Here is a 55,548-nt window from a genome sequence, read left to right on the forward strand (position 1 = left end):
GCAGCATGCGGGTCAGGATGCCCTCGGTGACCACCTCGATACGGGTACGCGCGGACACCTTGTTCTCGAAGCGGATGCGGTAGCCCACGGTCTCGCCCGGCGCTTCGCCGCGCTGCCGGGCCATGAAGGTAGCGGCGCTGCGCGCGGCGACGCGACGCGGTTCCAGCATCACGATGCGCCGGCCTTGCAGCCAGGGCGCGCCGAGCAGCGCCGGCGGCACCTGGGTGGTCTTGCCGGCGCCGGGCGGGGCTTCCAGCACCAGGCGCGGATGGGCGGCGAGGCTGTCGCGGATCTGCGGCAGCAGCGGGTCGATCGGAAACACGGCGGACGTCATCGGCCAAGGATACGGGGCCGCTGCGCCGCTGTAGAGCGGTGGCAGGCCCACGGCCCGTACAATCAGCCGCTTTCCCGGCTGATTCCCGCGCAACCGCATGACCCTGATCGACATCGGCGCCAACCTCACCCACGAGTCCTTCGATCGCGACCGCGACGCGGTGCTGGAGCGCGCCCGCGCCGCCGGCGTCGCGCAACTGGTGGTCACCGGCGCCAGCCGCGAGCACTCGCCGCTGGCGCTGCAGTTGGCGCGGCAGCATCCGGGCCTGCTGTACGCCACCGCCGGCGTGCATCCGCACCACGCGGTGGAATACACCGCCGAATGCGATGCCGAACTGCGCGCGCTGCATGCGCATGCCGAGGTGGTGGCGGTGGGCGAGTGCGGCCTGGACTACTTCCGCGACTTCTCGCCGCGGCCGGCGCAGCACCGCGCTTTCGAGCGGCAACTGCAGCTGGCGGTGGACACCGGCAAGCCGCTGTTCCTGCACCAGCGCGACGCCCATGCCGACTTCATGGCACTGATGCGCCAGTTCGACGGCAAGCTCGGCCCGGCGGTGGTGCATTGCTTTACCGGCAGCCGCGAGGAACTGTTCGACTACCTGGACCGCGACTGGTACATCGGCATCACCGGTTGGCTGTGCGACGAACGCCGCGGCGCGCACCTGCGCGAGCTGGTGAAGCACATTCCCGCCGAGCGGCTGATGATCGAGACCGACGCGCCGTACCTGCTGCCGCGCACGCTCAAGCCGACGCCGAAGGACCGCCGCAACGAGCCGGCGTTCCTCGCGCACATCATCGAGGAACTGGCGCGCGACCGCGGCGAGGACGTAGCCACTGTCGCTGCTTCCAGCACTGCCGCCGCGCGGACCTTCTTCCGTTTGCCGATGCCGGCCTGAGTACGTCGCCGCAGCGGGTTTCGTGATTGGAGATTCGTGATTGGGGATTGGGGATTCGTAAGAGCGTGCTTGGCTGTACGCGTTTTTTGTAGGAGCGGCTTCAGACGCGACCGGTCACCGGTCGCGGCTGATGGCCCGGCGACCATACCGATACTTTGCGCGGCCCTGCTGGCCGATGCGCCGCTGGGAGAGCCTGGACGGAGGGGCGTGGGATTTTCTTGTGGGAGGGACTTCAGTCCCGACGCCTGACGGTGTCAGTCGGCGTTGGGCTTCATCCGTCGCGGCTGAAGCCGCTCCTACGTGGGTAACGTGAGTCGGCCTGCCCGGGCGACGCCCTCCTCAATCGACCTGCGCGTCCTCGCGCTTCGCTTCGGCCATCGCTTCCGGCTCCAGCTCCTCGGCGCTGCGGTTGAGCTTGACGAACACGCCCCAGGCGACCAGCAGCAGTGCTGCGCACAGGCCGACCGCGGCGGCGTAGGGCAGCTTGGCCGGGTCGTCGTGCATCAGTTCGAAGATCGACACCAGGGTCTCGATCGCCAGGGCGATGACGATGACCACGAAGAACCGCGACAGATAGCGGCGCACCCGGGTCGGCCCACTGACCTTGACGTCGCGCTGCACCTCTTCCTCGTAGATGGTCTGGCCCAGTTCCAGGGTCACCAGCGCCACGGTGAGCAGCCCGATCGCTTCCAGCACCACGTTGAAGCGGTCGCGCACCACCAGTTCGCCGCCCGGCGTCAGGCCGTGCCACAGCTCCAGCACGGCCATGCAGATCAGCCCGGCCGCGCACAGCAGGAACAGCACGATGATGAGGAAATGCCCGCCGCGGAACAGTTTTTCCATGCGCGTGCCCGTTGCCGCCCCTGAGTGGTGGGCGAGCATAGGCGCCAGGCGCGTCTGCGGCGCGCGAAGATGCATGTCCTATGGGGGGTAGGGGAGGCCCATGACCTGCGGCGCGCAGCGCATCGTGGCAGGCGCGAAGGACGGGGCGGCGTACCGCGCCGCTTCCTCGCGGCGCCCGTCAGCGTGCGGGGAGGCCGGCCTGGTATGCCTGCAGGTGGCAGTACGCGGCCATCAACAGCGGCGCGGCGTGCCCGGCGCTGCGGGCGCGGGCGAGCATGTCGCCGACGATCTGCTGTGCTTCCACCTGCTGCCCGGCTTCCAGGTCGCGCAGCATCGATGCCTTCATCGGCGAGCCGGGCTGGGTCAGCAATTGCAGCGCGCTGGCTTGCGCCGCCTCGGGCACCGGTTCGCCGGCGGCCGCCGCCACCGCCGTGCATTCGGCATACAGGCCACGCACCAGCGTCACGCCATCGTCGCTGGCGACGATGCGCCCGATCGGCGCACGCATCAGGCAGGTGGCGGAGGCCAGTGCGGTGAGGAAGGTGTACTTGATCCATTGTTCCTGCGCGATCCGCGGCGCAGCCAGATGATCCACTTCGGCCTGCGTGCAGGCCTCGGCCAGGGCACGCACGCGTGCGCTGTCGGCACCGCGCCCGTCGCGCTCGCCGAAGGTCAGCGAGGCCGGCTTGGCCAGGTGCTGGATCGCGCCATCGGCGTCGAGCACGGCGCTGATGAAGCACAGCCCACCGATCACCCGTTCCGCACCGAAGCGCGCATCCAGTGCCCGGTAGTGGCGCAGGCCATTGAGGATCGGCAATACGCTGGTGCCGTCCAGTACCGCCGGCGCCACCGCGTCCAGCGCACTATCCAGGTCATAGGCCTTGCAGCTGAGCAATACCAGATCGAACGGCCGTGCCTGTGCCGCGCCGGGCAATGCTTCTACCGTGAGTGTCTTGACCGCGATCGCCGCATCGCCGCGCGGACTACGGATGCGCAGACCATCGCGTTGCAGGCGCGCGGCCCGCGCTGGTCGCACCAGGAAGCTGACATCGACGCCGGCCTGGGCCAGGCGTCCGCCAAAGTAACCGCCGGTCGCACCGGCACCGAGAATGAGGATACGCATGGGACGAGGGTCGCAAGAGAGTGGGGATGCGACCCGCTGTCGGGACGCGTACCGGCAAACGCGTGGCTGCGCGTTTGCCGGCGGTGCGACGCGAGCGGCAGTGCCGCTGTGCCACACCGCAACAGTGCAGGCAACAAGGGCGCGACCGCACGCGGCAGCGCCCCTGCGCGGCTCAGTTCTTCTTTACCAGCTCGACGCGGCGGTTCTGCGACTTGCCTTGTTCGGTCGCATTGTCCGCCACCGGATCGGCGTCGCCGAAGCCGGCCGCACTCAGCCGCGACGCCTCGATGCCCTGCGCGACCAGCGCGGCAACCACCGCCTTGGCGCGCCCTTCCGACAGCGTCTTGTTGTGCGCGGCATCGCCGGTGCCGTCGGTGTAGCCATTGACGGCCAGCTTCAACGCCGCGTCCTGCTTGAGCAATTGCACGACCTGCGCGATCTGCGGTTGCGAATCGGGCAGGATATCGGTCTTGTCGGTGGCGAAGTTGACGTGCAGCGCCACCTTGCCGGTCTTGTCGATCTGCGTCTTCAGTTCGCTGGCCGGCAGCAGGCTGGCGGTGACCTGCAGCGGCTTGGTCTCGGCGATCATTAGGCCGCCGCCGAACTGGTAGCTGCACAGGTGGATCCAGATGTCGCGGTCGGCGCGATGCACCACGAACACCTGCACCGGGTTGTTCCAGACATCGCCCAGGCCGCTGTTGTACTTGGTGGCGAAATCCCGCGGCCATTCCTTGATCTTCTGCGTGGCCGCTTCGGGAATCCGGCCGTCGAAAATCTTTTTGCCACCGAGCGCAGTGACCATGGCCTCGATGTTACGTTCCAGTTCGATGTCCGAGAACGTTTTACCGTCCGCCGCATTGATCTGCGCCGACCAGACCTTGCCCTCGACCGGTTGCAGGCGATCACCGGTCCAGAACGGAACTTGATCGAAGTCGGTGCCATCCGGTTTGTTACCGGTGACATATCCGCTGGGCAGGGCGATGTAGGGGAAGTCTCCCAACGGGACGCCGGACACCGGCAAGCTGGCCGGGTCGAATGTGGCACTGGTGGCAGGTTGCTGTGCGGAAGCTTCCTGCGTGCTGCCGGCGGTCGCCGCGGGGGGCGTTGCCTGATCGTCGGAATGCGCGGGCTGCTCATGCTTCTTGCAGGCACTCAGACTTGCGATGACGGCCAGGACCAACGTCGCCGCTACTGCTCTTTTCACAGAGGTACTCCTTGTCGGGGGACGAACAAAACTAGTGTAACGGGAGGTCGGCCGATCTTGCCGCAGAACCATGAATCCGCGTCGACCAGCGATGGGCGGCGAGCGCTCGGGTCGCAGCGAAAGCGGGATCAGTGCGCAAGATCGGGCGGTTGGAACAATGCGTCGGGTTGCGCGCCGTAATCGACGCGCTGGATATCCCATTGCTGTTGCTGCTCCAGTCCGGTCTTGCCGCGATAGGCGAGCACCAGGCCGGTCTCACGGTCCAGCCACATCGTGCCTTGCCGGGTTCTGCCTGGTCCGTCCGGATTGGCCAGGCGGTACCGCCATTGCACCGCGTCGCGGCCCGCACGCAGGCCGCTGTCGCTGCGCTGGCAGTCGGCGAACATGCCCAGCCCTGCGCAGGGTTGCTCCGGATCGAAGCGTAGTCGCCAGCGCATGCCGGGAACGGGCATCGCACCACCGTGCTGGTCGACGATCCAACCAGTGGGCGCATCTTTTGCCAGGATCAGCGCATACGACCGACCGCTGGCATCCTGGAACTGGATGCGCAACGCGTCGTCGCGAAAGAACACCGTCGCCGGCTGCGCCGCGCCGCGCGGCTGGATCCGGCTCAGGCCGCCAAGTTCGTTGGTGCTGACCTGCGCCACGCCGGAGAACGCGGCGTCCTCGGCGCACGCCGAGCCGGCAATGATCTGGAACAGCAGTGCAACGCACGCCAGCAGCGCGAGACGGGACATCACTTGTCCAGGTTGCCTTGCGTGTAGATCGGCGACTGCATGCGCACGATGGCGTAGCTTTCGATCGGCAGGCGCCGGGTGAACGTTTGAAGGGGGGAGGACTCGAATGTGCCCGGCTTCAGATACTGGGAATTCCCCCCCAACACCCAGTCGACGAACGGCACGTCAAGCTTTGCGTTGTAGACCACCTTGATCTTGAGGATATTGGCGTCCTGGACATTGACGCCGCTGCTGCCGATCGCCGTGCTGCGGTAAGCGAGCGTGTCGTTGGGCAGCGCATAGCTGCCGTTGTACTGGCGCTCCTTGAAATTGTTCCATGCGGCGCGGGTGGGACTGATGACGGTGATCTGGCTGTTTACCCTGATATCGAAGTACGCAGCCCCGAACGCTTGTTCGACCGCCGCCTGGCCAGTTTCGTGGACATGTAGCGGCATCATGCCCTTGGCCAAACCTTTGCGCATTTCCTCCCGGTCCACCCCGCTGACCGCGCCCGCCCTAGCGGCCATCAGCGTGGCGTAATCGAGCGTGGACTTCATGCGGTACAGCAGCACCGCCTGGATGACGGCGAGCAGCAGGAACAGCAGCACCGGCGTGATGATCACCAGTTCCACCATGGACTGACCGCGCATGGATGAGCGGCTGCGCAGGGTGCGTACGCGTGCTTTCATGATCGGGCTCCCGGAGAGGAAGGCGCCGGCGCGGTGGCGCGCCATTGCCAGTGTTCGCCGCGTCGCGGCTGCAGGCGGTCCAGCGCACCGCCATGGAACTCGATGGTGGCCGCGGCGCGCCGGCACATCGCGGTGCGATACGGCCTGACGTTCTCGCGCCACTCGAGCACGGCATCGTCGTGGCCCAGGAACACCAGATCCAGCGGATAGGCCATGCCGATGGTATGCACGCTGGCGCAGGGGCGGATCAGCAAGGCCTCCGATCCATCGGCGGCCAGTGCCGGGCGTGCCAGCAGCCCGCGCGCGCGCGACCACCAGGTATCCGCCGCCCACACCTGCGGGATCGGGGCGCCGGCGCTGCGCTCGATGCACCCGCGTTTCACAGGATCCCCTCCTGCAGCATCTTCAAGTAGATGAAATAGCCCAGGAACAGGAAGATCAGCGGGAAGAAGAACATCACCAGCGGCAGCATCATCTTCACCGGCGCTTCCAGCGCCAGCTTCTCGGCGCGCAGGAAGCGTTCCTCGCGGCGCTGGTTGGCCTGCGCGCGCAACGTGTCGCTGAGGTTTGCGCCGACCTTGTCGGCCTGGATCAGTGCGCTGGTGAAGCTGGTGATCTGCGCGATGTCCATGCGCTCGGCCATGCGCCGCAGCGCTTCGGCGCGCGGCAGGCCCGCGCGCAGATCGCGCAGCATGCGCGAGAACTCCTGCGACAGCGCGCCTGAGGGGCCCTTCGCGACGGCCTGTTCGATGCCGCCGGTGACGTTCAGGCCGGCCTCGACCGCCATGGTGATGAAGTCCAGGTAGATCGGCAGATCGCGCACCACGGTCTTCTGCCGCGCCTTGCGGCGTTCGCCCAGCCACAGGGCGGGATACAGCCAGCCGAGCACGCCGCCGAACAGCAGGCACATCAGGCCCGAGCCGATGCCGAGGTGACCAAGCATGCCGGTGCACAGCAGGAAGAAGGCAACCACCACCAGCGCGCTGGCCATGCGCAGGCCATAGAACTCTTCCGGCGTCAGCGTGTAGTCCTGGCCGGCCGCCTGCAACTGCCGATGGGTCTGCTCCAACTGCGCGACGCTCAGGCGCGGCGCAATGCGCCGGGTAAGGACGGTCACCAGCGGCCACATCAACTGCATCAGCCGCGGCAGGGGATCGTAATAGGTACGGTCTTCCAGCTCGACTTCGCGGATCACCCCGCGCGTGCCGATCACCACCAGCGCGACGGCGCCGGCGGCAAGAAGAGCGACGAGGGCGAGCATCCAGGTCATACGTCGATCGTCATGATCTTCTTGCAGAGGCGGTAGCCCAGGTATTCCATGACCAGGCAGATGGTGATCACCACCCAGCCGTGCCAGCTGTGGAACATCGGCTGCATGGTTTCGCTGTACATCAGGCTGAGATAGCCGATCAGGAAGACCGGCAGCATCGCCATGACGATGCCCTGCAGGCGGCCCTGGGCGGTCAGTGCCTTCACCTTCTTCTCCATGGTCAGGCGCCGGCGCAGCGTCTCGGCCAGGGTCGCCAGGGTCTCCGCCAGATTGCCGCCCACCTCGCGCGAGATATTGACCGCCGAGACGAACAGCTCGGCGTCGGTGATGGGCACGCGCTTGCTGAAGTTCTCCATCGCCTCTTCGGCGCGAAGCCCCATGTGTTGTTCGCGCAGCACCAGCGCCAATTCCTGCGCCAGCGGCGGTTGCCCGTCGTGGACCAAGACCTCCATCGCCGGCGCAAACCCGACGCCGGCACGCAGGCTGCTGGACAGCATCTGCAATGCGTCGGGGAGCTGCTCCTGGATCTGCTCGAGCCGGCGCTTGCGCAGGAACGCGTAGATCTTGCGTGGCGCAAAGAGCAGGAAGATGCCGATCAGTACCGCGATGATCAGGCTGCCGGTCAGCATCCACACCAGCAGCGGGACGATCACCATCACCACGGCGCTGATCAGGTAGACCTGGGCGGGATCCAGGAACAGGAACATGTCCGCCAGGTTCATGCGCGCCTGGTCCATGAAGCTTTCGCGGTAGCGCTTCAGAAACTGCTCGCTGGAGCGCGCGATCAGCAGGAATGCCGTCACGGTCCCGGCGAACACCAGCAGGGCGATCAGCCACAGGGCCATCAGCGCGCGCTTCCCTGGTTGCGGAAGATGCCCAGGTCCACCGACACGCCGCGCTCGGCGAGTTCCTCGTAGAACTCGGGCACTGCACCGGTCGCCACGAAGTTGCCGGCGACCTTGCCGTCGGGGCCATGGTAGGTGGTGGGCTTGAACAGGAACAGATCCTGCATCTGGATGGTGCCGCTTTCGATGCCGGTGATCTCGGTGATGTGACTGACCTTGCGCGAGCCACAGGGATAGCGGCGCTGGTGCACGATCAGGTTGACCGCCGAGGCGATCTGTTCGCGCACCACTACCATCGGCAGCTCCATGCCGGCCATCATCACCATCACCTCCAGGCGCGACAGCGTCTCGCGCGGGTTGTTGGCGTGCGCGGTGGTCAGCGAGCCTTCGTGGCCGGTATTCATCGCCTGCAGCATGTCCAGACACTCGCCGCCACGGCACTCACCGACCACGATGCGATCCGGGCGCATACGCAGCGCGTTCTTGACCAGATCGCGGATGGTGATCTGGCCTTTGCCCTCCATGTTGGGCGGGCGTGCCTCCAGTGCCACCAGGTTCGGCTGCACCAGCTTGAGTTCGGCCGCGTCCTCGATGGTGACCACGCGGTCGCCATCGGGGATGAAGTTCGACAGGATGTTCAGCAGCGTGGTCTTGCCCGAGCCGGTACCGCCGGACACGACGATGTTGCGGCGCTCGCGCACCGCCATGATCAGGAACTCCAGCATCGCCTCGTTCAGCGATCCGAACTTCAGCAAGTCCTCGCCCAACAGCCGGCGAGTGGCGAACTTACGGATGCTGATACTGGGGCCGCGTAGGGCGACCGGCGGAATCACCGCGTTGACGCGCGAGCCGTCCTTCAGGCGCGCGTCGACCAGCGGAGAGCTTTCGTCGATGCGCCGTCCCAGTGGAGTGACGATGCGCTCGATCGCGGCCAGGCAGGCGCGTTCGTTGGAGAACACCACTTCGGATTTCTGGATGCGCCCGGCACGCTCGATGAAGATGTCGTCATGGGAGTTGACCATGATTTCGGTGACGGTCGGATCGTCGATCAGGTCTTCCAGCGGCCCCAGCCCGATCGCCTCGTCCAGGACCTGCTTGGCCAGCCGGCGCGGGCTGATGTCCGCTGGCAGGTCGCTGAACTCGCGTTTGATGATGTCGTCGATCAGGTTGATGGTGCTGTCGCGCAGCGCGCTGTCGTCCATGCTGCGCACATCCATGCGGCGCAGATCCATCTGCCGCACCAGCGCCATGTGCAACTTGGTGCGCCAGGTGGCGATATCCGATGGTGGCGGCCCGGCCACCACCATCTCCGTCGCGACGGGCGCAGACGGCTGGCGATCAGGTGCCGCGTCGGTTGCGGGTGCTGCCGACGCCGGCTCGGTCTTGACGGCCGCGCTGTCGTTGGCGGCCGGCGTCTGCCTGACGATGCGTGCGTCGTCGCCGCTGACCTTCAGCATGTACTGGCCGATGCGGATCTCGTCCTTGCCGTCGATCGGCCCCTGCTTTGCCAGCACCACCTTGCCGTTGAGCGTGATCGGCTCGCGCCCGCCCAGCGGCAGGATGAACACGCCGTCGTCCTCGCGCAGCAGGGTGGCGTGCTTGCCGGCGATGTTCCAGCCCTGCAGCATCACCAGGTTGGCGTCGGCGCGGCCGATGCCGCACTCGCGGTGCATGCATTTGACCTGGCGCGTGTCGCCTCCCGGCGTATTGATCAGCACTGTGAACATGGCGGTGAACCTTGCGCTCCGTGGGGTGGGTTACTTGATCAACTTGTCTTGCCGCGGGCTGATCTCGTCCTGCAATTCCTTCTCGATCCCCTGGGCACGCTGCAGATCCTGCAGGTTCTCCGGGGAAGTCGGGCTGACGATGCGCGGGGTCACGAAAATGACCAGTTCGGTCTTGTTGCCGCGGAAGCCATCGGAGCGGAACAGCTTGCCCAGGATCGGGATGTCGCCCAGCAGCGGCAGTTTGTCCACGGCCTTGGAGGCCTCCCGATCGAGCAGGCCGGAAATGACGATGGTCTGGCCGGCATTGACGTTCAGCTCGGTCTCCACGCGCCGGGTCAGGAAGCCGGGAACGCCCTGCACCGACACCGATGGATCGATCCGGCTGACTTCGGCCATGATCGAGGTATTCACCTGATTGGACGAGTTGACCGTCGGGTTGATGTTCAGGCGGATGCCGTATTCCTTGTACTCGATCTGGGTCTGGCCGAGGATCGACGGCACCACGATCGGCACTTCGCCGCCGACCAGGAAGGTGGCGTTGCTGCCGCTCTTGGCGCTCAGCTTGGGCTGCGCGAGCACCCAGGCCTTGCCGCGGCTCATCAGCAGGTTGATCTTCGAGGCGATGGTGGTGGCGATGCCGAAGTAGCCCTGCGGTCCGGACAGCCTGGTCGGCAACCGATCCTTGATGTCCTGGAAGGTCTGGTTCTCCTGCGGCAGCACGCGGAAGTAATCGTTTTTGGTGACGTCGCGGATCAGACCGCCGATCGGGCCGTCGATGGTGCTGTCCCAGCGGATGCCCAGATCCTCCACGGCGTTCTTGTTGAACTCCATGATCGACACGTCCATCTGCACCATCGGCCGCATGCCCACCGGGTCGGCGCCGGCGAAGTTCAGCACCTGCGGATAGATCTTCTGCAGCGCCTGGATCTTTGCCGTGGTGGCGGCGTCGATGTCGTTGCCCGAGATCACCACGTTGGAGCCGATGGCCCGCACGGTGATGCCCGGCGTATTGCCCAGCAGTTCGCGCACGGTCTCGGCCGCGCCTTCGGACTTGCTTCCCCCCACCGTCACGCTGACGTCGCGCTGGCTGCCATCGGCCATCCACAGGTGCACGTTGGTCTCGCCGGGCTTGGTACCGATCATGACCACTTCGGACTTGCCGACCGAGAAGACACTCAGGACCTCGCCGTCGCCGACCGCGATGCGCCGCAGTGCCCCGGGGACTCGCCGAACCACGGCCTCGCCGGCATAGATGCTTTGCGACGACTGGATCAACGGGGCGACCGACGGCTTCTTGTCACCGGCCAGGGCGACGCCGCCGCCACCGCCCGACGAGGCGCCGCTGCTGCCCAGTTCCTGGATCTGCGATTCCACCGATTGCTTGAACTGGTCGACCTGGCGCCCTTGCGCCATCAGGCGCGCCTGCTCGGCCGAGGGTGTATCCGCTGCCTGACCAGCCGCCGGTGCGGCCTGCGTTGCAGGCCGTGCCACCGCTGCAGCCTGCGCGGAAGGCCGTGCCGCCGGTGCAGCGCTCGCGGCCTGTTGTGCCGATGCATTCCATCCCCCGATGCCCGCCAGCAACACGCCGGCCAACCATGGCGCCGATGCTCCGGCCTTGCTCCTGCGACGTGTTGCCTGCGTCATGCTTAACCCTTTCCGCCAATGATGAACTCAACGCGGCTGCTTCCGCTGCCTATGTCTGCCGAATCGCCGGAACCCAGCGACCGCAACAACTGACTCTCGCTCATGCCCGTTGCTGCGCCTGGCGAGGTGTCTTTGATCTCGCGCAGCAGCACGCGCACCGCCCCTACCTTCGAGGCGACGGCCAACTGCTTGGCCTGGTACTGGTCCAGCTCCAGGGTCACGCTGGAAAAGCCGGTGGACGTATTGGCTTCCTCGCCGTCCTTCGGCGTCGGCGCCTCGCCGATGCGGCTGCCGGCGGCCAGCACCTTGACCTTCTGCAGCAGTGGGAACACCTGCGCGCCCGCGCCCTGGCCACCATTGCCGCCGGTGGTGGCGTCCTTGACGAAGAAGATGTCGATCAGGTCGCCTGGCGCGATCATGCCCGAGATCGAATTGTTCTCGTCGACACTCATCGTGTAGGCGACCTTGCCCTTGGGAATCAGCCGCGAGAACTGGTCGTACAGCGGAACCAGGGCGCTGGCGCTCAAGGGCGCACCACCGCGTGCTGGTGCACGCAGCATCCTGCCTTCGAACTGGGTGTGATTGTCGGGCGTGACCGCATCGGCGGGCGCGAACTCGGCCGGGATCGTGCGCAGGGCCAGATCGCCACCTTGCAGGATGGCGCCCTGCGGCAAATCGTTCACTGGCACCGCGACGTCGACCATCGGTCGGTTGTCCTGGGTCCGTTCCGCGACCGTGGTGCGGATGTAGCTGACCGCGATGAAGGCCGCAAGGCCGGCCATGACCACGGCGATCAGGATGAAAAGAACGTTCTTGCTGAGTTTGGGTTTCTGCATTGAAGAAGTGCCGTCGGCGGGTTTGTCTCGAAAAGGATTCAGCCCGTCAGCACGTCGGAGACCGAAATGGCATAGACGAACGCGGCATAGAGTTCTTTCAGGGTGGTCACCACTTCAGTGATCACGTCGGGCTTGGCGATCAGCACGATCACCAGCGCCATGACCACCACGGTGTATTCGATCGTGGACTGGCCGCGCTGCAGGCGCCGGCCGGGCAGGGCAAGCGCGTTCATTCGACCACCGCCACGATCACGGTGCCGGTCTGTCCCCGGCTCGAGGTCACGGTGACGCGATCGTCCTGCCGGGTGAAACGGGAGACGCAGTGCGGGCTGCTCGCAGTGCAGGTCGACGAGGAGCCGTCGCGGGAATAGCCCTGACCGGCGAAGTACCGCGCGTAGTACTGCTGGTTCTGCAGCGGCGTGTAGCGGTTGAGCATGCTCAGTGTCCTGACATGACGCGGGGTGTCCATGTAGACGATGTCCTCGGCGACCTGTGTGTCGGGCAGCCGGCCGAAGCCTTTGCCGACGCCGTCGGCGGGGAGGTTTCTCTTCGGAATTTCCATCACGCCGATCTGGCCCTGCGTACGGTTGGCATCGCCACTCAGTTCCACCGTGATGTAGTAGCCGCTCTTGGTCATGTGGCCGAGTACGGTCTTGCTGCCGGCCGGCGTCGCCACGACCAGATCGCCCCATGCCTTGCGATAGAACTGCTCGACCTGCTGCGGCGACTGGGCGACGCGGAATCGGCTGGCGCGCATCGCGATGCCGTTGTAGAGCATGTGGTCGGACACGACCTCGCCGGAGGCTTCGTCCGGGACCGGGACGTCCGGCCAGTCCACCGCACGCGCCGGCTGCGCCGCCACCGCAGATAGCAGCGCGCCCAGCCCGCTGGCGAGCATGCGATGGGAGCGGCGCGCGTTCATGGCTTGCCCGGCTTGACCGGATAGTTGGCCAGCTTGTCCGAGGGCACGACATCCGGCTCGATGGTGCCCAGCTCCAGGTCGCCGAGGGAGCCGACCATCGGCAGGATCGGCTTCAACGGCTTGACCATGTCGAAGATGCGATCGAGGCCGCTGAAGTAGGACACTGGCGCCAGCGGACGCACCGCGCTGACCACGCTCCGCGGTCCACTGCGTGGCCCGGACGCGTTCCAGGCATCGGTCAGCAGGGTCTGGTGGCGCTTGTCGACCAGATTGAGATTGTCCAGCGGTTCCAGAAAGCGCGCAGGTCGTCCGTCCGTCGTCTTCAGATCGCGATAGTTCAGTGTCACCTCAGCGGTGACATAGCCGTTGCGATTGGGCGGGAACGCGCCGTCGGCGAAATTCCGCGGCACGAGCCCGGCCGCGTTGTCGACATAGCCGGGCGAACTGCTGTTGGCGGTTCGCGTGATCGACAGGTCGCTCTTCTCCAGCAACTTCCGGTTGGAGAAGGTGTTGAGCATCTGGTCGGCGAACGCACCGCTGCCGTTGCCGGACGCACGGCTGGTGATCGGCGTATCGGCGTCGGCAAAGTTGCGGTCCAGCGCGCGTTGCTGCAACTGGGCGCGACTGGGCGGTTGATAGTTGTTGGCCACGCTGGCTTCCCAGGCAGCATTGCGCGCGGCTTGCATCGCCATTTGCTTGCTGTGTCCCAGTTTGGCGACGACGGGAATCAGCAGGAACAGCGGAACCAGCACGGCGGCACACACCGCCAGCTCCACCATCCCCTGTCCGTGCATCCTGCGCGGTGAAAAGAACGTCGTCTTCATCCTGCGTCCTCCTAGTTCTCTTCCTTCCCGCCCGCCACGTTGGAAGGAATCAGGCCGCTGCCGAGGCTGAACGACTTGACCTGCAGCAAGCAGCCGTTGCCGCCCTGCAGCGGTTTTGCATCCAGTGGAATGGACTGCAGATAGTTGCCTGCGCCGTCAACCGTACAGCCGGCAACGTCCGCGGGAGAGTCGGAAAAGCCCCATTTGGTGCCGCCAGACCACATGCAAACTTCCTGCTTGCCGTTTTGCCAGCGCGTGCACGGCTGGCCCTTGATCTGGCTCTCGCCCGCCAACTTCCAGCCGATTGACTGAACGTTCTGACGCTCCTGGGTTCGGGCGTCGCTATCCAGCGCGGTGTACATGCCGCTCGTGTCTTCGACAGCGCTCTTGTCCGTGTGTTGCTCGAGCTTGATCATGCAGGTGGCTTGCGCGCTGTCGCCATCGACGCCAAGCGTCCAACTGACCTGATGTGCGAACTGGCGATGGGCGTCGATCATGATCTCGACCTCGCCGGTTCCCAGCTTCGCCTCTTCTTCTGCGGAGAGCGCACGCATCGGCATGCCGGAACCGCGGCAGGCATCCAGCTTTGCCTGGTAGTTCTTGCGCTCCCAGTTTTCGCCTCCCATACGCGATTCCCATGTCAGGACCACGTGGAGTGCAGGGAGTGACTTGACGCCACTTTCGGAGGACGAAGATTCTTCGCCGCTATTGCCTTCTGTCGCGTCGTGCGATTGGCACCCGGCGGTGAACGCCAGAGATGCCATGCACACAAGTGCCAAGGGGCGAAGTCGATTGGTTGATACCATCATGGAGCAAGCACCAGGAATCTGCGGTCAGAATCGGGAGTCTTCACCAGGCGCGCCTGCCAGTACGGGCTGAACAGGCTGCCTTTTTCGAACTTTCCGTCGCCTCTGCCCCACACCGAGCGCCGGAAGGCGCTGAGTTCATAGGGCCGGTTGAAGTAGACCTGGGCGCTCGCCATCGCACGCAGTTGCTCGCCGTGCGCCTCGTCCTTGAGTTGCATGCGCCCGCTTCCGATCTTCAACGCGGAACTGGTACGCGCCTTTGCGATCTGAGTGCCCACTTCGACGGTATAGATTGGCCCTGCGTTGGCGCCCTCAGGACTTTGCGAATAGGTGTCCTTGACGTCGTGATACCGGGGGCTGACGCCATAGCGATAGCCACTAAGGAATGCCTTGTCGCGCTTGAATTCTGGCGTGACAGCAGGGTCGCCCTCGATGAATCTGCCAGCGATATCGCTACTTCGGGTGCCGTTGTAGGCCTGGTAGCGGCGGCCGTCATAGGGCGATTTCCAACCCCGCCCATTGTTCATGCCGGCGAAGAAACTCGGTTTGCGCCCGTTCACCGCCTGAGTTCCACCCCAGCCGATCGGAAACTTGAAGGTCTTCAAGAACAGGGGCAGACGGAACTGAAAGGCGTCCACACCCGACCAGCGGTCGTACTCGACCATGTCGGTGCCGCCGTTGTTGTTGAATACGCCGAATGCGGTGCCGTCGCGTGCGCGCGTGAACGTGTCGCGAGACGCCATCACGACATTGCGATAACGCTCGCCGCCCTGATTGACGCTTCTCAGGCCCGCGCCACGACCAGGATCATAGGATTGAAGTTGGTTGCCGGCCAAGCGAACGTTGTTTGCAAGTACGAACTTGCCGCCTGTCGTCAGATCGGCATCTGGCACGTTGTCCTTGACCACTTTGCTTGCCATGGTGAAGACGTTGGCTTCTGACGCAAACGTGCTTACAGCTGCCTCGGCGGCCAGCGAGTAGGGATGGTCGAGTGCCTGGTCCAGCCAGGTGGTGGTGCCATTCGCGGCTTGCAGAAAGAAGATTCGGAACGCCTTGATGGCTCTATTGAGCACGGTCATCGCGCGATCGATGGCGATCAGCGCTTCGCCCAGGCCAGGCACCCAGAACAGCAGCACTTCTGCGAACTTGTTGAATTTTTCGAAGTGGACCGTGGTGGAGTGGACCATGGTCAGCCAGGAGTTGAGGCTGACGATCTGCGCGATCGCCACTTCGTTGGCGACGCGTCCGCGATTCAGATAGGCAGCGAAATTGCGCGCGCGTGCCTGTTCGACGGCGATGCTGTACGCAGCGGCATCGGCGGCATTGGTGAGTTCGACCTTCTTACCGACCACCTGGCCGGTGTTGAATGTCACCAACAGCCCCACGCACAGCACCATCAGGAATACCAGCACCATGGGCATGGCCTGCCCTCGCATCCTGGAGCGGACGCGGAGCGGCCCCGGCGCGACCATCGTGGTCGAGTGATTGGCGGCGGCGATGGTCACCATACGGCTTCCTTCGGGCAATACCACGCCGAGGGCACGACGCACGCGTCGGACCCGGCTGGTTCCATTGGATTTGGGGTGTGCTAGCTGAGCGCAGAAGCCCGCGTAGGGCTGCTGCCGACAAGATCAACGGCAGGCCACCATCTGCCCGCGCCGGGCAGATGGTGGCAAGGGCCTTACTTGTTGCCGTTGTACTTGTCCATGCCCTTGTCGTTCTGGGCCTGCTGCTGCGCCTTGCCTGCATTGGTGCCAGCGCGGCCGATCATGCCGCTGGCATCCTTGCCCGACAGTTCCTGCGCCATACCGGCGACCTGGCTGCGGACGGTGCCGCCGAAGAACGTGAACACGCCGATCGCCGCGATCGCGATCAGGGCCACGATGATGATGTACTCGGTCATGCCCTGGCCCTGCTGCTTGCGGCCGAAGCGGATGGGCTTGCGTTGGATCTTCATCTGATTCCTCTCCTTGGCTCGATCGCCCAATTACCGGCAACACACAAACGTGCCAGCGGCAACGTGTGGCGACATGGGTTCATTAAGTGAAGTCGTTCACGGAGACGAAGCTGGTCTCCGGCCCGCGCTTTACGTCCAGTAAAGAGATGGTGTGTAGCGGACGTGTGCACTGTAGCGTCGGCTTATTGCCGTTACAAGAAAAGTTGCGTTAATAAATTGGCGATAAATTTGATGTGCATCACACTATAGAGTCAAACTTTGGACGCGTGCGATCCCGTATGGAATATACAATTGTGAATTCGGTGCAGTCGCGCCGTGCGCACCGTCAGATTTGGCTGTGATGCGTGGCGGATATGTCGGCATGTTGCACGGGATGCCGTCCGCGAATGGCGCACCGTCCGCGATCCCGCGCGCGGGGCGGGGTGACCGCGGGCGGCCGGCGACGCGGGACGAGACAGTTGGCAATGTGTATCGATGCGGAGCAAGGCAGATGCGCTTGCTCCGGTCGGGCCGGTGAGGCCGCGGCATCGAATGGCGGGTGACCTGCCGCCGCGCTGCTTGCAGTCAGAGATTCAGAACCGGGCGGACACGGGACGCATCCAGCGGCCCCCGCGCCTGGATGCGTCGGGCATGAGAAGGCGTGGAACCCCTGGACGCCGCGGTAGTGCGGAGGGGGCGCGAGGCGTCAGCTTCGCAACCCCACCCCGCGCCGCAGCAGCCACAGCGCCAGCGCCGACAGCACCGCGACGAAGCCCAGCATCAGGCTGTAAGCCACCCACACCGGCACGTCGCTGCTGCCAAGCAGGCCGTAGCGGAAGGCGTTGACCATGTAGAAGATGGGGTTGGCGTGGGTCGCGGCCTCGGCCCAGCCGGGCAGCAGCTTGACCGAATAGAACACGCCGCCCAGGTAGGTCAGCGGGGTCAGGATGAAGGTCGGCACGATCGCCACGTCGTCGAACTTCTTGGCGTAGACCGCGTTGATGAAGCCGGCCAGGGAGAAGATGGTCGCGCCCAGCAGCACCGTGGTCAGGGTCACCAGCGGGTGCGGGATGCGCACCGGGGTGAAGAACATGGCGATGATCAGCACGATCACGCCGACCATCAGCCCGCGCAGCACGGCGCCGGCGACGTAGCCCCACAGGATCACCCAGTTGGGCATGGGGCTGACCAGCAGTTCCTCGACGTGGCGGCCGAACTTGGCGCCGAAGAAGCTGGAGCTGATGTTGCCGTAGCTGTTCTGGATCACGCTCATCATCACCAGGCCGGGGACGATGAATTGCATGTAGCTGTAGCCGCCCATGTCGCCCACGCGCGAGCCGATCAGGCCGCCGAAGATCAGGAAGTACAGGGTCATGGTGATCGCCGGCGGCACCAGGGTCTGGCCCCAGATGCGCAGGATGCGCTTGACCTCGCGGCGCACGATGGTGCCCAGCGCGACCCAGTTGCGCTGGGCCGGGGTGGCGTCGGAAACGGGGAGGGTGGAATCGGTCTGGGTGGTCATGGTCGTCGCCGTGGGGGCATCAGGGAGTGGCGGGCGGCGGCGTGGCGCCGGCGCTGGCCGTGGCGGCGTCGCGGTGCTCGCCGGTGAGGCGCACGAACAGTTCTTCCAGGCGATTGCTCTTGGTGCGCATGGAGCGCACGCGGATGCCGGCGTCGCCCAGTGCGGCGAACACGCGGTTGAGGTCCATCGCCCGCGGCATGTCCAGGTCCAGGGTGTGCGCGTCCTGGGCGAGCAGGGTGGTGCCTTCGATCGCCGGCAACTGCGCCGGCAGCTCGCCGTCGATGTCCAGCAGGAAGCCTTCCACGTCCAGCTTGGCCAGCAGTTCGCGCATCGGTCCCTGTTCGACGATGCGGCCGCGGTCGATGATCGCCAGGTTGCGGCACAGGCTCTCCGCTTCCTCCAGGTAGTGCGTGGTGAGGATGATAGTGGTGCCGGCGGCGTTGATCTCGCGCAGCACGCGCCACATGTCGCGGCGGATCTCGATGTCCACGCCGGCGGTGGGTTCGTCCAGGATCAGCAGGCGCGGCCGGGTCATCATCGCGCGGGCGATCATCAGCCGCCGTTTCATGCCGCCGGACAGGGTGCGGCTCATCACCTGGGCCTTCTCCCACAGGTGCGCGCGCTTGAGTTCCACTTCGGCCAGACGCTCGGCCTCGGCGCGCGGCATGCCGTAGAAGCCGGCGTAGTTGACCAGGATGTCGAAGGGCTTCTCGAACAGGTTGAAGTTGATTTCCTGCGGCACCAGGCCGATCAGGCGCATCGCCGCGCTGCGCTGGCTGCTCAGGTCGGTGCCGAACACCTCGACCTGGCCGGCGCTGAGGTTGACCAGCGAGCTGATGATGCCGATCAGGGTGGACTTGCCGGCGCCGTTGGGGCCGAGCAGGGCGAAGAAGTCGCCGGGCAGCACGTCCAGCGACACGCCATGCAGGGCCTGCACGCCGTTGTCGTAGGTCTTGCGCAGGTCGCGCACACGCAGGGCGGGCGCCGGCGTCTGGGAAGAAAGAGCAGGTGCGGGAGTCAAGGCGGGCCTTCGCGCCGCATCGACGGCGCAGGAGAAGTGCAGCCGCTATTATAGAAGACCTCGTGGGGTCGCCCCCGGCCACAGACTGTTGCATCTCCGTGCCTGCCCAATTCCCGCTGAAACTGGTCGATCGCCACATGCTGGCCCCGGCCGTCGGCCACTACCGCTTCGTCCGCGACGACGGCCAACCCCTGCCGTTCGCGCCTGGCCAGTTCGTGCAGGTGCACTTCCACTATGCCGACGGCACGGCGACCAAGCGCAGCTACTCGCTGGCCACCCGCCACGATCCGGCGCAGCCGGCCGACGCCACGGTGGAGATCGCGGTCAGCTTCGTCGCCGGCGGCGCGGCCACCGCGCTGTTCGAGGCGCTGGAGATCGGCGGCCAGGTCTGCGCCAGCGGTCCATACGGGCGCTTCTGCCTGCAGCCGGGCGACAGCAACCGTCGCTATCTGCTGATCGCCACCGGCACCGGCGTCACCCCGTACCGCTCGATGCTGCCGCTGCTGGAAGCGGCGATGGCCGAGCGCGGCGTGGAGGTGGTGCTGTTGCTGGGCGCGCGGACGCCGGCCGAGCTGCTGTACGGTGACGAGTTCCGCGCCTTCGCCGAGACGCATCCCGGTTTCCGCTTCGTGCCGTGTTTCTCGCGTGAGCTGCCGGAAGCGCCGCATGCCGATGTGCGGCATGGCTACGTGCAGCAGTTCCTCGGTGAATTCGCGCCCCAGGCCGAAGGCGACATCGCCTACCTGTGCGGCAATCCGAACATGGTCGATGCCTGCTTCGACGCGCTGAAGGAGGCCGGCCTGCCGGTGCAGCACATCCGTCGCGAGAAGTACGTCAGCAGCAAGTAACGGTCGGCGCGTGCGTCCCTCGTAGGAGCGGCTTCAGCCGCGACCGCCTCGCTGGGAAGGTCTGTTGGGGGTGAAGCCGCTTGCTCCATAAATGCCGAGCGCGCTTCGCGCCCGCACCCTCACCCCAACCCCTCTCCCGAGGGGAGAGGGGCTTTGGCTTCTCCCATCGCCCCTCGGGACCATTGCCCCCTTTTGGGGGGAGGTGCTCACCGCAGGGGCGGATGAGGGACGGCGAAGCCCCGCAATGACCGATCGGCGCGAGCGCTGCGCGCGCCGGACCCGCCGTACCCTCACCCCAACCCCTCTCCCGGAGGGAGAGGGGCTTTGGCTTCTTCCATCGCCCCTCGGGACCATGGTCCCCTTTGGGGGGAAAGTGCTCTCCGCAGGCCGGATGAGGGGCGTCCGCATCCGGGCGTCGGCGGGTCCATTGATGCTTTCATCCCGTCTGTAAAGGACGCTTGACAGGCGTTCGCGCGGCGCGCATTCTCCTGTCAAGCGTGCTTGACAGGGGAAAGGTCAGCACGACAAGGGGCGCAGCCGGAACGGGCGCCGGACCGGGTGGACTGAGATTGGGGACAGGGCATGGGCAACTGCAGGCGCAACGCGATCGTGGTGCTGTGCGCGAGTCTGGCGCTGTTGGCGGCGGGGGCCTGGTTGCCGTTCGGCGGCAGCGCCTATCTGCGTGGGGTGTGCATGGGCGTCGGCATCGGCGGCCTGTTCATGGCGGTGTTGCTGTGGTGGTCGCGGGGCAGCCTGTACGACAGCGCGCCGCGGGCGCTGGCGCGGCGCTACTACCGCGAGTTCTTTCCGCCGATGGGGGCCTATGTGGTGGTGATGCTGTTCTGGAAGCGTCTGCTCGACAGCGTCGACGTGCTCTGGCTGCGCGTGGTGGTCGCGCTGCTGCCGGCATTGATGCTGGCGCTGGTGATCCGCGCGGTGGCGCGCTTCGTGCGCGATTCCGACGAACTGCAGCGGCGCATCGAGCTGGAGTCCATCGCCATCGCCGCCGGACTGACCTGTGGCGTCTACATGGCGGCCGGGTTCCTGCAGGCGGCGCAGGTCATCGCACTGTCGGCCTCGTCGGCAATGTTGTGGGTGTTCCCCGCACTGTGCATGACCTATGGGGTGGTCAAGGTCGCGAACGCGCGCCGCTACCAATGAACAGCCGCATCCGCGAACTGCGCGAGGCGCAAGGCTGGTCGCAGGGCGAACTGGGCGAGCGGCTGGGCGTGTCGCGACAGACCATCAATGCGCTGGAGACCGGCAAGTACGATCCGAGCCTGCCGCTGGCGTTCCGTATCGCGCGGTTGTTCGCGCACAGCATCGAGCAGGTGTTCCTGTTCGATGAGGCCGAGTAACCGCGTACTCCGTTCCATGCCCCACCGGGCACCGACGACGCCATGTTCCGGCATGGCATTCTGCAAGCCATGACCTCAAGGATGCGAACCATGCGACACCCTTCCCGGCCGTTCGCCATTGCGGCGGCCACCCTGTTGCTCGCCGCCTGCCAGGCGGCCCAGGCGCCGGCGCCGCAGACGTCCGAACGCAGCTACGGCGCGCTGCGCTTCCACCCGTGCACGCTGACCAATCCGGTGGCTTCCAACAACGTGCCGGCGCAGTGCACGCGCATGGCGGTGGCCGAGAATCCGGCGGCGCCGAACGGCCGCAAGATCGAGCTCAACATCGCCTGGCTGCCGATCACCGGGGAAGGCGGCAGCGACCCGGACCCGGTGTTCTTCCTGGCCGGCGGTCCCGGCCAGGCCGCCACCCAGGTCGCCAGCATCGTCGACATGGCGCTGCGCGAGACACGCAAGCGCCGCGACGTGTTCCTGATCGACCAGCGCGGCACCGGCCAGTCCAACCCGCTGAGCTGCCTGGGCCCGGACGGGAAGGAACTACCGCTGGCCGATCCGGTGCGCGCGCCCACCGCCGCCGAACTGGTCGACTACGCGCGGCGCTGCGCGCAGTCGCTGCAGGGCCGCGCCGACCCGCGCTACTACACCACCACCCAGGCGATCGGCGATCTGGACGCGGTGCGTGCCGCGCTGGGCGTGGACAAGATCAACCTGATCGGCGGCTCCTACGGCACCCGCGTCGCCCAGCAGTACGCGCGTCGCTATGCACCGCACGTGCGCAGCGTGGTCATCGATGGCGTGGCGCCGAACGACCTGGTGGTCGGCGGCGAGTTCGCCAACACCTTCGAGGATGCGATCGCCCTGCAGGCCGAGCAATGCAAGGCCGACGTGGCCTGCGCCAAGCGCTTCCCCACCGATACCCGCGCGCAGCTGCGGGCCGTGGTGGAGCGCCTGCGGCAGGCGCCGGTGGAGGTGGACTACCGCGATCCGGCCAGCGGCCAGAGCCGCCACGATCGCGTCACCGCCGACACCGTCACCAGCCTGGCGTTCTCGTTCTCCTACGCGCCGCAGACCGCGTCGCTGTTGCCGCTGGTGCTGGACGAGGCCGCCAACGGGCGTTACGGGCCGTTGATGTCGCTGGCAAAGATGATGGGCGGGCAGCTGGACGGGCAGATGAACCGCGGCATGCAATGGTCGGTGATCTGCGCCGAGGACGCCGACCGCTATCGCGCGCCGCAGACGCACGACACGCTGCTCGGCCCGGAGGTGGCGCAGATGTTCTTCGCCGCCTGCCCGGCCTGGCCGACCGGCACCCGCCCGGCCGACTTCACCGCGCCGTTCACCTCCAATCTGCCGGTGCTGCTGACCTCCGGCCAGCTGGATCCGGTGACGCCGCCGCGCTACGCCGAGCGCGTGCTGAAGGGCCTGCCCAACGGCCGCCACCTGGTGGTGCGCGGTCAGGGCCACGGCACCATGACCCTGGGCTGCATGCCCAAGCTGCTCGGCCAGTTCTTCGAGACCGCCGACGCCAAGCGCCTCGATGCCACCTGCCTGGACGCGATGAGCGGCGTGCCGGCCTTCACTTCATTCAACGGATGGGAACCATGAGCTGCGCATCGTTCGACAGGGAGGGGCGCGCATGATCGTCGCCGACAATCTGCACAAGGCATTCAAGACCCGCGCCGGTACCGTGCAGGCGGTGCAGGGGGTCAGCTTCCAGGCCGCCGACGGCCAGATCACCGGCCTGCTCGGTCCCAACGGCGCCGGCAAGACCACCACCTTGCGCATGCTGTACACGTTGATGGCGCCGGACCAGGGCCAGGTGCGCGTGGACGGCGTCGACGTGGGCCAGGATCCGATGGCGGTGCGGCGCGCGCTGGGCGTGCTGCCGGATGCGCGCGGCGTGTACAAACGACTGACCGCGCGCGAGAACATCGCCTACTTCGGCGAGCTGCACGGGCTGTCGTCGGCACGCATCGCCGAGCGCACCCGGCTGCTGTCCAAGGCGCTGGACATGGACGACATCCTCGACCGCCAGACCGAAGGCTTCAGCCAGGGCCAGCGCACCAAGACCGCGATCGCCCGCGCGCTGGTCCACGACCCGCGCAACGTGATCCTGGACGAGCCCACCAACGGCCTGGACGTGATGACCACGCGCGCGCTGCGCGGCTTCCTGCGCGAGCTGCGCGAGGAAGGACGCTGCGTGATCTTCTCCAGCCACATCATGCAGGAGGTGGCGGCGTTGTGCGATCGCATCGTCATCATCGCCAAGGGCACGGTGGTGGCCGCCGGCACCGCCGACGAACTGCGCGCCCTTACCGGCGAACCCAATCTGGAAGACGCCTTCGTCAAGGCGATCGGCAGCGACGAGGGACTGCACGCATGAGCCTGCTCCGTACTGTATTCACCGTGATGCGCAAGGAATTGCGCGACCTCTCGCGCGATCGCCGCACCCTGGCGCTGGCCTTGCTGCTGGGCCCGCTGCTGTACCCGGCATTGATCCTGGGCATGGGCGCGCTGGCCGAGAGCCGCGTGCGCACCCAGATCGACAAGCCGCTGGACATTCCGGTGATCGGCCGCGAACGCGCGCCGAACCTGGTCGCCTTCCTCGCCGCGCAGGGCCTGAACGCGGTCGCGCCGCCGAAGGACCTGACCGGGGCGATCCGCAGCCAGGACGTGGATCTTGCGCTGAAGATCGACGAGGACTACGCCAGCGCCTGGCACGAAGGGCGCCCGGCGCTGGTGGAGATCATCAAGGACAGCACCCGCCGTGACGCCGACATCCCGACCCAGCGGGTGCAGGCCGCGTTGAGCATGTACGGCCAGCAGGTCGGTGCCTTGCGCCTGCTGGCGCGCGGCATCGATTCGCAGGTGTCGCGACCGCTCGACGTGGCGTTGCAGGACCTGGCCACGCCCGAGGCCAAGCGCGGCGCATTGCTGGCGATGCTGCTGCCGGTGTTGCTGACCATCACCTCGTTCATCGGCGGTGCCTACCTGATCCTCGACGCCACCGCCGGCGAACGCGAGCGGCAATCGCTGGAGCCGCTGTTGGCCACGCCGGCCTCGCGCAGCGCCATCGTCAGCGGCAAGATCGCCGCGGCGTGCGTGGTCGGCCTGGTGTCGCTGCTGCTGACCCTGCTCGCGTTCAAGCTCAGCGCGCAGGTGGCCAGCGGCATCGGCCGCCAGCTCAACGTCAGTTTCGTGGCGATGCTGCAGATGCTGTTCGTGCTGCTGCCGATGCTGTTCATCGGCACCTCGCTGCTGACCTATCTGGCAGCCTCGGCCAAGAGCATGAAGGAGGCGCAGAGCCACATGACCTGGCTGATGCTGCTGCCGATGCTGCCCGGCTATGCGTTGATGGTGTATCCGCTGAAGACCACGCTGTGGCAGTTCGCGGTGCCGTTCCTGGCGCAGAACCAGATGCTGATGAAGATCATCCGCCGCGAAACGATCGATCCGCAGATCTGGGCGGTGTACCTGCTCACCGGCTTCGGCCTGGCCGCGGTGCTGTGGCTGGCGGCGGTGCGCCGCTACCGGCAGGAGCAGTTGGCGATCTCCAGCTGAGCAGGAGGCGGCGCGCGGGCTGGTCCGCGCGCTGCATGCCCGTCGTCGCGACGCCGCGCCGGGAATGCGATCGTGATGCACACTGCCTGCACGCGCGGCGGATGCGTCCGCCTTTTCGACGTCCCTCCGCAGCGAGTCTTGCATGTCTCCCGATCCACGCGTTGACACCGGAGTGACCGCGACCGCGGGCACGCGCCTGCTGGTACTGGGCCAGGCGCGCATCCTGCAGCCGGGGAGGGTGCGCTGGTTGCGGGCGGTGGCCTGGGCAATCGCGTTGCTCGCGCTGATGGTGGTCGTGGCAACGGCGGTGCCGCTGCTGTGCGCCAGGCTGCTTCCGCCGGGTGCAGAGCGCATCGCGCCATATGCCACGGCATTGACGGCGGCCATCCTCTACGCAGTGGCGGTCCGCCTGGGCGAGCGCCGCTGGCCGGCAGAACTCGCCTGGCGCGCGGCGCCGTCGCAGTTGGCCCTTGGCCTGTTGCTGGGCGCGGCGATGTTCGCGGCGGTGATGGCGCTCATGGCGGCCTTCGGCGTGTACGCGATCCGCTGGAGCGGGCCGGCGCCGGCGTGGGGCGCGCTCGGCAAGGCGCTGCAGGCCGGCGTGGTGGAGGAGCTGATGCTGCGCGCGATCCTGCTGCGGCTGCTGTGGCGCGCGTTCGGGCCATGGCTGGCGTTCGCACTGTCGGCGGCGCTGTTCGGCCTGGCCCATCTCGGCAATCCGAACGCGAGCGTGTTCGCCGCGCTCTGCATCGCGGCGGAGGCGGGCATCATGCTGGGCGCCTTCTACGTGCTCACCGGCCGGCTCTGGGTCTCCATCGGCGTGCATGCGGCCTGGAACTTCACCCAGGGCTATCTGTTCGGCGCGGCGGTGTCGGGGACCGACATGGGGCCGGCGATCGCGCGCAGCACGGCGCAGGCCGGGGTGCCGGACTGGCTGAGTGGGGGCGCGTTCGGACCGGAGGCCTCGCTGCCGGGCCTGCTGGTATGCACGGTGGTGGGCGCGATCGCGACCTGGGTGGCCTGGCGCAAGGGGCGCTTCGGCACGTCGGCTCGCAATGCGGGCATGACACCGACGTCCTGATCGTTCCGATCGACGTGTTGCGGTCGGCGCCAGGTTGCGCCGAGGCGTTCGCTGCGCGCCCGGCCACTGCCGGGCACGCGTGGTGTTGCGAGGCTCAGCCGCCGGGATTGAACGCCAGCGTGCGGCGGGTGGTCACCGGCGCGCCGACCGGTTCGAAGCGCCAGCGCTTGGTGGCGTTCAGCGCCTCGCGGTCGAACACCCGCGGCGGCGTGGAGCGCAGCACGCGGGCATTGGTGACCGCGCCGTCGGTACCCACGGTGATCTCCACCAGCACTTCGCCGGCCGTGCCCGAGCGCAGCGCTTCGGGCGGGTAGCGCGGGGCCGGGGTGCTGATCGGACGCAGGGTCTGTGCCGTGGCCGCCGGTGCGGCCGCGGGCGCGGCAGCCGGTGCCGGCGTCGGTTGCGCGGTGGCGGCGGGCGTGGCGGGACGCGCAGCGGCCTGGCGTTCGGCTTCCTGGCGTGCGCTCTCGCGGCGCGCGGCTTCCTGCTGTGCGGCGATCTGCTGCGCCGCCTGCGCCTCGCTGGCCTGCTGCTGCGCCTGCTTCTGTTGCTCGGCCGCCAGCTTGGCCTTCTGCTCGGCGTCTTTCTTGGCCTTGTCGGTCTCGTCCTGGCCGCGCTGGGCCACGGCCTCCATGCCCTTGCTCACGCCCTGCTTGAGCCGCGGCAGGGCCGGCGCCTGCGGGTCCATCTTCTCGATCAGGCCGATCAGGCGCTGCGCTTCCGGGAAATCCTCGCGGTTGATGCTCTGCTCGGCGGCGATCAGCGTGTACGGCATCAGGTCGGTCAGCGCGCTCTTGACCCCGGCGTCGTCCGGCTGCTTGTCGCGCAGCGCCAGGTAGTACTCGACCGCGTTGTTGCCGGCCGGCGCGTACATGCGGTTCTCGCGCAGCGCCTGGCTGGCCGAGTCGTGCAACTGTTCGGTGCCCATCGACTGCACCTTGGCCGAGACCGCTGGCGTTGCCGGTGCATTGGCCGCGGTAGTGGCCGGTGCGGCGCTGGGTGGCGCGGCCTCCTCCTGCTTGGAGCAGGCCGCCAGCGCGGCCAGCAACAGGACGGGCGCGACACGGCGCGCCTTGGCGAGTGTGGTGAGTTGCGACATGCGTCCCCCTGAATCCCCGGTGTTGGCAATCAACGATGCGACGGCGGTGCGTTCGCGGTGCTGCGGCCCCCATGCCGCCAGCGCACCCCATCGGTCAATCTAGCATCCGCGGCCGCCGTGTGCGTGGCAGCCGCTGCCATGCGGCAAAAAGCGTGACGCTGCGCGCGTCGGTCAGTGTGCCGGCCGCGCCGGCGCGGACGCGGACATGATCCGGTCGGTCCAGGCGATGCCGATCGCCGACAGGATGAAGATGCCATGGATGATGGTCTGCCACAGCACGCCGGTGGCGGTCAGCGTCGCGCAGCTCTTCAGGTCCACCGTGCCCACGGCGCTGGCCAGTTGCTCCGGCGAGCACATCGGCATGCCGCCGAGCGCGCCGACCGCGATGAAGGTCTTGAGCAGGTGGATCGAGGAGATGCCGATGATCGACAGCGCCAGCTTGACCTTGAGCACGCTGGCGTTGACGTGGCTCAGCCACTCCGGCTGGTCCGGATGGCCTTCCAGGCCCAGCCGCGACACGAAGGTCTCGTAGCCGCCGACGATCACCATCACCAGCAGGTTGGAGATCATCACCACGTCGATCAGGCCGAGCACGATCAGCATGATCTGCTGTTCGCCCAGGCTCGGCGCCTCGTGGATCAGGTGCCACAACTCCTTGCCGAACAGGAACACGTAGACGCCCTGGGCCACGATCAGTCCCAGGTACAGCGGCAACTGCAGCCAGCGCGAGGCGAAGATCAGGTTGGACAGGGGATGCAGGCGGGGCCGCTCGGGAGTCATGGCGTGGTCTGGAATGCTGCGTTGCGGGAGCGGCCAGGGTACCCGGCGGGCGGTGACACTGCCAAGCCGGGGGGCGCCGCTACACTCGAAGGTCCCTGTCCCGGAGCGCCGCCATGATCGATTTCTACTACTGGCCCACCCCCAATGGCCACAAGGTCACCCTGTTTCTCGAGGAGGCCGGGCTGGACTACACGCTCAAGCCGGTCAACATCGGCGCAGGCGAGCAGTTCGCGCCCGCATTCCTGGCGATCTCGCCGAACAACAAGATGCCGGCCATCGTCGACCATGCCCCGGCCGACGGTGGCGCGCCGCAGAGCGTGTTCGAGTCCGGCGCCATCCTGCTGTACCTGGCCGAGAAGACCGGCCGCTTCCTGCCGGCCGATCCGCGCGGGCGCGTGGTCGCGCTGGAGTGGCTGTTCTGGCAGATGGCCGGCCTCGGCCCGATGACCGGGCAGATGGGCCACTTCAACGTCTATGCGCCGGAGAAGATCGGCTATGCGATCGAGCGCTACGGCAACGAGGTGCGGCGCCTGCACGGCGTGCTGGACAAGCGTTTGGCGCACAGCGCCTACCTGGCCGGCGACGACTACGGCATTGCCGACATGGCCAGCTACCCGTGGATCGAGGTGTACCCCGGCCTGACCCCCGACTACGCCGCCTTCCCGCACCTCAAGCGCTGGCACGACGCCATCGCCGCACGCCCGGCTACCCAGCGCGCCTACGCATTGAAGGAGCAGGTGAACCCGAACGCCGGCAAGCCGCTCAGCGACGCCGAGCGCAAGCACCTGTTCGGGCAGCGCTGAGCCGGCGCGCTTCTCAAATCCCGGGCGCACGCGCATCATCCGTGCGCTCGGTGCTCCATCAGGAACCTTCATGCGCTCTCTGTTCGCCGCTCTCGCCCTCATGCTCGCCACGCCCATCGTTCCCGCCCACGCCGAGAAACTGACCCTGGAGGCCATCACCGGCAGCAAGCCGCTGTCCGGGCCGACCCTGATGAAGCCCAAGGTGGCGCCGGACGGCTCGCGGGTGACCTTCCTGCGCGGCAAGGACAGCGACCGCAACCAATTGGATCTGTGGGAATACGACATCGCCAGCGGGCAGACCCGCATGCTGGTGGATTCCAAGCTGGTGCTGCCCGGTACCGAGACCCTGAGCGACGAGGAGAAGGCGCGCCGCGAGCGCCAGCGCATCGCCGCCTACACCGGCATCGTCGAATACCAGTGGGCGCCGGACGCGCAGGCGTTGCTGTTCCCGCTCGGCGGCGAGTTGTACCTGTACGACCTGCGCAAGACCGGCAGCGCCGCGGTGCGCAAGCTGACCCACGGCGAAGGCTTCGTCACCGATCCGAAGATCTCGCCCAAGGGCGGCTACGTCAGCTTCGTGCGCGGGCGCAACCTGTGGGTGATCGACCTGGCCAGCGGCCAGCAGCACCAGCTCACCCGCGACGGCAGCGAGACCATCGGCAACGGTGTGGCCGAGTTCGTCGCCGACGAGGAAATGGACCGCCACACCGGCTACTGGTGGGCACCGGACGATTCGGCGATCGCCTTCGCGCGCATCGACGAAACCGAGGTGCCGGTGCAGAAGCGCCCGGAGGTCTATGCCGACCATACCGAGGTGGTGGAGCAGCGCTATCCGCAGGCCGGCCAGCCCAACGTGAAGGTCCAGCTCGGCACGATCGCACCGCGCGCCGGCGCGCAGCCGCAGTGGATCGACCTGGGCAAGAACCCGGACATCTACCTGGCGCGGGTGGACTGGCGCGATCCGCAGCGGCTGACCTTCCAGCGCCAGTCGCGCGATCAGAAGCGCCTGGAGCTGATCGAGGCGACCCTGGCCAACGGCAAGCAGCGCGTGCTGATCACCGAGACCAGCCCGACCTGGGTGCCGCTCACCTACGACCTGCACTTCCTCAAGGACGGGCGTTTCGTCTGGGGCTCGGAGCGCAGCGGCTACGAACATCTGTACCTGGCCTCGGAAGACGGCCGCACGCTGCACCCGCTGACCCAGGGCGAGTGGGTGGTGGACGAGTTGCTGGCGGTGGACGAGGCCGCCGGCAAGGTCTATTTCTCCGCGACCAAGGAGTCGCCGACCCAGACCCAGCTCTACGCGGTGCCGCTGGCCGGCGGCGCCATCGAAAAGCTGTCCAAGCCCAATGGCACGCATGCCGCCAGCTTCGCCAAGAACGCCAGCGTCTATGTCGACAGCTGGTCCAACACCACCACGCCGCCGCAGATCGAGCTGTTCCGCTCCAATGGCGAAAAGATCGCCACCCTGCTGGTCAACGACCTGGCCGATCCGCAGCATCCCTATGCGGCCTACCGTGAGGCGCAGCGTCCGGTCGAGTTCGGCACCATGACCGCCGCCGACGGCAAGACCCAGCTGCACTATCGGCTGATGAAGCCGGACGGGTTCGATTCGGGCAAGCGCTATCCGGTGGTGGTCTACGTGTACGGCGGCCCGGCCGCGCAGACCGTGGTCGACGGCTGGCCCGGTCGCGGCGATGCGCTGTTCGACCAGTACCTGGCCCAGCACGGCTATGTGGTGTTCTCGCTGGACAACCGCGGTACGCCGCGCCGCGGCCGCGATTTCGGCGGCGCGCTGTACCAGCACCAGGGCACCGTGGAAGTGGACGACCAGTTGCGCGGCGTGGCCTGGTTGAAGGCGCAGCCGTGGGTGGATGCGGCGCGCATCGGCGTGTACGGCTGGTCCAACGGCGGCTACATGACCCTGATGCTGCTGGCCAAGCACAGCGAGGCCTATGCCTGCGGCGCCGCCGGCGCGCCGGTCACCGACTGGGGCCTGTACGACAGCCACTACACCGAGCGCTACATGAACCTGCCCAAGGCCAATCCCGACGGCTACCGCGACAGCCGCGTGGCCGCGCACCTGGACGGGCTGACCTCGCAACTGCTGTTGCTGCACGGCATGGCCGACGACAACGTGCTGTTCACCAATTCCACCTCGCTGATGAGCGAATTGCAGAAGCGCGGCAAGCTGTTCGAGCTGATGACCTATCCGGGCGCCAAGCACGGCCTGTCCGGCAGCAACGCACTGCATCGCTATCGCACCACCGAAGCCTTCCTGGCGCGCTGCCTCAAGCCCTGAGCGCGCCGTTTCGTATCTTCGATTTCGCACGACAAGGAATGACGTCATGTCGAGTCCGCCGCCGCTGCCCGGCACGCCCGGTCCCACCTCCACCACGGCGCTGCCACCGGTCAAGCGCGGCTGGTGGGCGCGCCACTGGAAGTGGGCGGTGCCGCTGATCGTGCTGGTGCTCGGCGCCCTGCTGCTCGCGTCGATCGCGGTGTTCGTGCTCGGCATCGCGCGCGTCACCAAGTCGTCCGAGCCGTACCGGGTCGGCGTGATGGCCGCACAACACGATCCGCGCGTGGCGGCCGCGCTGGGCGCGCCGATCAAGGACGGCATCATGCCCAGCGGCAGCTTCAACAGCAGCGGCGGTGGAAGTGGCAATGCCGAGCTGAGCGTGTCGCTGCACGGCAGCCGCGCCAACGGCACCCTCTACATCGAAGCCGAGCGTCATGCGGGCGAGTGGCACTACACCACCTTGCAGGTACTGCCGGATGCGGGCGAGGCGATCCCGCTGCTCGATGCGCTCGGGCAGGGCGACGAGGCCGACGACGAGGAGGCGGATGGCATGACGGTCGAGGCGCCGCCGGTGCCCGCAACGAACGCAGACCACGCCACGTCGGCCGAGGACGCCGCAACCAAGTAAGCGGCGGCGAACGTTCTCTGCCGTCTTTGTCGTTGCGAGGTGCATGGCGCCATGGGCGTGGGACCGTTGTATCGCCCGTGTCCGCAGTGATGCACTCCGAATTGCCATCACTGCACGCGCGCTGCGCCGGCTGCAATGCAGGACCGCCCATATGCTGCACCGCCGCGTGGTGGCGGCCATGACCTCCGGCAGATGGCCGATCGGCCTGCGCCGCGTACCGTCCTGACATCATCTGTCGGAGCTGCGCCATGAAGCCACGTGTCCTTGCCATCGCCCTGACCCTGGCGCTGGCGGCGCCTTTGCCGTTCCAGGCGCTGGCGGCTCCGGCCGCACTGCCCGTTGCAGCGGCGAAGCGTGCGCCGGCCTGGGTGGAGCGCAGCAATGCGTTTGCGCAGATCCTGCTGCAGGCGCAGGCGCCGTTTCAGGCCGAGGAAGTGAGCTTCTTCGGCGTGCCCGGATTCGACGACCAGGTCTCCGATTTCGGTCCCGACAACGCGCGGCGTTTCCGCGAGGCCACCGCTGCCGCGCGCCGCACGCTGCAGGAAAAGCTGCAGGTGGAGCGCGATCCGAATGTGCGCCAGGATCTGACAATCCTGATCCACGCCGCCGATCAGTCCATCGAGGGCAGCACGCTCAACGAGCGCTTGCTGCTGCCCTGGGCGGATGCGCCGCAGCACGTGTTCGGCGGCATCAACAATCTTTTGTCCGAGCAGGTGCCGGCGGCGCGGCGCGCCAAGGCACTAGTGCGGCTGCAGCGCTACGTCGGCCTGGCGCCGGGCAGCACCTCCAGCCTGCTGCTGGCGCGGCAACGCTACGAAGAAAAGCGCGCTGACGGCAGCCTGCTGCAGCCGACCAAGCGCGAGGTCGAACAGGCCTTGAGCAACGTCGAGACCTACGCCAAGGGCATCCGCACGCTGTTTGCCGAGTACAAGATCGCCGGCGCAGACGCGGCGCTGGCGGCGATGGACCAGCAGTTCCAGGACTACGCCACCTGGACGCGCACGGTGGTGCTGCCGCAGGCGCGCGAGGATGCGCGCCTGCCGCCTGAGCTGTATGCGTTCCAGCTCAAGCAGGTGGGCATCGACATCGCACCGCAGGTGCTGATGCAGCGCGCGCAGCTGGAGTTCATGGAAACCCGCGCGACGATGCAGCAGCTGGCGCCGCTGGTGGCCGCCGCCAAAGGCCTGCGCGGCGACGATGCCCGCGACTACCGCACAGTGCTGCGCGCGCTCAAGCGCGACACCATCCCCGACGACAAGCTCGAGGCGCACTACCGCAGCGTCATCGACCGCATCGATCCGATCATCCGCCAGCAGCGCATCGTCGACGTGCCGCAGCGGCCGATGCAGATGCGCCTGGGTTCGCCGGCCGAGAGCGCCGCGCAACCGGCGCCGCATTTCCGCCCGGCACCGCTGGTCGGCAACACCGGCGAGCAGGGCACCTTCGTGCTGCCGCTGGGCAATCCGGACAGCGCCGGCAAGGGCGAGCACTACGACGACTTCAACTTCGGTGCGGCGGCGTGGACGCTGAGCGCGCACGAGGGCCGGCCCGGCCACGAACTGCAGTTCACCGCCATGGTCGAGCGCGGCGTGTCGCTGGCGCGCAGCCTGTTCGCGTTCAACTCGGTCAACGTGGAAGGCTGGGCGCTGTACGCCGAGGCCGAGATGGTGCCGTACGAACCGCTGGACGGGCAGTTGGTCGCCCTGCAGTTCCGCCTGCTGCGCGCGGCGCGGGCCATGCTCGACCCGATGCTCAACCTCGGCCTGATCGACCGCGAGCGTGCGCGCCTGGTGCTGGAGAACGAGGTCGGCCTGTCGCCGGCGATGGCGCGGCAGGAACTGGACCGCTACATGGTGCGCGCGCCTGGCCAGGCCGGCAGCTACTTCTACGGCTACAGCCGCATCCTGGAACTGCGCATGCGCACCGAACTGGCGCTGGGCGCCAAGTTCGACCGGCTGAAGTTCAACAACTTCCTGCTGGACCAGGGGCTGCTGCCGCCGGACCAGCTGGCCGCGGCGGTGGACGAGGAGTTCGTGCCGTCACAGCGCAAGTGAGGGCCATCGTGCCGCTGCGGGGACGCGCAGCGGCACCGAAAGGAGTCAGTGCGAGTAAGGAACGCGCTCGGGCCGTTGCCGCCCCGTCCAGTCGCTGGCCTTGCCGCCGCCGACCGGGCAAATACGCACGTACTGGTAGACCGCATCTACCGCTTTCTGCGTCCACGGTTTGAAGCATACGTTTCCGACGCAGCAAGGGCCGGTCGACGTCGGCCAAGGACAGTAGCCAGGTACCGCGACCCATACGCCGGCTTGAGGAGTCACCGGCATCCAGTTCTTGTCTTTGCCCTTGCAGCCTTGCGTGCACAAGACGAAGGGGTCGTTGTCGCGACAGGCAAGGTCCTCATAGACCTGCTGCGCCCCAGCGACGCCCTGAAATCCCAGGAACGCAACCAGAATCCATATCCATTGCTTCATCGCACTTCCCTCTGTCGAAAGCGGTCCATCCCAGACGTTCGGACCAAACGTGTCATTGCGGGGCGGGCGATAACCCGAACCCGGCCCCGCGAACGGGTCGTGCCGATTCTGCCCGCAAATAGCTTAGCAAGGGTTTCATCGCGCGAGGGGATGCCGGGCGCCATGGCCCCCAACCCGGTCCATCGGGGCTGGATGCGGAAGATGTGTTCTTGGAAGCCGGGGGTGCGCCAGCGGCGGGCGCCGGCCGGACAGGGCAGCAGGCCGCTGCCCGACCTGACCGGATTCAGTGAACGGGCGGCGGTACAGGCTGCGGGGCAGCCGGCGCCGGCGCCGGTGTTCCCGGCGGCACCCAGATCGCCATGCCGGCGGCGCGCTTCTGCGTGGTGGGGATGCCGATGCCCAGGCCGCCGCCGACGTGGCCGCCGTAGCTGCCCGCGCCGACCGACAGGCCGCCGCCGGAGCGTTGCGAACCCACGCCCATCAGTACCACGCCATTGGCGCCGAGCTTGGCCGCGTCGCGCTTGAGCCGGGTCACCGCCGCGTCGGTCTGGCCCTGGGTGCCGAAGCCGGCCGCGCTGGAGGATTCGAGCTGGGCGATATCCACCGCGCCCGGCGGCGGCGCGGAGTAGATCTGCACCAGTGCCGGGTCGATCGGCGGGCGCGCCGCACCGACCATCACCTTGGAGGAACTGGCGCAGCCGGCCACGGCCAGCAGCAGCGCCAGCGGCAACAACGGTCGGATGTTCATGGCCTTACCCCCGTGTTCGGATCTCACGCGATCATAGGCGGGCCGGGTGAATCGCGCCGAACCCGGCGCCGCCACCCTGGCAGGGCCGCCGTGATCCCCGTGCCAAGAGTCGGGGAGGCCGGGAGGGCAGCACGCCGCCGCGTTGTGCAGCGGCAGGCTCGTCAGTGCTCGTAGGGCACGCTTTCCGGACGCCGGCTCGGGTCTGTCCACTCGCCTTGCTTGACGGCGGCAGGGCAGATGTCTTCGTACTGCTTCACGGCCACGATCGCGGTGGGCGTCCACGCGCCGCAGTGCGAGCCGTGCTTGCAGCAGCGGACCGGGCTGGGCCGCAAGCAGTATCCGGGGTCTGCCTGCCAGGAGCCGCTGATCGGGTCGACCGGGCTCCAGTTCTTGTCCACGCCCTTGCAGCCTTGGGTGCAGAACACGAAGGGGTCGTTATCGCGGCACACGAGCTTCTTGTAGACGGGTGCGGCGATGGCGGGGAACGACAGTAGGCAGATCGCGAAAATCCATATCCAGCGCTTCATGGGCTGCTCCGAGATGAAGACGGTCCAGGGTTTCCGTCCCGCATTAAGACGATCCAGTGCGCGCCTCCCCTACCGGGTTGCCTAGGTGCTCGGTGTTCGCCATGACCGTGGGTCGGCCGCCATCCGTTGGTCGGATGACAGCGCAGTCCTGTTGCAGCACCTGATACAGGTACGCCGGTCGCCGTAGTTGGTCCTGTCGATGCGCGGCGCGTCTTGGCGTGTCTTCAACACTTCTGGGGCCGCTGTCGCCCCCCGGCTCCCGGCGACGTCCAGATCGCCACGCCCGCTGCGCATCCGCGTGATGGGGCACCAGTGCTCAGGCCGGCGCCGACGTGGCCGCCAGCGCTGCCCGCGCCGACCGACAGGCTGCTGCCGCAGCGCTCCGCGTCTACACCCTTCAGGTCCACGCCATTGGTGCCGAGCTTGGCCGCTTCGCGCTTGCGCCGCGCAACCGGGCTTCGGTTCGGTACCGCGTGTGCCGAAATCGGCCGCGTTGGCGTCATCCAGTTGGGCCATCGACCGCCTCCGGCGCCGGCCCCGAATAGACCTGCGCCAGCGCCGCACCGGCCGGCGGTCGCGCCGCGCCAGGCTGCGCAGTGCGCTATGGTGCGGGCTGACATTCGCATGGAGGCCGGCATGGGCCTGATCAGTCTGCTGTGGGGCATCGTGGCGTTGCTGTGGATGATCCTCGCCTTCATCCCGCTGCTCGGCTGGGGCAACTGGTTCCTGATCCCGTTCGCCGCGGTCGGCGCGCTGATCGCCGCGATCGGGTTGCTGTTCACCGCGGCACCCAACCGTGGCCGCGCCAAGACCGGCCTGATGCTCAATGCGCTGGTGATCGTGGTCGGGGTGATCCGGCTGAGCCTGGGAGGCGGGGTGATCTGACGCGCGTGCCGGGCGACCGGCATGCTGTGTTGCAACATCCCGCGCGGCGTGCCGCGCCGGCGGGAGTAACATGCCCAGCCGACGGCGCCCGTGCGCGGGCCGCCTTGCGTTCACGCCGGTGCCGGCGGCGCGGCCCGGGTGCCTGGTGGCCTCGGACCGTGCGACTGGCGCGGCCTCCCAGAATCCGCCCACCCAGGAGCCTGCACGTGGCCCATCCCCACTATCGTCCCCGGCGCATGCGCCGCGATGCCTTTTCGCGCCGCCTGATGCGCGAGCACACCCTCACCGTCGACGACCTGATCTGGCCGGTGTTCGTGCACGACGTGCCCGGCCGCACGCCGATCGCTTCCATGCCCGGCGTGGAGCGGCTGTCGATCGAGGAACTGCTGAAGGAGGCCGAGGCGGCGCTGGAGCTGGGCATCCCGGTCATCGACCTGTTCCCGGTGATCGACCCGACCGGCAAGTCGCTGGACGCGGCCGAGGCCTGGAACCCGGACGGCCTGGCGCAACGCGCGGTGCGCGCGCTGAAGACGCGCTTCCCGGAACTGGGAGTGATGACCGACGTGGCGCTGGATCCGTACACCAGCCATGGCCAGGACGGCATCATCGACGACCGTGGCTACGTGCTCAACGACATCACCGTCGAGGCGCTGGTGCAGCAGTCGCTGTCGCATGCGCAGGCCGGCGTGGACATCGTCTCGCCGTCGGACATGATGGACGGGCGCATCGGCGCCATCCGCCGCGCGCTGGATGCCGACGAGCACCTGCACGTGCGCATCATGGCCTACTCGGCCAAGTACGCCTCGGCGTTCTACGGCCCCTTCCGCGAGGCGGTGGGTAGCGCCGGCAACCTCGGCAAGGCCGACAAGACCACCTACCAGATGGATCCGGCCAACGGCGACGAGGCCTTGCGCGAGATCGCCCTGGACCTGGAAGAGGGCGCGGACATGGTGATGGTCAAGCCCGGCATGCCCTACCTGGACGTGGTGCGGCGGGTGAAGGACGAATTCCGCGTGCCCACCTTCGCCTACCAGGTCAGCGGCGAGTACGCGATGCTCAAGGCGGCGATCGGCAACGGCTGGCTGGACGAACGCGCCTGCGTGCTGGAGTCGCTGATGGCGTTCAAGCGCGCCGGCGCCGACGGCGTGCTGACCTATTTCGCGCCGCAGGTGGCGCGCTGGCTGCGCGAGGCGCGCTGAGCCAGCGTCTCTCTCTGTCTGTTAGAGCCACCTCAGTCGCGACGTAGCCTTCGAAAAGCGTCGCGACTGAAGTCGCTCCTACACAGCCGCGATCTTGCGATCCATCTGCGTGGATCTCGTAGGAGCGGCTTCAGCCGCGACCGGGCTTTCCCGTTGCAGCCGGGTCGTGGTTGAAGCCGCACCCGCGCACGCGTCCGCACTACGCCGATGGCGTCGCCGCCGGCAAACAACCCAGCCCACGCAGCGTTGCCTCCACCGCCACGTCCAGCGGCGTGTGCGGTTCTTCGCCAAGCAACTCCAGCAGCCGCGCATTGCGCATGCGTAGCGGGTGCCGCCACAGCGGGCGCATCTCGTGCAGTTCGCGCGCCAGCGGCCAGAACGGCTGGGCCAGGGTCAGCAGCGGCCACGGGAAGCGGCGCGTGCGCGGCGACGCCAGGCCATGGCGTTGCGCGACCCGCGCGATCGCCGCCGCCATCTGCGTGCCGTCGGCGTCCCAATGCCCGTCCATGTGCAGGCGGGCGAAGGCCGGCAGACGCGTGCGCTGTTGCAGCAGCGCCAGCATGGTCCGCGCCACATCGGGCACGTAGGCCCATTGGTGGCCCACGCCCGGATCGCCCGGCAGGGTCACCGTCGCGACCGGCCGTCCCGGCCGCACCAGCCCCTGCGCGAACCAGCTGTTGCCCACGCGCGGGCCGAAGAAGTCGCCGGCACGTACCACGATCGCCCGCGCGCCCTGCGTGGTCGCGGCCTGCAGGCGCCGCTCCAGTTCCACCCGGATCGCACCCTTGCGGGTGAGCGGATGCTGCGGCGCGTCTTCGTCCGGCGCCGGATAGGCATCCGGGCCGTAGTTGTAGACCGTGCCCGGCAGGACCACGGTGGCGCGCTCGGCGATGGCCGCGGCGAGGGTGTTGTCGATCATCGGCAGCACCAGCTCCGACCAGCGCCGGTAGCCGGGCGGATTGACCGCATGCACGATCACCGCGCAGCCCTGCGCCGCCTGCAGCACGTCGGCCCGTTGCAGCGCATCGCCGCGGCGCCAGTGGATGCCGTCGCGCTCCTCGCTGGAGTGGGCGAGGCCGCGCTGCAGGGCGCGCACCTGCCAGCCGGCGTCGCGCAACTGCCGCGCCAGTTCGCCGCCGATACCGCCGCTGGCGCCCAGCACCAGGGCCGTGGAAGAAGATGGGGACATGACAGCGCTCCGTTGAGGTCGGCGGTCAGTGTCGGTGCCGGTGCGGCTAAAGAAAATTGGCGAAGATCGCCAGTCGGCTATACATTTCTGTATGGACAACACGATCGGCTGGGAACTCTACCGGTCCTTCCTGGCAGTGCTGGAGGAGGGCTCGCTGTCGGCGGCGGCACGCGCGCTGGGGCTGACCCAGCCTACCGTCGGCCGCCACGTGGCGGCGCTGGAACAGGCGCTGGCGGTGCCGCTGTTCGTGCGCTCGCAGACCGGCCTGCTGCCCACCGATGCGGCCCTGGCCTTACGTGGCCATGCGCAGGCGATGGCCAGCCTGGCCGCGTCGCTGCAGCGCGCGGCGGGCCGCCATGGCGATGCGGTGCGCGGGACGGTACGCATCGCCGCCAGCGAGGTGATCGGTGCGGAAGTGTTGCCGCCGGTGCTGGCGGCCCTGCGCCGCGCACATCCGCAGCTGCGGCTGGAACTTGTGCTGAGCAACCGGATGCAGGACCTGCTGCACCGCGAGGCCGACGTGGCGGTGCGCATGAGCCGGCCGACCCAGGACGTACTGGTCGCGCGTCACGTCGGTGCGGTGGCGGTGGCGCTGTTCGCGCACCAGGACTACGTGGACCGGCACGGCCTGCCGCAGGCCATGGAGGAACTGCCGCAGCACGCGCTGATCGGCTTCGATGCGGAGACGCCTTTCCTGCGCGCGGCGCGCAGCGGCCTGCCGCTGTGGCGGCGCGAGGCGTTCGCGTTGCGCGCCGACAGCGACTTGGCGCAACTGGCATTGCTGCGTGCCGGCTGTGGCATCGGCTTCTGCCAGGTCGCGCTGGCGCGGCGCACGCCGGCACTGGTGCCGGTGCTGCCAAAGCAGGTGAATGTCGGCCTGGATAGCTGGATCGTGATGCACCAGGACGTGCGCGGCAGCGCGGCCTGCAGCGCGGTGTTCGCGGCGCTGGTCGAGGCGATGACGGCGCACACCGCCTGAGGTGCGCGCGCTTGCAGTGGCGGCCGGTTTGCGCATTCGCGCATCCGGCCGCCCCGACCCGGGCAGGGTGTCAGGACGCTGTTACGAATCCCGAATCCCCACTCCCGAATCCCCGCCTTACGGCAGCGTCAGCGCGATCGGATTCGCCTTCATGCTGGCGCTGATCGCCGGGAACGGATCCACGCCGGCCATGGTGATGACGTCGTTGATCGACACCACGTCGCAGTTGATGGTGCTGTCGTTGACGCACATGTAGGCGGCCGCGCCATTGCCCGGCTCGTACACCGCCTTCCACACGTAGTTCGGCACCTGCACGTTGTCGGCGCCGATGCTGCTGCGGGTGCCGCTGTCGAAGGCCGGGCCGGTGACCACGTAGACCTCGCCGCGCTGCTTGGCCAACTGCCGCACCTGCTCCTCGATCCGCGCCCACTCGCCGGTGTTGAGCTTGTGGTCCTGCGGGACCACGTTGGCCATCGAGAAGGTTTCCTTCTCCGAGTTGGTGGTCGAGGCGTCGCCGGCCGGGGTCATGTGGCCGCGGTCGAAGCCGGAGTTGGTGTAGTCCGAGGTATGCGAGCGGTCGGCGGCCGGGATGCCGGTCTCGTCATGGAAGGAGCCGACGCGGCCGATCGATTCGGCGCCGGCGACCTGCTGATCGGTGATGTGTTCGGCCGAGTACAGCGGACCCTTGGTCACGCCCGAGGCCATCAGCACGTATTCGGTATGGCAGACCTCGGTGGTACGGCTGGTGATCGACGCGTCGAGCGTCGGTGCCTTGCCGCCGGCGTAGAGCGTGGGGCAGCTGGTGGCGGCGCTTGCCGCCTGGGCGGCGAACAGGGCAAGCAGGGCAAGACAACCGCGCAGGGAGACGGACATTGCAGGAACCTCGGCTGGTCAGGGGAGTGAAGAAACTGGCGAGGTTCGGTGTCCGTCAGATGACCATTGGATGTGTCGCAAATGGCAACTGCGTCGCTGGTCACGCTTGACGGTAGACGCCGCGCCACGGCGGTCAATCGCATGCGATAAGCGTTCTCATTTACAATGCGCGACCGCCCCGTCCTGCGCCTCCGCCGTGATCAAGTCGTTGTTGTTCCAGTTGCACTGGCTCCTTGGCATCAGCGCCGGGCTGGTGCTGTCGGTGATGGGGCTGAGCGGGGCCACGCTGGCCTTCGAGGACGAGATCGTGCGCCTGGCCAATCCGCCGCTGGCGGCCATCGCCGCGCGCCATGCCGCCGGCGAGCAGCCCCTGCCGCTGGCCGAGCTGGCGCGGCGCCTGGACCTGGACGGGGCGCACCGCAGCAACCGGCTGCTGATCGACCCGACCGGCACGCGGCCGTCCGCGGTGCGCCTGCCCGGTCGCGACGGCGGCCGCCTGTATTTCGATCCCTACACCGGCGCGGTGCTGCCGGCGCCGCGCCTGGATGGCTTCTTCTCCTTCGTCGAAGACCTGCACCGGCGCCTGGCCGCGGGCGAGCGCGGCAAGGCGGTCACCGGCGCCTGCGCGTTCGTGCTGATCTTCTTCTGCCTGTCCGGGCTGTACCTGCGCTGGCCGCGGCGCTGGTGGAGCTGGCGCGCCTGGTGGGCGGTGGAGTGGAACCGGCAGGGACGCAGCTTCCTGTGGAGCCTGCACTCGGTGATCGGCACCTGGTGCCTGCTGGTGTACCTGCTGATCGCCGCGACCGGGCTGTACTGGTCCTACGACTGGTACCGGCAGGGGCTGGTGGCGATGCTCGGCGGCGATGCCGCGCCCAAGGAGAAAGAGGGCGGCCGCGGCGGCAAGCCACCGGCAGTGGACTACGCGCGGCTGCAGGCGGCCCTGGCGAGCGTGCCCGCCGCGCAGCGCGCCTACCTGGATCTGCGCCTGCCCGGCCGCAGCGGCCAGCCGATCGTGGCCCGTTACCTGTCGCCCGATCCGGCGCACGACCGCGCCTACGACAGCGTGGAGGTCGATCCGGCCAGCGGCCGCATCCTGCGCCGCCTGGACTACCGCGCGCAGCCGCTGGGGCGGCGCCTGCTGACCAGCATGTTCGCGCTGCACAGCGGCAGCTTCTTCGGCCTGCCCGGGCGCGTGGCGATGCTGCTGGCGAGCCTGTGCATGTCGCTGTTCTTCGTCACCGGCTGGATGCTGTACCTGGACCGCCGGCGCAAGAAGCGGGCATTGCGCGAGGCGCGGCGCGCGCTGCCGGGGCTGGTGGGCGAGGCCGCCGCCTCCTGGCTGGTGGGGTTTGCCAGCCAAAGCGGCCTGGCCGAGCGCCTGGCCTGGCAGACCGCCGCGCAACTGCAGGCGGCCGGCCTGACGGTGGACGTGCGCTCGCTGGCGCAGCTGGACCTGGCGCAGCTGCGCGGCACCCAGCGCGCGCTGTTCGTGATCAGCACCTTCGGCGACGGCGAACCGCCGGACGCGGCGCGCGGCTTCGTCCGGCGCGTGCAGCGCCAGGCGCAGGCCTTGCCGGAGCTGCGCTACGCGTTGCTCGGCCTGGGCGATCGCCAGTATCCGCAGTTCTGCGGCTTCTCGCGGGAGGTGCAGCACTGGCTGGACGCACAGGGCGCGCAGGCGCTGTTCCCGCCGCTGGAAGTGGACAACGCCGATCCGCAGGCGCTGGCGCAGTGGCAATGGCAACTGTCGGCGCTCACCGGCGTGGCGGCGTCGGCACCGGTGCTGCAGGCGCCGGAGCCGCTGGACTGGCGCCTGGTCGGCCGCGTCCTGCTCAATCCCGGCAGCGCTGGCGCCCCCGTATGGCGCATCGACCTGGCGCCGCCGCCGCAGGCGCACTGGCATGCCGGCGACGTCCTGGAAGTGCAGCCCTGCCACGCCGCCGACACGGTCCACGCCTGGCTCGCCGCGCAGGCGCTGGACGCCGAACAGACGGTGCAGGCCGATGGCGTGCGGCAGCCATTGTGGGAGGCGTTGGCGTCACGCGCGCTGACGCCGCCGACGCCGGGCGACGATCCGCAGGCCTGGGTGGATGCGCTGCCGAGCCTGCCGCTGCGCGAATACTCGATCGCCTCGGTGCCGGCAGATGGCCTGTTGCAGCTCGTCGTACGCCTGACCCTGCGCGCCGACGGCAGCCCTGGCGTGGGCGCCGGCTGGCTGTGCCAGCACGCGCCGGTGGGTGCAGTGCTGCGCGCGCAGGTGCGGGCCAATCCCGGGTTCCGCCGGCATGGCGATGCGCCCATGCTGCTGATCGGCAACGGCACCGGTATCGCCGGCCTGCGCAGCCTGCTGCGCGAGGCCGAGCAGGCCGGCGTGCACGGGCACTGGCTGCTGTTCGGTGAACGCAACGCCGCACACGATGCGCTGTTCTGCGACGAGTTGCAGTCCTGGCGCGACGCCGGCCATCTGCAGCGCCTGGACCTGCTGTTCTCGCGCGACCAGGCGCACAAGCGCTACGTGCAGGATGGGCTGCGCGAGGCCGCCGACGCGGTCCGCGACTGGGTCGCGCGCGGCGCCACCGTGTACGTCTGCGGCAGCCTGGAAGGCATGGCGCGCGGCGTGGATGCGGCATTGCGCGAGATCCTCGGCGAGGACGCGCTGGATGCGCTCAGCGCCGACGGGCGCTACCGGCGCGACGTGTATTGAGGTGATGCGTCCTGCCGTGGGTCGGGACTGACGTCCCTCCCACAACGGCCCTCTGCTACAGCTCTTGTCTGCCGGCATGGCAGCAGCGTGGGCATCCCGAGACGTTCGGTGGCGGTGCAGGACGGCGCCGGCCCGCTGCACTTCGACACGCCTCGCCATGCAGCCACCCTTCAGCGCGTGGCGTCGCCGTTCAATCGGCGGGCATGCAATCGCTGCTTCCGGTGGCCGCCGGTGCCTTGATCCGGTAAAGGTCGCGCTTGCCGGCCTTCGGCGCGCGGGCGCTGCCGGACAGCAGCAGTTCGCTGGGCTTGGACGCATCCAGCACGGCGCCGGCGGTCTGGCCGTCGCTGCCGTTGAACGACAGCGCCAGCGGCTGCGGGTCCGCGTAGCGGCCGCCGGCGCATTGCGCCAGCAGCACCTGGCTTCGCTCGCTGCCGTGGGCACGGGCGAACAGCAGCGCGCGGCCGTCGCCCAGCCAGGCGGCATCGGTGTCGTCGTCGGCGCTGTTGACCCCGGCCAGCGTCGTTGGCTGCGCGAACGTCTGGCCCCTCAGGCGCGCGACGAACAGGTCCAGGCCGCCGGCGCCGCCGCGGCCGTCGCTGGCAAACAGTAGCCGCGTGCCGTCCAGCGAGAGTGCCGGCGCGCGCTCGTTGCCCGGCGAATTCACCGCCGCGCCCAGGTTCTGCGGTGGGCCGTAGCCACCGTCGGCCAGCACCGGCGCACGGTACAGGTCGATGCCGCCGTGGCCACCGGGACGATCGGAGGCGAAGTACAGCCAGCGGCCGTCGGCGCTGAAGAACGGGTCGCTGTCCAGGTTCGGCGAGTTCACTGGTGCGGGCAGCGGCTGCGGGTCGCGCCAGCGGCCGTCGCGCAGCACCGCCTGCCACAGGTCGCCGCCACCGGGCCCGCCGGCGCGGTCGGGACTGGCCCAGACGATGCGCTGGCCGTCGGGCGCGACGCTGCCGCGGGTCTCGTCGGCGGCGGTCGACACCACGCCCATGCCCTCGATGCCGAATTCGGAAAGCGCGAACGCACACGGCGCGCAGAGTAAACTCGCGGCCAGCGCGAGCGGCAGGACAGGGGTCCGCATGTGGGATTCCATGGAATGTCGCCGCCAGTCTAAAACAACCAACGAGCGCTCCATGCCCAACTCCCGTTTTGCCGTGTTCGGCCATCCCGTCGCCCATTCGCTGTCGCCGCGCATCCACGCCGCCTTCGCCAAGCAGACCGGCATCGCCCTGCAGTACGAGGCCATTGACGTCCAGGCCGATGGCTTCGCCGCGGCGCTGGCCGCCTTCGCCGCGGCCGGTGGCGTCGGCGCCAACGTGACCCTGCCGCTGAAGGAAGCCGCCTTCGCGCTCAGCCTGGTGCACAGCGAACGCGCGCAATCCGCCGGTGCGGTCAACACGCTCAGCTATCGCGACGGCCAGTGGCACGGCGACAACACCGACGGGGCCGGCCTGGTGCGCGACCTGACCGGCCGCAATGGCCTGGATCTGCGCGGCCGCCGCGCGCTGCTGCTGGGCGCCGGCGGCGCCGCACGCGGCGTGGCGCCGGCGCTGCTGGAGGCCGGCGTGCAGCAACTGGTGGTGGTCAACCGGGCGCCGGAACGCGCCGATGCGCTGGTCGATGCGCTGGGCGAACCGGCGCGCGCGATCTCGCGCTACTGGGAGGACCTGCGCGAGCTGGGCGATTTCGAACTGATCGTCAATGCCACCACCATCGGCCGCGACCCGACCGCCAGCTTCACCCTGCCGCTGTCGCTGATCAACAGCATGACCCTGGCGGTGGACCTGAACTACGGCGAGGTCGCCATCGCGTTCCTGGCCTGGGCGCGCGCGGCGCGTTGCCGCGACACCGTGGATGGTCTGGGCATGCTGGTGGAGCAGGCGGCCGAGAGCTTCGAGACCTGGCACGGCGTGCGTCCGGAGACCGATCCGGTGTACGCCGCGTTGCGCGAGCGCGACGCGGTGCTGGTCAGCGCCGACTGACACCGACGACTGCATCAAGAGGAACGACCGCGTGGACAATGGATTTGCGATGCAACTGCTGACGACCCTGCTGTTCCAGCTGCCGGTCGTGGTGATGTACGTGGTCGGCCTGGCGCTGCTGGTCACGCGGCGTCCTGGCCGGCCACGCACGCTGGCCCTGTGCGGGTTGAGCATCATGCTGCTGGTGATGGTGCTGGGCACGGCGCTGTCGATGTTGCCGATGTTGGCGATGTCGCGCGGCGCCAGCCTTTCCGAGTTCGCCCTGTGGTTGGGGATGCTGCGCGCGGTCCTCGGCCTGATGTTGGCGGTGGGCGTGCTGCTGGTGGTGCTGGCGTTGCGCTTCGCCCTGCCGCCGCGCGTGACGCCGCCGCACTGACCGACGGAACCGGGTTCGAGGGAGGACGTGATGCTGGCGATGGGCGTGCACCCGCTTCTGGACCTGAGCGTGCTGACCGGCGCGCTGGGCCTGCTGGCGCGGCTGTTGCTGCCGCTGATCGCGCTGCTGCTGCTTCCGCGGCTGGCGCCGGGCCACGCCCGAACCCTGGCGCGGTTCGGGCTGACGGTGTTGCTGATGGGCGCGATCCTGCCGCGCCTGTTGAGTGCGGTGCTGGGCTGGGTAGCGCTGATGACACCCCAGTTCCGCAGCACTCATCCGGACGCCTCTGCGCTGGTGCATCTGCTGGACGATGCGCTGTACGTGGTCGGGCTGGGCCTGCTGCTGCGCGCGCTGTGGCTGGCGCTGCCGCGCAAGGCCGCGCCGCCGTCGGCGTAACGCTGCGCGCAACGCCGTTCAGTTCCCGCGTTTCAGTCCTTGCGACGGGACGTGAGAAAATGTCCGGATGACCGATTCCGCTTCGCCGTCGACGCCGCCCGCGTCCGGCCCGTCCCCGCGTCAGCTCACCGAACCGGTCAAGCTGGCCATCCGCGATGCCTACGCCAAGCTGCAGGCCAACACGCCGGGCTTCCGCGTGCGTCGCGCGCAGAGCCAGATGATCGGCGTGGTCTCGCGTGCGCTGGGCAACTCTGGCGGCGTGGGTGTGGCCGAAGCGCCCACCGGCGTCGGCAAGAGCCTGGGCTATCTGACCGCCGGCGTGCCGATCGCGCTGGCCAGCAAGAAGAAGCTGGTGATCAGCACCGGCACGGTGGCGCTGCAGTCGCAGCTGGTCGAGCGCGACATCCCGGCCTTCCTCAAGGCCACCGGACTGGAGGCCACGGTGGCGCTGGCCAAGGGCCGCACCCGCTACCTGTGCACGCGCAACGTCGCCGAACTGCATGGCGAAGCCGCGCAGGACCGCATGTTCGAGGACGAGGCGCCGCTGTACGACCGCCCGCTGAGCCCGGCCGAGGCCGAACAGGCGCGCGCGCTGGCCAAGGCCTATGCCGACAAGAGCTGGAACGGCGACCTGGATGCCGCCCCGGAGCCGGTGCCGCCGTCGCTGCGCGCGCGCATCACCACCAATGCCGCCGGCTGCGCGGGGCGCCGCTGCTCGTTCGCGGTGCAGTGCCCGGTGCTGAAGGCACGCAGCGAGGTGCGCGATGCGCAGATCGTGGTGACCAACCACGCGCTGCTGCTGTCGGCGCTGTCGCTGGGCGACAGCGACAACGGCCAGCCGCTGATCGCGCCGCCGTCGGACATGCTGCTGGTGCTCGACGAGGGCCACCACATCGCCGGCGTCGCCATCGATCAGGGCGCGGCCAATCTCCCATTGGACGAGATGGCGCGACGCACCGGCCGCCTGCAGGCGCTGGTCGGCGCCGCCTACCGGCTCGCCGACAAGGACCGCATCGGCAACCAGCTGCCCAACGAGGCGGTCGAACTGGCCGCGCAGGTGGCCAAGGGCCTGAAGGCATTCCGCGCCGAGATCGAACGGGTGTGGGTGCCGGAGCCGGGCCAGGACGAGCCGATGTGGCGCGCGCCCAACGGCCGCCTGCCCGAGGACTGGAAACCGCTGATCGACGCGCAGGCGCAGGACACCGGCGCGCTGCTGAACTGGGTGCAGGCCGCGCACCAGATGGCGGCCAAGTCCAAGCAGGAGGATGCGGCCAAGGAGCGCCTGCAGCGCAACCTGGGCATGGCCCTGGAGATGGTCGAGCAGCAGTACGCGCTATGGCTGGGCTGGCGCCGCGAGGACCAGGACGGGCAGCCGCCGATGGCGCGCTGGATCACCGCATCGCGCGATGCCGACCTGATCTGCCATTGCTCGCCGGTGTCGGCCGCGCAGGTGCTGCGTTCGCTGCTGTGGAGCGAGGTGGACGCGGCGGTACTGACCTCGGCCACGCTCACCGGTGGCGGCGATTTCCAGGCGCTGGCGATCGACAACGGCCTGCCCGCGCACGCCGAGATGGTGTCGCTGTCCTCGCCGTTCGACCTGCCCAACCAGGCCGAGTTGATCGTGCCGGCGTTCCCGGTGGCACCGGACGACCGCGAAGGCCATCCGCGCGAGGTGGCGCGCTACCTGGTGCGCGAGCTGGACTGGGGCAAGGGCTCGATCGTGCTGTTCACCTCGCGCTGGAAGATGCTCAAGGTGGCGGACCTGTTGCCGATCGCGCAGCGCAACCGCGTGCTCGTGCAGGGCGACGGCTCCAAGTCGCAGATGATCGGCGAGCACATGCGCCGCATCGCCGCCGGCGAAGGTTCGGTGCTGTTCGGCCTCAATTCCTTCGGCGAGGGCCTGGACCTGCCGGGCGAGGCCTGCACCACGGTGGTCATCACCCAGGTGCCGTTCGCCGTGCCGACCGATCCGCAGACCGCCACCCTCGGCGAATGGTTCGAGAGCCGCGGCCTCAACGCCTTCAACCTGATCGCGGTGCCGCACGCGTTGCGCACCCTGACCCAGTTCGCCGGCCGCCTGATCCGCACCTCCGACGACCACGGCCGCGTGATCATTCTCGATTCGCGGTTGCTGACCAAGCGCTACGGCAAGCGCATCATCGACGCGCTGCCGCCGTTCAAGCGGGTGATCGGCTAGCGGTTGCACGTGCGATGGCGATGGTCGTGCGCGTGTCGCCGACCGCGCCGATCGTCACGCAGCGTGCGGTGTCGTCGCAACAGGAATTGTCTACCGCACCGACCACGCATGTGCAGCTGCGCGCTTGACGGCGTTTATCCGGCAAGCGATAAACATTCACGCGCTAGGAACGCATGCAGCGCCGCTCAGGGGATGGCAATGGCGGACGGATTCTTCAGGGAAGAAGTGTTTCGAGCGCGCCGCGAGGGCTGGCTCGGCGCCGTGCGCCTGGACGCACCACGCTTCGGTTGGGCTTACTTCTGGGTCAGCGTCGCGCTGCTCGTAATTGTTCTGGTGCTGCTGTGCATCGGCAGTTATACGCGACGAGAAGCGGTCAACGGCACGCTGGTACCCGATCGCGGACTGCTGACCATGACGCCTTCCGCATCCGGACGGGTCGTGCGCACGTTCGCCAAGGAGGGTGCAAAAGTACGTGCGGGACAACCGCTGATCGAGATCTCCGGCGAACAGGACAGCGCATCGCTCGGTGATACGCAGGCATCGGTGATCGCGCAGTTGCGCGTCAAGCGCGAGCGCCTGCGTTCCGACATCGAGGAACAACGCAGCCTGTCGCAAGCACAGGATCGCGACCTGCGCACGCGCATCGAGTTGCTGAAGGGCCAGATCGCCAGTACCGAAGAACAGATCGGTCTGCAGCGGCAACGTGCCGAAAGCGCCATGCGCCTGTACGAACAATGGTCCAGTCCCAGTAATCGCGGGGTGCTGACCAAGGTACAGCTGCTGCAGCAGCAGGATGTGGCGATACAGAATCAGGCGCAGCTCAAGGATCTGCAGAAGCATTCGCTGGAACTGCGTCAGCAACAATCGCAGTTGCGGACACAGTTGGAGCAGCTTCCGGCAACGCTGATCGGAAAGAACAACGAGATCGACCGGCAACTGGCGGACGTGGCGCAGTCGATCTCCGAGAGCGAGGCCCGCCGCGCGGTGATCCTGCGCGCGCCATCGGACGGGATCGTCGGCAATCTGCTGGTGTATCCGGGGCAGCCGGTCGCCGCGCAGCAGCCATTGATGACATTGTTGCCGCGGGACACGCGTCTGCGCGCCGAGCTGTGGGTGTCTTCGCGGGCGGTCGGGTTCGTCAGCCCGGGCGACCGGGTGGTGCTGCGCTATCAGGCATTCCCGTATCAGAAGTTCGGGCGCCATGCCGGCCGTGTCGCGGAGATTTCGCGCAGTGCGATGAGTTCGGGCGATCTGACCCGGTTGCTGGGCCAGGACATCAAGGAGCAGCGTTACCGGGTGATCGTCGAACTGGGTAGCCAGGATGTCGTGGCGTATGGGCGCAAGGAACCACTGCGTCCCGGAATGGCGTTGGATGCGGACATCCTGCTCGAACGCAGGCACTTGATCGAATGGATGTTCGAGCCGGTCTACGAGCTGGCCTCCGGCATGCGCGACATCCCCTCGAACGAGCGTGGGTCATGAGCCGGTTCTGGTCGACCTGGAGATCGCCGTTCGCGACGCGGATCGTGCCGATCATGCAGACGGAAGCGGCAGAGTGTGGCCTGGCCTGCCTGGCAATGGTCGCGGGTTTCCACGGCCAGAAGGTCGACCTGCCCAGCTTGCGTCGACGCTTCAGCATCTCGTTGCAGGGCGCGCGTCTCGAACGCCTGATGCAAATCGCGCGCACGATCGGTTTCGACGTCAGACCGATGCGCGCTGAGCTCGACTACCTGGCCGCCGTTGGCGGTCCCTGCGTCCTGCATTGGGATCTGAGCCACTTCGTGGTCCTGGAGCGGGTGACGCGAGGCGTCGCGGTGATCCACGACCCTGCGCGGGGACTGCTGCGGCTGCCGTTGGCGGAGGTGGGCAAGCACTTCACCGGGGTGTTGCTGGAACTGGTGCCCAGCCCAAGCTTCGAGAAGGTGGCGGCGCCGCAGCCGGTGTCCTTGCGCATGTTGACCGGCAGGATCGTTGGGCTGCGTCGCGCGCTCGTGCAGGTCTTCGCGCTGGCGCTGGCGATCGAGATGTTGGTGCTCCTGATGCCATTCCAGATGCAATGGCTGATCGACCATGTCCTGGTCTCTGCAGACATGCCGTTGCTCAAGATTCTGGCGATCGGATTTCTGATCGCAGTGCTGGCGCAGACGTCGCTGATGCTGGCGCGCAGCTGGGTGGTCAGTTGGCTGGGTGCCTCGCTCAACAGCCAATGGATCAACAACCTGTTCGGCCACCTGATGCGGTTGCCGCTGGACTACTTCGAAAAGCGGCATATGGGCGATGTGCTGTCGCGGTTCGGATCGCTGAAGTCGATCCAGACCACGTTGACAGGAAGCTTCGTCGAAGCGGTCCTCAACGGCATGACCGGCATGCTGGCGCTGGTGGTGCTGTTCTTCTACAGCGCCAAGCTCGCCGGCGTGGTGCTGGCCGCATTCGCGTGCTACTTGCTGCTGCGCGTGGCGATGTACCGGGTCCAGTTTGGCATCACGCGTGATCAACTGTTCCACACGGCGCGCCAGCAGAGCGAGTTGATGGAGTCGGTCCGTGGCATCCAGGCGATCAAGCTGGCCAACAAGCAGGGCTTGCGTCAGAGCCGGTTGTTCGCGGCGACCGTGCAGGCCGCCAGTCTGGATATGCAGTCGCAGCGCATCGGCCTGGCATTCACGGCATTGAATGGTGGCGTCTTCGGGATCCAGCGCGTCCTGTTGATCAGTATCGGTGGCTACATGGCGCTGCAGGACGCGTTGTCGGCTGGCATGCTGGTGGCGTTTCTCAGCTACGCGGACTTGTTTACCAGTCGGGCGGGAAGCCTGGTCGACAAGTGCATCGAGTTCCGCATGCTGCGACTGCATGCCGAGCGCATCGCCGATATCGCCATGAGCGATCCCGAGCCGCATGCGCTGGGACACTACAGTGGGCCCGAGCTCGCGCCGGAGATCGAGTTCAAGGGAGTGAGCTTCCGTTACTCCGACGATGACCCCTGGGTGCTGCGCCACTTCGATCTCAAGGTCCGCGCAGGCGAGTCGGTGGCCATCGTCGGACCGAGCGGGTGCGGGAAATCCACCTTGGCCAAGCTTCTGCTGGGTTTGCTCGCGCCAACCGAAGGACAGATCGAAGTGGGCGGCGTGGAGATTCGAAGACTGGGGTTGGAGACCTATCGCGGCATGGTCAGTGCGGTGATGCAAGACGACCAGCTTTTCGCCGGCTCCCTGGCCGACAACATCGCGTTCTTCGACCCTGACGCCAGCCTGCAGCGCATCGTGGCAGCCGCAAAGCTGGCGGCCATTCACGATGACATCGTGCGTATGCCGATGGGATACGAATCGCTGGTGGGCGACATGGGATCGATCCTGTCGGGCGGACAACGGCAGAGAGTGATTCTTGCGCGCGCGCTGTATCGGCAGCCCAAGATCCTGGTGCTGGATGAGGCCACCAGCCATCTGGATCGGCAGCGCGACGAGATCGTCAATGCGCACATCAAGGCGCTGAGCATGACGCGCGTGCTGATCGCGCATCGAGAAGACACCATCGCCTCGGCCGACCGCAAGGTCGTGCTGGGGGCGGAGCGGAATCAAGGCGTGCGACATGGCGCCGAAAGACTTGACGCGTCGCGAAGCGTCGAGAAGCTCGCCGGCATCGTCGCTGGCGAATAACCCTGCTGTCTTTCAAGGAGAGTGTAATGGAAAATGTCGTGAACACGGAAAATTCGCGTCCCGTTGCCCAGCGTTTCGCGCGTGAGATGACCCAGGAGGAAGTCAGTGCGATTTCCTGCGGTGGCGGTCAGGACACTCTGATTATCATCGTCGTCGAGGCCGTGGACACCGAGACGGTCATCATCTTCAGCTGATCGGACGGCGCATGGCGGTGCTGCAGCGCCGCCATGCATCTGGCGAGGATGCACAACGGATGTCCGGACGATGCAGGAAGACGCAAAGAACGTATTGATCGTGGCGCCGCAGCACGATACGCACGCGGCGACCATCGCCGCCATGATCGTTGCGGCAGGACATAAGTTGGATTTCTTCGATAGCGGTGCCTGGCCGACCGGCCTGGCCGGATCGATGCTGTGCGATGCACACGGTGCCCGCTTCGTACGCGACGGGTCGCCGCTCTGCTATGACGCTGCCTGGTGCCGACGGTTGCTGTTCAAGAAGCAGGCGCCGCCGGGTGTGCACGAGCAGGATGTAGGGTTCATTCGTTCCGAGGGAATGCTGTTCGACCTGGGCACGCTGGCCGTCATGGGAAGTGGAGTCGGCGTGCAGCGCTGGATCAATGCGCCGATGCAGGCGTTGATGGCGGACCAGAAGGCGTTGCAGCTGTCCACGGCGGCGTCCAGTGGCCTGCGCGTCCCACGGACGCTGATCAGCCAACGTGCGGAAGACATTCGCTGCTTTCGCAGTCGCGAACCGGACGGCGTTGTCGTCAAGCCGTTCAACGTCGGCGCCTGGTCCGAGAATGCCGGCTACAGCGTGTCGTATGCGACGCGCGTCAGCATCGAAGAGACCTTGGCCGATGGCGACGTGAGCGCGTGCCCGACCAACTATCAGGAGGTGGTGCACCACCGCGGCGATGTGCGCATCGTCTGCCTTCAGGGCGAGTATGTGGCGGTCAAGATGACGCACGCGCTGGAGGGAGAGATCGATTATCGTGCCGTTCGCCACAAGACGACGATTACGTATGCCGAAGCTGCGCTCCCTGATGAGTTGATCGCCAAGCTCGAACGCCTGCGGCGAACGCTGGGCATCGACTTCTTCTGCGCTGATTTCCTTGTGCCAGCGGATGGAGGGGAGCCGATCTTCATCGAGCTCAATCCCGGCGGCCAGTTCCTCTATCTGGATCAGAGGCTCGCGCAACTGGATATCGCACGTAAGTTCTGTAGCTTGCTGGTGTATGGAGCAACTGCGCGTTATCGAGAATTTCCGAAGCCTGTTGCAGCAGCGCCGTCTGCCCAAGCCCCCGCGCGGGTGTCCACCCCCTCCGAAGCGAATCCCCTATGCGAATGATGATGCGCCTGGCCACCGCGGCCACCCTGCTTGCGATCGCTGGCGGAGGTTTCCCCCGTCCTCAACAGGAGCAATCGATGTCCCATTCCGTTGAGGCCGAACACATCAACGCCGACTACCGGCAGCAGCTCCTGCAGTTGGCCCAAGCCGACCAGCAGATCCGTGCAGACGCCCTGAAGAAATACACGCCGCAGCAGTTGCAGAGTGACCCCGGCACCGCACGTGCGCTTGCGTTGCAGATTCATGCCTCGCAGCAACAGAATCAGCAGACGCTTTCCGCCTTGATGGCCAAGTACGGCTTTCCTGATACGGCGGTCGCCGGCAGTGACGGTGCACATGCAGGCTTTCTGGTGGCACAGCATGTCGGCGACCGGGCGTTCCGCGATGCGTTCCTGAAAGGCATCGAAGCCGCTGCAGAACAGGGACGCTACAGCAAGGAGGATCTTGCGCTGTTCGTGGATCGCAATCGGGTCCTGAGCGGGCAGCCGCAACTTTACGGCACCCAGCACAAGGCCGATGGCAGTCTGTTCGACGTTGAACAGCCCGAACAACTGCAGCAGCGCCGAGCCGCGATGGGATTGCCGCCGGACGTCGCCGGACACTGAAGCACTCAGTACGTGCGGTTCGGGCACCTGGCTATTCTGCGAGCGTCCGGGCGGCGGCTCGATCGCGGCGGCGCACTGGATCACGAGCCAGGGAGCGGCGCTGAGCTTCTATGGCGGTTCTGTGTTTGCAGATCGGGTGGCCGCGGGCGACAGGGCGCCGAGGCCGGCTGCCAGTGGGCGTCTGAATGGCTATGCCACAGCGCACTGAAGACTTCGTATAAATGAGTGATCTGGTTTGATCTATAGATGTGATTTCCATCGATAATTCCATGTCGCATGGGCGGCGATCTGTGTTGCCCAGCCCAGATCGGGGACAGGTCGCGCTTACTGGTCTACTATCCCCGCGACAGGGGGAATCATCATGCGAATCGCCAGGCAGTGGGCGTTCGGAGCGGCGTTGTGCTTGCTGACCAGCATCGCCGCGGCGCAGCCGACGGGCACACCGACAGAAGACACCGCGGTGGCGGCGCCGGCCAATCCGGCCTACCGCACGCAACTGCTGCAGTTGATCAGCGACGACGCGCAGGCCCGCGCCGATCTCAAACGGGACTACACCCCGCAGCGGCTGCAGCACGACACCGTCTCACTGCGCGCGTTCGCGCGCGAGCTGAGGATGGCGCAGAAGGAAAGCCTGGGGCGCCTGACCGAGTTGATCCGGCGCCAGGGATTTCCGGATGCGCACGCGGTCGGTGCCGATGTGGCGCACGCGGCCTTCCTGATCGCCCAGCGCATCAACGAGCCTGGGTTCCGCGCCGACTTCCAGCGCGGCATCGACGCGGCCGTGCAGCGCGAGGCCTATAGCCGTGCCGATCAGACGCTGTTCGCCGATCGCAGCCGGGCGCTGAGCGCGAAGCGCTAGCCGCCGCCATCGCGGCAAAGCCAGGAAGGGCGGCGACGTTGCACTGGCCCCGTCGCCGTCGCGACGCGCGCGCAACGACGGCCCACTTCGCAGATGCCGCCGCATCGGTCGCGTGCCGAGATTGTGCGCACGCGCGTTCGGCAATGTCGCTTGCCGCGGTGCTGCGGTGTGGCCCGCAGCCGGCAGACGCCTGTCGCCGATAGACGCCGAACCTTGTCTCTTGGCGTTGTTCGGCCGCGCGTCTTCCGACGTGTGGCGTCCCGTTGTGTCGCTGCCCGCGCATTCCACGACGCGCTGCTGCCGCAGACCGCCTGGCACGCGTCTACATTTTGCGGCCGATCTGCGCCGGCACGGCCTTCGACTGACACTGCGCCGGCGCTGCAGCTGCAACGCATTGCGCGCTCCACCCGCGTTCGCGGTCACAGTGCATGCGCACGATTGGCCGTGTCGATGGCAGTGATTGCAAGGAACGAATGTTCTGCGCGCGGCACTGCCGCCATGCTGCAGCTCCCTTCACACGAGCCGACGCCATGCGCCCTGGATCCCTGCTGCTGCTTGTCCTGTTGTCGCCTTCTCTGATCCTGTCGGCCAGCGCCGCGCAGTCCACGCTCACCCGCGACAACGGCGCGCCGGTGGGCGACAACCAGAACTCGCAGACCGCCGGGCCCAACGGTCCGACGCTGCTGCAGGACGTGCAACTGATCCAGAAGCTGCAGCGCTTCGATCGCGAGCGTATCCCCGAGCGTGTGGTGCACGCGCGCGGCACCGGCGTGCATGGCGAGTTCACCGCCACCGCCGACATCTCCGACTTGAGCAAGGCCAAGGTGTTCGCGCCGGGCACCACCACGCCGGTGTTCGTGCGCTTCTCTTCGGTGGTGCACGGCAACCATTCGCCGGAGACGCTGCGCGATCCGCACGGCTTCGCCACCAAG

Annotated in this window: 55 protein-coding genes (2 of these 55 cut by a window edge); 27 read left to right on the forward strand and 28 right to left on the reverse strand. The window is 67.6% G+C overall.

What is annotated here, in order from left to right; all coding sequences use genetic code 11:
* A protein-coding gene (gene hrpB, locus GGR66_RS19045; RefSeq protein WP_255421795.1) for an ATP-dependent helicase HrpB crosses the window boundary here: on the reverse strand, positions 1-334 show its start. It extends 2,315 nt beyond the left edge of the window; only the first 334 of its 2,649 coding nucleotides appear in the window; it begins with the start codon at positions 332-334; its stop codon lies off the left edge, out of view.
* Between the two features lie 97 nt (positions 335-431).
* Here hrpB and GGR66_RS19055 point away from each other — a divergent pair, with 97 nt between their 5' ends.
* On the forward strand, positions 432-1,229 hold the full coding sequence (locus tag GGR66_RS19055) for a TatD family hydrolase (protein WP_184449911.1): 798 nt from the start codon (positions 432-434) through the stop codon (positions 1,227-1,229).
* Positions 1,230-1,568: 339 nt separating this feature from the next.
* Here the strand turns inward: GGR66_RS19055 and GGR66_RS19060 are convergent, their stop codons facing one another.
* The 19 genes from GGR66_RS19060 to GGR66_RS19150 all read right to left on the reverse strand — a co-directional run bounded on the left by GGR66_RS19060 (position 1,569) and on the right by GGR66_RS19150 (position 19,157).
* A complete protein-coding gene (locus GGR66_RS19060) occupies positions 1,569-2,072 on the reverse strand; it encodes a hypothetical protein (RefSeq protein WP_160964518.1) in 504 nt (167 codons plus the stop codon).
* A gap of 178 nt (positions 2,073-2,250) precedes the next feature.
* On the reverse strand, positions 2,251-3,195 hold the full coding sequence (gene panE, locus GGR66_RS19065; RefSeq protein WP_184449913.1) for a 2-dehydropantoate 2-reductase: 945 nt from the start codon (positions 3,193-3,195) through the stop codon (positions 2,251-2,253).
* Between the two features lie 172 nt (positions 3,196-3,367).
* Complete coding sequence (locus GGR66_RS19070) at positions 3,368-4,471, reverse strand: OmpA family protein (protein WP_326521085.1); 1,104 nt, start codon at positions 4,469-4,471, stop codon at positions 3,368-3,370.
* A 56-nt stretch (positions 4,472-4,527) separates the two neighbouring features.
* The gene (locus tag GGR66_RS19075; RefSeq protein WP_184449915.1) at positions 4,528-5,136 is read right to left on the reverse strand and encodes a hypothetical protein; all 609 of its coding nucleotides are present in this window, start codon (positions 5,134-5,136) and stop codon (positions 4,528-4,530) included.
* Entirely contained in the window at positions 5,136-5,804 is a 669-nt protein-coding gene (locus GGR66_RS19080; protein ID WP_184449917.1) for a TadE family protein, read from the reverse strand. Before GGR66_RS19080 ends, GGR66_RS19075 begins: the two co-directional genes overlap by 1 nt.
* Positions 5,801-6,187: a DUF192 domain-containing protein gene (locus tag GGR66_RS19085; protein WP_184449919.1), complete on the reverse strand. Its 387-nt coding sequence runs from the start codon at positions 6,185-6,187 to the stop codon at positions 5,801-5,803. The genes GGR66_RS19080 and GGR66_RS19085 overlap by 4 nt, the downstream gene beginning before the upstream one ends.
* The gene (locus GGR66_RS19090; protein WP_184449921.1) at positions 6,184-7,074 is read right to left on the reverse strand and encodes a type II secretion system F family protein; all 891 of its coding nucleotides are present in this window, start codon (positions 7,072-7,074) and stop codon (positions 6,184-6,186) included. The genes GGR66_RS19085 and GGR66_RS19090 overlap by 4 nt, the downstream gene beginning before the upstream one ends.
* Complete coding sequence (locus tag GGR66_RS19095; protein WP_184449923.1) at positions 7,071-7,919, reverse strand: type II secretion system F family protein; 849 nt, start codon at positions 7,917-7,919, stop codon at positions 7,071-7,073. Before GGR66_RS19095 ends, GGR66_RS19090 begins: the two co-directional genes overlap by 4 nt.
* Entirely contained in the window at positions 7,919-9,646 is a 1,728-nt protein-coding gene (locus GGR66_RS19100) for an ATPase, T2SS/T4P/T4SS family (RefSeq protein ID WP_184449925.1), read from the reverse strand. Before GGR66_RS19100 ends, GGR66_RS19095 begins: the two co-directional genes overlap by 1 nt.
* A gap of 30 nt (positions 9,647-9,676) precedes the next feature.
* The gene (locus GGR66_RS19105; protein ID WP_160964506.1) at positions 9,677-11,059 is read right to left on the reverse strand and encodes a pilus assembly protein N-terminal domain-containing protein; all 1,383 of its coding nucleotides are present in this window, start codon (positions 11,057-11,059) and stop codon (positions 9,677-9,679) included.
* 233 nt (positions 11,060-11,292) lie between these two features.
* On the reverse strand, positions 11,293-12,126 hold the full coding sequence (cpaB, locus tag GGR66_RS19110; RefSeq protein WP_160964505.1) for a Flp pilus assembly protein CpaB: 834 nt from the start codon (positions 12,124-12,126) through the stop codon (positions 11,293-11,295).
* Positions 12,127-12,164: 38 nt separating this feature from the next.
* Positions 12,165-12,359 (reverse strand): hypothetical protein, encoded by a 195-nt coding sequence (locus GGR66_RS19115; protein WP_160964504.1) that lies wholly within the window; start codon positions 12,357-12,359, stop codon positions 12,165-12,167.
* Positions 12,356-13,048, reverse strand: a complete 693-nt coding sequence (locus GGR66_RS19120; RefSeq protein WP_237475207.1) for a hypothetical protein — start codon at positions 13,046-13,048, stop codon at positions 12,356-12,358. Before GGR66_RS19120 ends, GGR66_RS19115 begins: the two co-directional genes overlap by 4 nt.
* Positions 13,045-13,872 carry a TadE family protein gene (locus GGR66_RS19125; protein WP_237475206.1) on the reverse strand — a complete coding sequence of 276 codons (828 nt, stop codon included), beginning with the start codon at positions 13,870-13,872 and terminating at the stop codon, positions 13,045-13,047. Before GGR66_RS19125 ends, GGR66_RS19120 begins: the two co-directional genes overlap by 4 nt.
* Before the next feature lie 11 nt (positions 13,873-13,883).
* Complete coding sequence (locus tag GGR66_RS19130) at positions 13,884-14,636, reverse strand: hypothetical protein (protein ID WP_255421796.1); 753 nt, start codon at positions 14,634-14,636, stop codon at positions 13,884-13,886.
* Between the two features lie 41 nt (positions 14,637-14,677).
* Positions 14,678-16,186, reverse strand: coding sequence for a pilus assembly protein TadG-related protein (locus GGR66_RS19135; protein WP_255421797.1), 1,509 nt, complete (start codon positions 16,184-16,186; stop codon positions 14,678-14,680).
* Positions 16,187-16,359: 173 nt separating this feature from the next.
* Positions 16,360-16,635 (reverse strand): pilus assembly protein, encoded by a 276-nt coding sequence (locus tag GGR66_RS19140; RefSeq protein ID WP_160964502.1) that lies wholly within the window; start codon positions 16,633-16,635, stop codon positions 16,360-16,362.
* A gap of 685 nt (positions 16,636-17,320) precedes the next feature.
* Entirely contained in the window at positions 17,321-18,136 is an 816-nt protein-coding gene (locus GGR66_RS19145; protein ID WP_160964501.1) for an ABC transporter permease, read from the reverse strand.
* Positions 18,137-18,155: 19 nt separating this feature from the next.
* Positions 18,156-19,157, reverse strand: a complete 1,002-nt coding sequence (locus tag GGR66_RS19150) for an ABC transporter ATP-binding protein (protein ID WP_184449929.1) — start codon at positions 19,155-19,157, stop codon at positions 18,156-18,158.
* A gap of 137 nt (positions 19,158-19,294) precedes the next feature.
* On the opposite strand from GGR66_RS19150, the gene GGR66_RS19155 reads away from it, so the two are divergent.
* The 7 genes from GGR66_RS19155 to GGR66_RS19185 all read left to right on the forward strand — a co-directional run bounded on the left by GGR66_RS19155 (position 19,295) and on the right by GGR66_RS19185 (position 26,005).
* On the forward strand, positions 19,295-20,005 hold the full coding sequence (locus GGR66_RS19155) for an FAD-binding oxidoreductase (RefSeq protein ID WP_237475211.1): 711 nt from the start codon (positions 19,295-19,297) through the stop codon (positions 20,003-20,005).
* A gap of 582 nt (positions 20,006-20,587) precedes the next feature.
* Entirely contained in the window at positions 20,588-21,166 is a 579-nt protein-coding gene (locus tag GGR66_RS19160) for a hypothetical protein (RefSeq protein ID WP_160964500.1), read from the forward strand.
* The gene (locus tag GGR66_RS19165) at positions 21,163-21,363 is read left to right on the forward strand and encodes a helix-turn-helix transcriptional regulator (RefSeq protein ID WP_160964498.1); all 201 of its coding nucleotides are present in this window, start codon (positions 21,163-21,165) and stop codon (positions 21,361-21,363) included. The genes GGR66_RS19160 and GGR66_RS19165 overlap by 4 nt, the downstream gene beginning before the upstream one ends.
* A 90-nt stretch (positions 21,364-21,453) precedes the next feature.
* Positions 21,454-22,968 carry an alpha/beta fold hydrolase gene (locus GGR66_RS19170; RefSeq protein ID WP_184449931.1) on the forward strand — a complete coding sequence of 505 codons (1,515 nt, stop codon included), beginning with the start codon at positions 21,454-21,456 and terminating at the stop codon, positions 22,966-22,968.
* Between the two features lie 31 nt (positions 22,969-22,999).
* Positions 23,000-23,746: an ATP-binding cassette domain-containing protein gene (locus GGR66_RS19175; RefSeq protein ID WP_160964494.1), complete on the forward strand. Its 747-nt coding sequence runs from the start codon at positions 23,000-23,002 to the stop codon at positions 23,744-23,746.
* On the forward strand, positions 23,743-24,924 hold the full coding sequence (locus GGR66_RS19180) for an ABC transporter permease (RefSeq protein ID WP_184449934.1): 1,182 nt from the start codon (positions 23,743-23,745) through the stop codon (positions 24,922-24,924). The genes GGR66_RS19175 and GGR66_RS19180 overlap by 4 nt, the downstream gene beginning before the upstream one ends.
* Before the next feature lie 142 nt (positions 24,925-25,066).
* Positions 25,067-26,005: a CPBP family intramembrane glutamic endopeptidase gene (locus tag GGR66_RS19185; protein WP_184449935.1), complete on the forward strand. Its 939-nt coding sequence runs from the start codon at positions 25,067-25,069 to the stop codon at positions 26,003-26,005.
* Between the two features lie 94 nt (positions 26,006-26,099).
* Here the strand turns inward: GGR66_RS19185 and GGR66_RS19190 are convergent, their stop codons facing one another.
* Positions 26,100-27,104, reverse strand: coding sequence for an energy transducer TonB (locus tag GGR66_RS19190; protein ID WP_160964488.1), 1,005 nt, complete (start codon positions 27,102-27,104; stop codon positions 26,100-26,102).
* A 171-nt stretch (positions 27,105-27,275) separates the two neighbouring features.
* Positions 27,276-27,884 (reverse strand): TIGR00645 family protein, encoded by a 609-nt coding sequence (locus tag GGR66_RS19195; protein WP_017908501.1) that lies wholly within the window; start codon positions 27,882-27,884, stop codon positions 27,276-27,278.
* Between the two features lie 113 nt (positions 27,885-27,997).
* Here GGR66_RS19195 and GGR66_RS19200 point away from each other — a divergent pair, with 113 nt between their 5' ends.
* The 4 genes from GGR66_RS19200 to GGR66_RS19215 all read left to right on the forward strand — a co-directional run bounded on the left by GGR66_RS19200 (position 27,998) and on the right by GGR66_RS19215 (position 33,671).
* Positions 27,998-28,687: a glutathione binding-like protein gene (locus tag GGR66_RS19200; RefSeq protein ID WP_184449937.1), complete on the forward strand. Its 690-nt coding sequence runs from the start codon at positions 27,998-28,000 to the stop codon at positions 28,685-28,687.
* A gap of 70 nt (positions 28,688-28,757) precedes the next feature.
* Positions 28,758-30,989 carry a S9 family peptidase gene (locus GGR66_RS19205; RefSeq protein ID WP_184449939.1) on the forward strand — a complete coding sequence of 744 codons (2,232 nt, stop codon included), beginning with the start codon at positions 28,758-28,760 and terminating at the stop codon, positions 30,987-30,989.
* 46 nt (positions 30,990-31,035) lie between these two features.
* The gene (locus tag GGR66_RS19210; protein WP_184449941.1) at positions 31,036-31,617 is read left to right on the forward strand and encodes a cytochrome c oxidase assembly factor Coa1 family protein; all 582 of its coding nucleotides are present in this window, start codon (positions 31,036-31,038) and stop codon (positions 31,615-31,617) included.
* A gap of 248 nt (positions 31,618-31,865) precedes the next feature.
* Entirely contained in the window at positions 31,866-33,671 is a 1,806-nt protein-coding gene (locus GGR66_RS19215) for a DUF885 domain-containing protein (protein ID WP_184449943.1), read from the forward strand.
* A 45-nt stretch (positions 33,672-33,716) separates the two neighbouring features.
* Here the strand turns inward: GGR66_RS19215 and GGR66_RS19220 are convergent, their stop codons facing one another.
* The 3 genes from GGR66_RS19220 to GGR66_RS19230 form a co-directional block, all read right to left on the reverse strand.
* A complete protein-coding gene (locus GGR66_RS19220; protein ID WP_184449945.1) occupies positions 33,717-34,088 on the reverse strand; it encodes a hypothetical protein in 372 nt (123 codons plus the stop codon).
* 283 nt (positions 34,089-34,371) lie between these two features.
* A complete protein-coding gene (locus GGR66_RS19225) occupies positions 34,372-34,836 on the reverse strand; it encodes a hypothetical protein (protein ID WP_184449947.1) in 465 nt (154 codons plus the stop codon).
* A 161-nt stretch (positions 34,837-34,997) separates the two neighbouring features.
* Positions 34,998-35,363, reverse strand: a complete 366-nt coding sequence (locus tag GGR66_RS19230; protein WP_184449949.1) for a hypothetical protein — start codon at positions 35,361-35,363, stop codon at positions 34,998-35,000.
* Positions 35,364-35,999: 636 nt separating this feature from the next.
* Between GGR66_RS19230 and GGR66_RS19235 the strand changes: the two genes are divergently transcribed.
* Positions 36,000-36,248, forward strand: coding sequence for a hypothetical protein (locus tag GGR66_RS19235; RefSeq protein WP_010340624.1), 249 nt, complete (start codon positions 36,000-36,002; stop codon positions 36,246-36,248).
* A gap of 206 nt (positions 36,249-36,454) precedes the next feature.
* Positions 36,455-37,447: a porphobilinogen synthase gene (gene hemB, locus GGR66_RS19240; RefSeq protein WP_160964472.1), complete on the forward strand. Its 993-nt coding sequence runs from the start codon at positions 36,455-36,457 to the stop codon at positions 37,445-37,447.
* Between the two features lie 199 nt (positions 37,448-37,646).
* Here hemB and GGR66_RS19245 read toward each other — a convergent pair whose 3' ends face one another.
* Positions 37,647-38,636: an NAD-dependent epimerase/dehydratase family protein gene (locus GGR66_RS19245; protein WP_184449951.1), complete on the reverse strand. Its 990-nt coding sequence runs from the start codon at positions 38,634-38,636 to the stop codon at positions 37,647-37,649.
* Between the two features lie 91 nt (positions 38,637-38,727).
* On the opposite strand from GGR66_RS19245, the gene GGR66_RS19250 reads away from it, so the two are divergent.
* Entirely contained in the window at positions 38,728-39,615 is an 888-nt protein-coding gene (locus GGR66_RS19250) for a LysR family transcriptional regulator (protein ID WP_184449953.1), read from the forward strand.
* 117 nt (positions 39,616-39,732) lie between these two features.
* Here GGR66_RS19250 and GGR66_RS19255 read toward each other — a convergent pair whose 3' ends face one another.
* Complete coding sequence (locus tag GGR66_RS19255; protein ID WP_184449955.1) at positions 39,733-40,488, reverse strand: DNA/RNA non-specific endonuclease; 756 nt, start codon at positions 40,486-40,488, stop codon at positions 39,733-39,735.
* A gap of 196 nt (positions 40,489-40,684) precedes the next feature.
* Here GGR66_RS19255 and GGR66_RS19260 point away from each other — a divergent pair, with 196 nt between their 5' ends.
* Positions 40,685-43,192, forward strand: a complete 2,508-nt coding sequence (locus GGR66_RS19260) for a sulfite reductase flavoprotein subunit alpha (protein ID WP_184449957.1) — start codon at positions 40,685-40,687, stop codon at positions 43,190-43,192.
* Between the two features lie 190 nt (positions 43,193-43,382).
* On the opposite strand, the gene GGR66_RS19265 is transcribed toward GGR66_RS19260, so the two are convergent.
* A complete protein-coding gene (locus tag GGR66_RS19265) occupies positions 43,383-44,282 on the reverse strand; it encodes a PD40 domain-containing protein (RefSeq protein WP_184449959.1) in 900 nt (299 codons plus the stop codon).
* 52 nt (positions 44,283-44,334) lie between these two features.
* Between GGR66_RS19265 and aroE the strand changes: the two genes are divergently transcribed.
* The 11 genes from aroE to katB form a co-directional block, all read left to right on the forward strand.
* Positions 44,335-45,183 carry a shikimate dehydrogenase gene (gene aroE / locus GGR66_RS19270; protein WP_160964462.1) on the forward strand — a complete coding sequence of 283 codons (849 nt, stop codon included), beginning with the start codon at positions 44,335-44,337 and terminating at the stop codon, positions 45,181-45,183.
* 49 nt (positions 45,184-45,232) lie between these two features.
* Positions 45,233-45,559: a hypothetical protein gene (locus tag GGR66_RS19275; RefSeq protein WP_184449961.1), complete on the forward strand. Its 327-nt coding sequence runs from the start codon at positions 45,233-45,235 to the stop codon at positions 45,557-45,559.
* A 39-nt stretch (positions 45,560-45,598) separates the two neighbouring features.
* Complete coding sequence (locus tag GGR66_RS19280; RefSeq protein ID WP_255421808.1) at positions 45,599-45,955, forward strand: hypothetical protein; 357 nt, start codon at positions 45,599-45,601, stop codon at positions 45,953-45,955.
* 67 nt (positions 45,956-46,022) lie between these two features.
* Positions 46,023-48,152, forward strand: coding sequence for an ATP-dependent DNA helicase DinG (gene dinG, locus GGR66_RS19285; RefSeq protein ID WP_184449963.1), 2,130 nt, complete (start codon positions 46,023-46,025; stop codon positions 48,150-48,152).
* Positions 48,153-48,350: 198 nt separating this feature from the next.
* The gene (locus GGR66_RS19290; protein WP_160964457.1) at positions 48,351-49,634 is read left to right on the forward strand and encodes an HlyD family efflux transporter periplasmic adaptor subunit; all 1,284 of its coding nucleotides are present in this window, start codon (positions 48,351-48,353) and stop codon (positions 49,632-49,634) included.
* On the forward strand, positions 49,631-51,802 hold the full coding sequence (locus tag GGR66_RS19295) for a peptidase domain-containing ABC transporter (protein WP_184449965.1): 2,172 nt from the start codon (positions 49,631-49,633) through the stop codon (positions 51,800-51,802). The genes GGR66_RS19290 and GGR66_RS19295 overlap by 4 nt, the downstream gene beginning before the upstream one ends.
* A 26-nt stretch (positions 51,803-51,828) precedes the next feature.
* On the forward strand, positions 51,829-51,996 hold the full coding sequence (locus GGR66_RS19300; protein ID WP_167087915.1) for a hypothetical protein: 168 nt from the start codon (positions 51,829-51,831) through the stop codon (positions 51,994-51,996).
* Between the two features lie 70 nt (positions 51,997-52,066).
* Positions 52,067-53,152 carry a hypothetical protein gene (locus tag GGR66_RS19305; protein WP_184449967.1) on the forward strand — a complete coding sequence of 362 codons (1,086 nt, stop codon included), beginning with the start codon at positions 52,067-52,069 and terminating at the stop codon, positions 53,150-53,152.
* Positions 53,153-53,229: 77 nt separating this feature from the next.
* Positions 53,230-53,757 (forward strand): DUF6624 domain-containing protein, encoded by a 528-nt coding sequence (locus tag GGR66_RS19310; protein ID WP_255421798.1) that lies wholly within the window; start codon positions 53,230-53,232, stop codon positions 53,755-53,757.
* A 361-nt stretch (positions 53,758-54,118) separates the two neighbouring features.
* Positions 54,119-54,616, forward strand: a complete 498-nt coding sequence (locus GGR66_RS19315) for a hypothetical protein (RefSeq protein WP_255421799.1) — start codon at positions 54,119-54,121, stop codon at positions 54,614-54,616.
* 530 nt (positions 54,617-55,146) lie between these two features.
* A protein-coding gene (gene katB / locus GGR66_RS19320; RefSeq protein ID WP_184449970.1) for a catalase KatB crosses the window boundary here: on the forward strand, positions 55,147-55,548 show its 5' portion. It continues 1,122 nt past the right edge of the window; only the first 402 of its 1,524 coding nucleotides appear in the window; it begins with the start codon at positions 55,147-55,149; its stop codon lies off the right edge, out of view.

It is taken from the genome of Xanthomonas sp. 3498, assembly GCF_014199795.1.
Lineage (GTDB): Bacteria > Pseudomonadota > Gammaproteobacteria > Xanthomonadales > Xanthomonadaceae > Xanthomonas_A > Xanthomonas_A rydalmerensis.

What these genes read in the sequence shown, in the direction of transcription:
- GGR66_RS19250 (WP_184449953.1), top strand. Translation starts at nt 38,728, where the DNA reads ATGGACAACACGATCGGCTGGGAACTCTACCGGTCCTTCCTGGCAGTG.
- GGR66_RS19105 (WP_160964506.1), bottom strand. Translation starts at nt 11,059, where the DNA reads ATGGCGCAAGGGCGCCAGGTCGACCAGTTCAAGCAATCGGTGGAATCG.
- GGR66_RS19225 (WP_184449947.1), bottom strand. Translation starts at nt 34,836, where the DNA reads ATGAACATCCGACCGTTGTTGCCGCTGGCGCTGCTGCTGGCCGTGGCC.
- GGR66_RS19210 (WP_184449941.1), top strand. Translation starts at nt 31,036, where the DNA reads ATGTCGAGTCCGCCGCCGCTGCCCGGCACGCCCGGTCCCACCTCCACC.
- dinG (WP_184449963.1), top strand. Translation starts at nt 46,023, where the DNA reads ATGACCGATTCCGCTTCGCCGTCGACGCCGCCCGCGTCCGGCCCGTCC.
- GGR66_RS19115 (WP_160964504.1), bottom strand. Translation starts at nt 12,359, where the DNA reads ATGAACGCGCTTGCCCTGCCCGGCCGGCGCCTGCAGCGCGGCCAGTCC.
- aroE (WP_160964462.1), top strand. Translation starts at nt 44,335, where the DNA reads ATGCCCAACTCCCGTTTTGCCGTGTTCGGCCATCCCGTCGCCCATTCG.
- GGR66_RS19160 (WP_160964500.1), top strand. Translation starts at nt 20,588, where the DNA reads ATGGGCAACTGCAGGCGCAACGCGATCGTGGTGCTGTGCGCGAGTCTG.
- GGR66_RS19305 (WP_184449967.1), top strand. Translation starts at nt 52,067, where the DNA reads ATGCAGGAAGACGCAAAGAACGTATTGATCGTGGCGCCGCAGCACGAT.
- GGR66_RS19075 (WP_184449915.1), bottom strand. Translation starts at nt 5,136, where the DNA reads ATGTCCCGTCTCGCGCTGCTGGCGTGCGTTGCACTGCTGTTCCAGATC.
- GGR66_RS19280 (WP_255421808.1), top strand. Translation starts at nt 45,599, where the DNA reads ATGGGCGTGCACCCGCTTCTGGACCTGAGCGTGCTGACCGGCGCGCTG.
- GGR66_RS19165 (WP_160964498.1), top strand. Translation starts at nt 21,163, where the DNA reads ATGAACAGCCGCATCCGCGAACTGCGCGAGGCGCAAGGCTGGTCGCAG.
- GGR66_RS19195 (WP_017908501.1), bottom strand. Translation starts at nt 27,884, where the DNA reads ATGACTCCCGAGCGGCCCCGCCTGCATCCCCTGTCCAACCTGATCTTC.
- GGR66_RS19140 (WP_160964502.1), bottom strand. Translation starts at nt 16,635, where the DNA reads ATGAAGATCCAACGCAAGCCCATCCGCTTCGGCCGCAAGCAGCAGGGC.
- GGR66_RS19145 (WP_160964501.1), bottom strand. Translation starts at nt 18,136, where the DNA reads ATGACCACCCAGACCGATTCCACCCTCCCCGTTTCCGACGCCACCCCG.
- GGR66_RS19310 (WP_255421798.1), top strand. Translation starts at nt 53,230, where the DNA reads ATGTCCCATTCCGTTGAGGCCGAACACATCAACGCCGACTACCGGCAG.
- GGR66_RS19290 (WP_160964457.1), top strand. Translation starts at nt 48,351, where the DNA reads ATGGCGGACGGATTCTTCAGGGAAGAAGTGTTTCGAGCGCGCCGCGAG.
- GGR66_RS19265 (WP_184449959.1), bottom strand. Translation starts at nt 44,282, where the DNA reads ATGCGGACCCCTGTCCTGCCGCTCGCGCTGGCCGCGAGTTTACTCTGC.
- GGR66_RS19120 (WP_237475207.1), bottom strand. Translation starts at nt 13,048, where the DNA reads ATGAACGCGCGCCGCTCCCATCGCATGCTCGCCAGCGGGCTGGGCGCG.
- GGR66_RS19220 (WP_184449945.1), bottom strand. Translation starts at nt 34,088, where the DNA reads ATGAAGCAATGGATATGGATTCTGGTTGCGTTCCTGGGATTTCAGGGC.
- GGR66_RS19275 (WP_184449961.1), top strand. Translation starts at nt 45,233, where the DNA reads ATGCAACTGCTGACGACCCTGCTGTTCCAGCTGCCGGTCGTGGTGATG.
- GGR66_RS19180 (WP_184449934.1), top strand. Translation starts at nt 23,743, where the DNA reads ATGAGCCTGCTCCGTACTGTATTCACCGTGATGCGCAAGGAATTGCGC.
- GGR66_RS19175 (WP_160964494.1), top strand. Translation starts at nt 23,000, where the DNA reads ATGATCGTCGCCGACAATCTGCACAAGGCATTCAAGACCCGCGCCGGT.
- GGR66_RS19215 (WP_184449943.1), top strand. Translation starts at nt 31,866, where the DNA reads ATGAAGCCACGTGTCCTTGCCATCGCCCTGACCCTGGCGCTGGCGGCG.
- GGR66_RS19095 (WP_184449923.1), bottom strand. Translation starts at nt 7,919, where the DNA reads ATGGCCCTGTGGCTGATCGCCCTGCTGGTGTTCGCCGGGACCGTGACG.
- GGR66_RS19295 (WP_184449965.1), top strand. Translation starts at nt 49,631, where the DNA reads ATGAGCCGGTTCTGGTCGACCTGGAGATCGCCGTTCGCGACGCGGATC.
- GGR66_RS19200 (WP_184449937.1), top strand. Translation starts at nt 27,998, where the DNA reads ATGATCGATTTCTACTACTGGCCCACCCCCAATGGCCACAAGGTCACC.
- panE (WP_184449913.1), bottom strand. Translation starts at nt 3,195, where the DNA reads ATGCGTATCCTCATTCTCGGTGCCGGTGCGACCGGCGGTTACTTTGGC.
- GGR66_RS19125 (WP_237475206.1), bottom strand. Translation starts at nt 13,872, where the DNA reads ATGAAGACGACGTTCTTTTCACCGCGCAGGATGCACGGACAGGGGATG.
- GGR66_RS19080 (WP_184449917.1), bottom strand. Translation starts at nt 5,804, where the DNA reads ATGAAAGCACGCGTACGCACCCTGCGCAGCCGCTCATCCATGCGCGGT.
- GGR66_RS19055 (WP_184449911.1), top strand. Translation starts at nt 432, where the DNA reads ATGACCCTGATCGACATCGGCGCCAACCTCACCCACGAGTCCTTCGAT.
- GGR66_RS19170 (WP_184449931.1), top strand. Translation starts at nt 21,454, where the DNA reads ATGCGACACCCTTCCCGGCCGTTCGCCATTGCGGCGGCCACCCTGTTG.
- GGR66_RS19070 (WP_326521085.1), bottom strand. Translation starts at nt 4,471, where the DNA reads ATGGTTCTGCGGCAAGATCGGCCGACCTCCCGTTACACTAGTTTTGTT.
- GGR66_RS19135 (WP_255421797.1), bottom strand. Translation starts at nt 16,186, where the DNA reads ATGGTGACCATCGCCGCCGCCAATCACTCGACCACGATGGTCGCGCCG.
- GGR66_RS19130 (WP_255421796.1), bottom strand. Translation starts at nt 14,636, where the DNA reads ATGGCATCTCTGGCGTTCACCGCCGGGTGCCAATCGCACGACGCGACA.
- GGR66_RS19155 (WP_237475211.1), top strand. Translation starts at nt 19,295, where the DNA reads ATGCTGGCCCCGGCCGTCGGCCACTACCGCTTCGTCCGCGACGACGGC.
- cpaB (WP_160964505.1), bottom strand. Translation starts at nt 12,126, where the DNA reads ATGCAGAAACCCAAACTCAGCAAGAACGTTCTTTTCATCCTGATCGCC.
- GGR66_RS19090 (WP_184449921.1), bottom strand. Translation starts at nt 7,074, where the DNA reads ATGACCTGGATGCTCGCCCTCGTCGCTCTTCTTGCCGCCGGCGCCGTC.
- GGR66_RS19190 (WP_160964488.1), bottom strand. Translation starts at nt 27,104, where the DNA reads ATGTCGCAACTCACCACACTCGCCAAGGCGCGCCGTGTCGCGCCCGTC.
- GGR66_RS19205 (WP_184449939.1), top strand. Translation starts at nt 28,758, where the DNA reads ATGCGCTCTCTGTTCGCCGCTCTCGCCCTCATGCTCGCCACGCCCATC.
- GGR66_RS19300 (WP_167087915.1), top strand. Translation starts at nt 51,829, where the DNA reads ATGGAAAATGTCGTGAACACGGAAAATTCGCGTCCCGTTGCCCAGCGT.
- GGR66_RS19255 (WP_184449955.1), bottom strand. Translation starts at nt 40,488, where the DNA reads ATGTCCGTCTCCCTGCGCGGTTGTCTTGCCCTGCTTGCCCTGTTCGCC.
- GGR66_RS19100 (WP_184449925.1), bottom strand. Translation starts at nt 9,646, where the DNA reads ATGTTCACAGTGCTGATCAATACGCCGGGAGGCGACACGCGCCAGGTC.
- GGR66_RS19060 (WP_160964518.1), bottom strand. Translation starts at nt 2,072, where the DNA reads ATGGAAAAACTGTTCCGCGGCGGGCATTTCCTCATCATCGTGCTGTTC.
- GGR66_RS19245 (WP_184449951.1), bottom strand. Translation starts at nt 38,636, where the DNA reads ATGTCCCCATCTTCTTCCACGGCCCTGGTGCTGGGCGCCAGCGGCGGT.
- GGR66_RS19185 (WP_184449935.1), top strand. Translation starts at nt 25,067, where the DNA reads ATGTCTCCCGATCCACGCGTTGACACCGGAGTGACCGCGACCGCGGGC.
- GGR66_RS19230 (WP_184449949.1), bottom strand. Translation starts at nt 35,363, where the DNA reads ATGAAGCGCTGGATATGGATTTTCGCGATCTGCCTACTGTCGTTCCCC.
- GGR66_RS19235 (WP_010340624.1), top strand. Translation starts at nt 36,000, where the DNA reads ATGGGCCTGATCAGTCTGCTGTGGGGCATCGTGGCGTTGCTGTGGATG.
- GGR66_RS19315 (WP_255421799.1), top strand. Translation starts at nt 54,119, where the DNA reads ATGCGAATCGCCAGGCAGTGGGCGTTCGGAGCGGCGTTGTGCTTGCTG.